This window comes from Arthrobacter agilis, assembly GCF_006494655.1.
In the GTDB taxonomy this organism is placed as follows: Bacteria; Actinomycetota; Actinomycetes; order Actinomycetales; family Micrococcaceae; genus Arthrobacter_D; species Arthrobacter_D agilis.
In genome coordinates this window covers 55625-111899 of sequence record NZ_VHIM01000003.1, presented here as the reverse complement: position 1 = coordinate 111899, position 56275 = coordinate 55625, and the positions used below count along the sequence as shown (strand labels likewise).

General features: G+C 70.3%; 54 protein-coding genes and 1 pseudogene (1 of these 55 only partly in view). 40 read left to right on the top strand and 15 right to left on the bottom strand.

Annotated features, from left to right (window positions below; translation table 11 throughout):
- Window positions 1-12: 12 nt before the first annotated feature.
- On the top strand, window positions 13-495 hold the full coding sequence (locus tag FJV46_RS05345) for a PGPGW domain-containing protein (protein WP_087029409.1): 483 nt from the start codon (window positions 13-15) through the stop codon (window positions 493-495).
- 45 nt (window positions 496-540) lie between these two features.
- Here the strand turns inward: FJV46_RS05345 and ftsW are convergent, their stop codons facing one another.
- Window positions 541-1764 (bottom strand): putative lipid II flippase FtsW, encoded by a 1224-nt coding sequence (gene ftsW, locus FJV46_RS05340; protein WP_087029181.1) that lies wholly within the window; start codon window positions 1762-1764, stop codon window positions 541-543.
- Window positions 1765-1974: 210 nt separating this feature from the next.
- Between ftsW and FJV46_RS05335 the strand changes: the two genes are divergently transcribed.
- Genes FJV46_RS05335 through FJV46_RS05320 form a run of 4 tightly spaced genes read left to right on the top strand, consistent with a single transcriptional unit; the run spans window position 1975 to window position 5135 of the window.
- Window positions 1975-2895 carry a carbohydrate kinase family protein gene (locus FJV46_RS05335; RefSeq protein ID WP_087029411.1) on the top strand — a complete coding sequence of 307 codons (921 nt, stop codon included), beginning with the start codon at window positions 1975-1977 and terminating at the stop codon, window positions 2893-2895.
- Window positions 2896-2933: 38 nt separating this feature from the next.
- Window positions 2934-3461 (top strand): YbhB/YbcL family Raf kinase inhibitor-like protein, encoded by a 528-nt coding sequence (locus FJV46_RS05330; protein ID WP_087029183.1) that lies wholly within the window; start codon window positions 2934-2936, stop codon window positions 3459-3461.
- Window positions 3462-3511: 50 nt separating this feature from the next.
- Complete coding sequence (locus FJV46_RS05325; RefSeq protein ID WP_087029185.1) at window positions 3512-4321, top strand: HAD family hydrolase; 810 nt, start codon at window positions 3512-3514, stop codon at window positions 4319-4321.
- Window positions 4299-5135 (top strand): glycerophosphodiester phosphodiesterase family protein, encoded by an 837-nt coding sequence (locus FJV46_RS05320; RefSeq protein ID WP_087029187.1) that lies wholly within the window; start codon window positions 4299-4301, stop codon window positions 5133-5135. The genes FJV46_RS05325 and FJV46_RS05320 overlap by 23 nt, the downstream gene beginning before the upstream one ends.
- Window positions 5136-5316: 181 nt before the next feature.
- Here the strand turns inward: FJV46_RS05320 and FJV46_RS05315 are convergent, their stop codons facing one another.
- The 4 genes from FJV46_RS05315 to FJV46_RS05300 all read right to left on the bottom strand — a co-directional run bounded on the left by FJV46_RS05315 (window position 5317) and on the right by FJV46_RS05300 (window position 10273).
- Entirely contained in the window at window positions 5317-6786 is a 1470-nt protein-coding gene (locus tag FJV46_RS05315) for a glycoside hydrolase family 43 protein (protein WP_087029188.1), read from the bottom strand.
- Window positions 6787-6926: 140 nt separating this feature from the next.
- Window positions 6927-7880, bottom strand: a complete 954-nt coding sequence (locus FJV46_RS05310; protein ID WP_232008539.1) for a hypothetical protein — start codon at window positions 7878-7880, stop codon at window positions 6927-6929.
- A gap of 32 nt (window positions 7881-7912) precedes the next feature.
- The gene (locus FJV46_RS05305; RefSeq protein WP_087029190.1) at window positions 7913-8917 is read right to left on the bottom strand and encodes a hypothetical protein; all 1005 of its coding nucleotides are present in this window, start codon (window positions 8915-8917) and stop codon (window positions 7913-7915) included.
- Between the two features lie 27 nt (window positions 8918-8944).
- Window positions 8945-10273 carry a uracil-xanthine permease family protein gene (locus FJV46_RS05300; RefSeq protein ID WP_087029191.1) on the bottom strand — a complete coding sequence of 443 codons (1329 nt, stop codon included), beginning with the start codon at window positions 10271-10273 and terminating at the stop codon, window positions 8945-8947.
- A gap of 99 nt (window positions 10274-10372) precedes the next feature.
- Between FJV46_RS05300 and FJV46_RS05295 the strand changes: the two genes are divergently transcribed.
- Window positions 10373-11227 (top strand): SDR family NAD(P)-dependent oxidoreductase, encoded by an 855-nt coding sequence (locus FJV46_RS05295; protein ID WP_087029193.1) that lies wholly within the window; start codon window positions 10373-10375, stop codon window positions 11225-11227.
- The gene (locus tag FJV46_RS05290) at window positions 11224-12591 is read left to right on the top strand and encodes an aldehyde dehydrogenase family protein (RefSeq protein ID WP_087029195.1); all 1368 of its coding nucleotides are present in this window, start codon (window positions 11224-11226) and stop codon (window positions 12589-12591) included. Before FJV46_RS05295 ends, FJV46_RS05290 begins: the two co-directional genes overlap by 4 nt.
- Before the next feature lie 52 nt (window positions 12592-12643).
- Here the strand turns inward: FJV46_RS05290 and pgm are convergent.
- Window positions 12644-14274 (bottom strand): annotated as a pseudogene (pgm, locus tag FJV46_RS05285) (phosphoglucomutase (alpha-D-glucose-1,6-bisphosphate-dependent)).
- 115 nt (window positions 14275-14389) lie between these two features.
- Here pgm and FJV46_RS15190 point away from each other — a divergent pair.
- Window positions 14390-14557 carry a hypothetical protein gene (locus tag FJV46_RS15190; protein ID WP_158250151.1) on the top strand — a complete coding sequence of 56 codons (168 nt, stop codon included), beginning with the start codon at window positions 14390-14392 and terminating at the stop codon, window positions 14555-14557.
- Between the two features lie 199 nt (window positions 14558-14756).
- On the top strand, window positions 14757-15968 hold the full coding sequence (locus FJV46_RS05280) for a glycerate kinase (protein WP_087029198.1): 1212 nt from the start codon (window positions 14757-14759) through the stop codon (window positions 15966-15968).
- Here the strand turns inward: FJV46_RS05280 and FJV46_RS05275 are convergent.
- From FJV46_RS05275 to FJV46_RS05265, 3 genes are all read right to left on the bottom strand, one after another.
- Window positions 15958-17481, bottom strand: a complete 1524-nt coding sequence (locus FJV46_RS05275) for a long-chain-fatty-acid--CoA ligase (protein WP_087029199.1) — start codon at window positions 17479-17481, stop codon at window positions 15958-15960. The two genes, FJV46_RS05280 and FJV46_RS05275, sit on opposite strands and share 11 nt — an antisense overlap.
- A gap of 132 nt (window positions 17482-17613) precedes the next feature.
- Complete coding sequence (locus tag FJV46_RS05270) at window positions 17614-19077, bottom strand: peptide MFS transporter (protein ID WP_197715704.1); 1464 nt, start codon at window positions 19075-19077, stop codon at window positions 17614-17616.
- Window positions 19078-19122: 45 nt separating this feature from the next.
- Entirely contained in the window at window positions 19123-20529 is a 1407-nt protein-coding gene (locus FJV46_RS05265) for an amidase (protein ID WP_087029203.1), read from the bottom strand.
- Window positions 20530-20682: 153 nt separating this feature from the next.
- On the opposite strand from FJV46_RS05265, the gene FJV46_RS05260 reads away from it, so the two are divergent.
- From FJV46_RS05260 to FJV46_RS05245, 4 genes are all read left to right on the top strand, one after another.
- Entirely contained in the window at window positions 20683-21009 is a 327-nt protein-coding gene (locus FJV46_RS05260; RefSeq protein WP_087029205.1) for a rhodanese-like domain-containing protein, read from the top strand.
- Entirely contained in the window at window positions 21006-21938 is a 933-nt protein-coding gene (gene pheA, locus FJV46_RS05255; RefSeq protein WP_087029206.1) for a prephenate dehydratase, read from the top strand. The genes FJV46_RS05260 and pheA overlap by 4 nt, the downstream gene beginning before the upstream one ends.
- A gap of 89 nt (window positions 21939-22027) precedes the next feature.
- Complete coding sequence (locus FJV46_RS05250; RefSeq protein ID WP_087029208.1) at window positions 22028-23002, top strand: DNA topoisomerase IB; 975 nt, start codon at window positions 22028-22030, stop codon at window positions 23000-23002.
- A gap of 91 nt (window positions 23003-23093) precedes the next feature.
- Window positions 23094-23441 (top strand): hypothetical protein, encoded by a 348-nt coding sequence (locus FJV46_RS05245; protein ID WP_087029210.1) that lies wholly within the window; start codon window positions 23094-23096, stop codon window positions 23439-23441.
- Here FJV46_RS05245 and FJV46_RS05240 read toward each other — a convergent pair.
- Entirely contained in the window at window positions 23438-24574 is a 1137-nt protein-coding gene (locus tag FJV46_RS05240; RefSeq protein WP_087029212.1) for a diacylglycerol/lipid kinase family protein, read from the bottom strand. The two genes, FJV46_RS05245 and FJV46_RS05240, sit on opposite strands and share 4 nt — an antisense overlap.
- A gap of 68 nt (window positions 24575-24642) precedes the next feature.
- On the opposite strand from FJV46_RS05240, the gene serS reads away from it, so the two are divergent.
- On the top strand, window positions 24643-25923 hold the full coding sequence (serS, locus tag FJV46_RS05235) for a serine--tRNA ligase (RefSeq protein WP_087029214.1): 1281 nt from the start codon (window positions 24643-24645) through the stop codon (window positions 25921-25923).
- 44 nt (window positions 25924-25967) lie between these two features.
- Window positions 25968-26804 carry an HAD family hydrolase gene (locus tag FJV46_RS05230; RefSeq protein WP_087029216.1) on the top strand — a complete coding sequence of 279 codons (837 nt, stop codon included), beginning with the start codon at window positions 25968-25970 and terminating at the stop codon, window positions 26802-26804.
- An 89-nt stretch (window positions 26805-26893) separates the two neighbouring features.
- Here the strand turns inward: FJV46_RS05230 and FJV46_RS05225 are convergent, their stop codons facing one another.
- Window positions 26894-27523: a hypothetical protein gene (locus FJV46_RS05225; protein ID WP_087029218.1), complete on the bottom strand. Its 630-nt coding sequence runs from the start codon at window positions 27521-27523 to the stop codon at window positions 26894-26896.
- A gap of 116 nt (window positions 27524-27639) precedes the next feature.
- Entirely contained in the window at window positions 27640-28206 is a 567-nt protein-coding gene (locus FJV46_RS05220; protein ID WP_087029415.1) for an inorganic diphosphatase, read from the bottom strand.
- 178 nt (window positions 28207-28384) lie between these two features.
- On the opposite strand from FJV46_RS05220, the gene dacB reads away from it, so the two are divergent.
- The 24 genes from dacB (at window position 28385) to dhaM (ending at window position 52777) form a co-directional block, all read left to right on the top strand.
- Complete coding sequence (dacB, locus tag FJV46_RS05215; protein WP_232008540.1) at window positions 28385-29821, top strand: D-alanyl-D-alanine carboxypeptidase/D-alanyl-D-alanine endopeptidase; 1437 nt, start codon at window positions 28385-28387, stop codon at window positions 29819-29821.
- Between the two features lie 110 nt (window positions 29822-29931).
- Window positions 29932-31065 (top strand): zinc-dependent metalloprotease, encoded by a 1134-nt coding sequence (locus FJV46_RS05210; RefSeq protein ID WP_087029220.1) that lies wholly within the window; start codon window positions 29932-29934, stop codon window positions 31063-31065.
- Complete coding sequence (gene tilS, locus FJV46_RS05205; RefSeq protein ID WP_179195218.1) at window positions 31058-32152, top strand: tRNA lysidine(34) synthetase TilS; 1095 nt, start codon at window positions 31058-31060, stop codon at window positions 32150-32152. The genes FJV46_RS05210 and tilS overlap by 8 nt, the downstream gene beginning before the upstream one ends.
- Window positions 32153-32155: 3 nt before the next feature.
- Complete coding sequence (hpt, locus tag FJV46_RS05200; RefSeq protein ID WP_087029221.1) at window positions 32156-32707, top strand: hypoxanthine phosphoribosyltransferase; 552 nt, start codon at window positions 32156-32158, stop codon at window positions 32705-32707.
- Window positions 32708-32883: 176 nt separating this feature from the next.
- Window positions 32884-34941: an ATP-dependent zinc metalloprotease FtsH gene (ftsH, locus tag FJV46_RS05195; RefSeq protein WP_087029223.1), complete on the top strand. Its 2058-nt coding sequence runs from the start codon at window positions 32884-32886 to the stop codon at window positions 34939-34941.
- A gap of 68 nt (window positions 34942-35009) precedes the next feature.
- Window positions 35010-35627 (top strand): GTP cyclohydrolase I FolE, encoded by a 618-nt coding sequence (folE, locus tag FJV46_RS05190; RefSeq protein ID WP_087029224.1) that lies wholly within the window; start codon window positions 35010-35012, stop codon window positions 35625-35627.
- A gap of 10 nt (window positions 35628-35637) precedes the next feature.
- Window positions 35638-36549, top strand: a complete 912-nt coding sequence (gene folP, locus FJV46_RS05185; protein WP_087029226.1) for a dihydropteroate synthase — start codon at window positions 35638-35640, stop codon at window positions 36547-36549.
- Complete coding sequence (gene folB / locus FJV46_RS05180) at window positions 36546-37025, top strand: dihydroneopterin aldolase (RefSeq protein ID WP_087029227.1); 480 nt, start codon at window positions 36546-36548, stop codon at window positions 37023-37025. Before folP ends, folB begins: the two co-directional genes overlap by 4 nt.
- Window positions 37022-37552, top strand: a complete 531-nt coding sequence (folK, locus tag FJV46_RS05175; RefSeq protein WP_087029229.1) for a 2-amino-4-hydroxy-6-hydroxymethyldihydropteridine diphosphokinase — start codon at window positions 37022-37024, stop codon at window positions 37550-37552. The genes folB and folK overlap by 4 nt, the downstream gene beginning before the upstream one ends.
- Window positions 37553-37558: 6 nt before the next feature.
- The gene (locus FJV46_RS05170; RefSeq protein WP_087029231.1) at window positions 37559-38047 is read left to right on the top strand and encodes a DUF3180 domain-containing protein; all 489 of its coding nucleotides are present in this window, start codon (window positions 37559-37561) and stop codon (window positions 38045-38047) included.
- Window positions 38040-38555 carry a PH domain-containing protein gene (locus FJV46_RS05165; RefSeq protein WP_087029233.1) on the top strand — a complete coding sequence of 172 codons (516 nt, stop codon included), beginning with the start codon at window positions 38040-38042 and terminating at the stop codon, window positions 38553-38555. The genes FJV46_RS05170 and FJV46_RS05165 overlap by 8 nt, the downstream gene beginning before the upstream one ends.
- Before the next feature lie 8 nt (window positions 38556-38563).
- A complete protein-coding gene (locus tag FJV46_RS05160) occupies window positions 38564-40333 on the top strand; it encodes a PH domain-containing protein (RefSeq protein ID WP_377004703.1) in 1770 nt (589 codons plus the stop codon).
- The gene (locus tag FJV46_RS05155) at window positions 40320-41264 is read left to right on the top strand and encodes a Rossmann-like and DUF2520 domain-containing protein (protein WP_087029235.1); all 945 of its coding nucleotides are present in this window, start codon (window positions 40320-40322) and stop codon (window positions 41262-41264) included. The genes FJV46_RS05160 and FJV46_RS05155 overlap by 14 nt, the downstream gene beginning before the upstream one ends.
- Before the next feature lie 64 nt (window positions 41265-41328).
- Window positions 41329-42285, top strand: coding sequence for a pantoate--beta-alanine ligase (gene panC / locus FJV46_RS05150; RefSeq protein ID WP_087029237.1), 957 nt, complete (start codon window positions 41329-41331; stop codon window positions 42283-42285).
- A gap of 59 nt (window positions 42286-42344) precedes the next feature.
- Window positions 42345-43847, top strand: coding sequence for a lysine--tRNA ligase (lysS, locus tag FJV46_RS05145; protein ID WP_256940814.1), 1503 nt, complete (start codon window positions 42345-42347; stop codon window positions 43845-43847).
- Between the two features lie 44 nt (window positions 43848-43891).
- Complete coding sequence (locus FJV46_RS05140; RefSeq protein ID WP_306298285.1) at window positions 43892-44047, top strand: hypothetical protein; 156 nt, start codon at window positions 43892-43894, stop codon at window positions 44045-44047.
- Between the two features lie 87 nt (window positions 44048-44134).
- Complete coding sequence (locus FJV46_RS05135) at window positions 44135-44470, top strand: histone-like nucleoid-structuring protein Lsr2 (protein ID WP_087029241.1); 336 nt, start codon at window positions 44135-44137, stop codon at window positions 44468-44470.
- A 123-nt stretch (window positions 44471-44593) separates the two neighbouring features.
- Window positions 44594-47101, top strand: coding sequence for an ATP-dependent Clp protease ATP-binding subunit (locus tag FJV46_RS05130; RefSeq protein ID WP_087029243.1), 2508 nt, complete (start codon window positions 44594-44596; stop codon window positions 47099-47101).
- Window positions 47102-47264: 163 nt separating this feature from the next.
- Complete coding sequence (locus tag FJV46_RS05125; protein WP_087029245.1) at window positions 47265-49289, top strand: S9 family peptidase; 2025 nt, start codon at window positions 47265-47267, stop codon at window positions 49287-49289.
- Window positions 49290-49324: 35 nt separating this feature from the next.
- A complete protein-coding gene (locus tag FJV46_RS05120; RefSeq protein ID WP_087029247.1) occupies window positions 49325-49834 on the top strand; it encodes an amino-acid N-acetyltransferase in 510 nt (169 codons plus the stop codon).
- Window positions 49835-49956: 122 nt separating this feature from the next.
- Window positions 49957-50133 (top strand): CsbD family protein, encoded by a 177-nt coding sequence (locus FJV46_RS05115; RefSeq protein ID WP_087029424.1) that lies wholly within the window; start codon window positions 49957-49959, stop codon window positions 50131-50133.
- A 216-nt stretch (window positions 50134-50349) separates the two neighbouring features.
- The gene (gene dhaK / locus FJV46_RS05110) at window positions 50350-51351 is read left to right on the top strand and encodes a dihydroxyacetone kinase subunit DhaK (RefSeq protein ID WP_087029248.1); all 1002 of its coding nucleotides are present in this window, start codon (window positions 50350-50352) and stop codon (window positions 51349-51351) included.
- Complete coding sequence (dhaL, locus tag FJV46_RS05105; protein WP_087029250.1) at window positions 51348-52028, top strand: dihydroxyacetone kinase subunit DhaL; 681 nt, start codon at window positions 51348-51350, stop codon at window positions 52026-52028. Before dhaK ends, dhaL begins: the two co-directional genes overlap by 4 nt.
- The gene (gene dhaM / locus FJV46_RS05100; RefSeq protein WP_087029252.1) at window positions 52025-52777 is read left to right on the top strand and encodes a dihydroxyacetone kinase phosphoryl donor subunit DhaM; all 753 of its coding nucleotides are present in this window, start codon (window positions 52025-52027) and stop codon (window positions 52775-52777) included. Before dhaL ends, dhaM begins: the two co-directional genes overlap by 4 nt.
- A 26-nt stretch (window positions 52778-52803) precedes the next feature.
- Here dhaM and FJV46_RS05095 read toward each other — a convergent pair whose 3' ends face one another.
- Window positions 52804-53817: an iron-sulfur binding domain-containing protein gene (locus FJV46_RS05095; protein ID WP_087029254.1), complete on the bottom strand. Its 1014-nt coding sequence runs from the start codon at window positions 53815-53817 to the stop codon at window positions 52804-52806.
- Between the two features lie 85 nt (window positions 53818-53902).
- On the opposite strand from FJV46_RS05095, the gene FJV46_RS05090 reads away from it, so the two are divergent.
- Complete coding sequence (locus FJV46_RS05090; protein ID WP_126130538.1) at window positions 53903-54631, top strand: DUF4232 domain-containing protein; 729 nt, start codon at window positions 53903-53905, stop codon at window positions 54629-54631.
- 51 nt (window positions 54632-54682) lie between these two features.
- Here FJV46_RS05090 and disA read toward each other — a convergent pair whose 3' ends face one another.
- Together disA and radA are read right to left on the bottom strand one after the other, a co-directional pair.
- Window positions 54683-55759, bottom strand: a complete 1077-nt coding sequence (gene disA, locus FJV46_RS05085; protein WP_087029258.1) for a DNA integrity scanning diadenylate cyclase DisA — start codon at window positions 55757-55759, stop codon at window positions 54683-54685.
- 213 nt (window positions 55760-55972) lie between these two features.
- Window positions 55973-56275, bottom strand: the final stretch of a protein-coding gene (gene radA, locus FJV46_RS05080) for a DNA repair protein RadA (RefSeq protein ID WP_087029260.1). The gene runs 1083 nt beyond the window's last position; the window shows 303 of its 1386 coding nt (coding positions 1084-1386); its start codon lies off the right edge, out of view; the stop codon is at window positions 55973-55975.

Below are 56275 nucleotides of genomic sequence, written 5' to 3'. Positions count from 1 at the left end.
CATCCTGTGAGCATGGCAGCGAGAGAGCGGGTCCCCGGATGGGTCCGCCGCACCGTGATCGAGGTGTTCGGGTGGACCCTCGTGGTGGTCGGAATCGCGGCCCTCGTGCTGCCCGGGCCGGGACTCCTCATGATCGCCGCGGGTCTTGCCCTCCTGTCGCAGCAGTACCACTGGGCGCGACGGTATCTCCGGCCGCTCAAGGCCAACGCCTATCACGCCGCCGCGCTCGGCGTGAAGACGATCCCGCGGATCCTGGCGAGCTGCGCCAGCGCCCTCGTGATCATGAGCCTCGGTGTCCTGTGGATCGTGAAGCCCGCGGTGCCGGCCTGGTGGTTCCTGGACGACAAGTGGTGGCTCTTCGGGGGCACGGGCACCGGGATCAGCCTCGTGGTGTCGTCCGTGATCGCGCTCGTGCTCATCGTCTACAGCGTGCACCGGTTCCGCGGGCGGCCGATCCCGGCCCGTCCCGCGACCCTCTGGTCCGACGCCGACTGACCCCCGCGCCCCTCGAGGCCGGCGCCCATGGGCGCCCGCGAGCGGTCAGGCGACGCCGACGGTCCGCCGATCGGTGGCCCGCGAGCAGGAGACGAGGACGCCCACGGCCGCGAGGACGGCCACCATCGAGGAGCCACCGTAGGAGATGAAGGGCAGGGGCACGCCGATCACGGGGATCATGCCCGTGACGACGGCGATGTTGAGGATGGCCTGCCCCACGATCCACACGAGCACGCCGCCGCAGATGTAGGTGGTGTGGAGATCGTCGGCCAGCTTCGAGATGCGGACGATCGAGAAGGCGAGCACGGCGAAGAGCAGGATGACGATCAGCGCGCCCACGAGGCCGAGTTCCTCGCCGAGGATGGCGAAGACGAAGTCGTTGTGGGCCTCCGGGATCCAGCTCACCTTCTGCCTGCTCTGACCCACGCCGACGCCGAACACGCCGCCGCCCGCCAGTCCGTACAGTGCCTGGGCGCTCTGGTAGCCCAGTCCCTCGGCCGTCCCCTCGGCGGTGGGGTCCAGCCATGCACTGATGCGGTTCATGCGGTTGGGGCTGGATACGACGGCGAGCCCGACGCCGATCACGCCGGCCGCGATCCCGCCGATGAACAGCTTCGGGCTGGCGCCGGCGAAGAAGAAGAGGGCGACGGCGATGAGGGCCAGGATCATCGCGGTGCCGAGGTCCTTCCCCGCGATGACCAGGAGGATGGCGATGGCTGCGCCCGGCGCCACCGGGACGAACATGTGCTTCCAGTCGCCGAGGAGCCTGGCCTTCCGGGCGAGGACGGCCCCACCCCAGACCACGATGCTGAGCTTCAGGAACTCCGAGGGCTGGGCGGTGAGGCCCGCGACCCGGATCCAGTTCCTGTTGCCCTGCACCTCGTAGCCGAGCGGCGTGAAGACCAGCAGGGAGACCACGAAGGAGCCGAGCAGGATGGGCCACGCCAGCCGCCGGTATGCCCGGAGCGGAATGAACGCGCACACCACCAGGGCCACCCCGCCGATCCCCGCCCACATCAGTTGCTTGCGGAAGGTGTCGAAGGGCGACTTCCCGGCGGCCACCAGTTCCACCGACGACGCCGAGAGCACCATCATCAGCCCGATGGCCACCAGGGCGAGGGTGGTGGTGATGAGCAGGTTCCGCGCGTTCCGGTTCGAGTGCGGGCCCTGCGTGGCGAAGAGGCTCCACAGGCGGTGGTGGCGTGACTCTGGGCGCGATCCAGTGGTGCTCGGTCGTGCTGCGACAGCGGAACGGGAGGGTGGTGTCATCGGAGTGCTGGGGCGGGACCCGCCGGAGCGGGCAGGGGCGGAGGGGAAGGAGTACCAGTGTCCCAAGGATCCGACGGGTGGTCAGGGAGGTGCCGCGGGTGATTCAGCAACTCCCGGGTAATCCACAGGAAACGTATCGGGCGCCTGCGTCCCGGAAGCACCCGGATGCGGCCCGGGCGGCGGACGGATCGGGGCTGGTACGTTGAATCCGTGCTCACCGTTATCGGGGAAACCCTCATCGACGAAGTAGTCAGCGACACCGCCTCCATGCGCGCGCATGTGGGTGGGAGTCCCATGAACGTCGCCGTGGGTCTCGCGCGCCTCGGTCATCCCGCCCAGTTCGTGGGGCGGTACGGCGAGGACGAGTACGGCCGGCTGATCCAGCGTCACCTGCGCGACAACTCGGTGCTGTTCCCGGTGGCGGCGGACGACTCCCCCACCAGCGTGGCGACGGCGCGGCTCGATCCCGCGGGCGGAGCCGCCTACGATTTTCGGCTCGTCTGGGAGCTCCCCGGCCTCAGGGCGCAGAAGGACACACTGCTGGACGGCTCCACGCTGCTGCACACTGGGTCCATCGCCACGATGCTCGCTCCGGGCGCCGATGACGTCCTGTCGCTCGTGACCGCAGCGCACCCCCTCGTCACGGTGACGTACGACCCGAACTGCCGGCCGACCATCATCCGTGATGCGAGGTATGCGCGGGAGCAGGCCGAGAAGTTCGTGGTGCTGGCGGATGTCATCAAGGCCTCGGACGAGGACCTCGCGTGGCTCTACCCGGACCGTTCTCCCGAGGCGTCGGCCCGCGCGTGGCTGGAGGCCGGCGCCGCCGTCGTCGTCGTGACCCGTGGCTCGAAGGGGCCGTGGGGCGTGTGCCGCGCCGGAGAGGTCTCCGTCCCCGCGCCGTCGACGAGCGTCGTGGACACGGTGGGGGCGGGGGATTCCTTCATGGCGGCCCTCGTGGGCTCCCTCGTGGACCTCGAGCTCGACGGCGCCCATCGGAGGGCCGAGCTGCGCCGAATCAACCTCGGGCAGCTGACCGACATGCTGCAGTACTCGGCCAGGGCTGCGGCCATGACCGTCTCCCGTGCCGGCGCCAACCCGCCGACACGGGACGAGATGACGCAGGCCTGAGAGACCCACGACACCGAACGATCCCAAGGAGCACAGCGATGACCCGCGACCCCTACGCAGACCTTCCCCAGGTAGCCGATTTCCAGCTCACGAGCGAGGACATCCGTGACGGCGCGGCCCTCGCGTCCGCGCAGGCCTCCGGAGTGATGGGCGCGGGCGGCCGGGACGAGTCGCCGCAGCTCAGCTGGACCGGATTCCCCGAGGGGACCAGGAGCTTCGCCGTCACGGTCTACGATCCGGATGCGCCCACGGCGAGCGGCTTCTGGCACTGGGCGGTGCTGAACCTGCCCGTGACCACCACCTCGCTTCCTGCCGGTGCGGGTACGGACGGCTCGGACCTGCTGCCCGCCGGTGCCGTGCAGTTGAGGAACGACGGCGGCTTCGCGGGTTTCGTCGGTGCCGCGCCCCCCGCCGGACACGGGCCGCACCACTATCACGTGGTGGTCCACGCCGTGGATGTCGAGTCGCTGGACGTCCCGGCCGAGGCCACGCCGGCCTACCTCGGGTTCAACCTGTTCTCGCACAGCATCGGCCGTGCCCGTCTGGTCGGCACCTTCGAGCAGTAGTGGCGCGGCACCGCCGGTAGGGTGGGAGTCCAGACCTGAAGGAGTCAGCGATGCGCCTCGTGGCGAGCGATATGGACGGGACCGTCGTCGGCAGCGACGGAAGGATGAGTGAGCGCACCATCCGCGCGTTCAGGGCGTGCGCGGAGGCCGGGGTGGACGTCGTCTTCGTCACCGGCCGCCCGCCGCGCTGGCTGCAGCCACTTCGGGAACAGCTCGGCCACACCGGGACGGTCATCTGCTCCAACGGTGCACTCACCTACGACCTCGAGGGCGACCGCGTGCTGGACGCGCAGCTTTTGGACCCCGAGCACGTGTACGCGGCACGCGACATCATCCGCGGTCTGTACCCGGCGGCCACCTTCGCGGCCGAGACGGTGTCCGGTTTCACGGTGGAATCCGGCTTCGCGGACGCGGCGACCTCGGAGCTCCTCGGAGGCATCGCGCCCCGGCCGTTCGAGGAATCGCTGCCGGGGGAGCACGTGGTGAAGTTCCTCGCACGGGAGCAGGGCGTCTCACCGGACGAGTTCCTCGCGGCGGTGCGACCCGCCGTCGCGCACCTGGTCTCCACGACGCACTCGGCGCCGACCATCGCGCTGCTGGAGATGGCCGTCCCGAACATCGACAAGTCGGTGACCCTGGCCCGGTACGCCGCGGACCGCGGGATCGATGCCGCCGACGTCGTCGCCTTCGGGGACATGCCGAACGACGTGCAGATGCTCGACTGGGCCGGATGGGGCTACGCGATGGCGTCCGGTCACGCCGACGCGCTGGCTGCCGCCAACCTGGTGGCGCCGCCGTTCGACGAGGACGGCGTGGCGCAGGTGCTGGAGGAACGGCTTGCGGCACTCCGGACGGCCTGATCCCGGGCGCTACCCCTACCTCGACCACCGCGTGGTCGCGGGGCGTGCGCGCTCCCCGATCGGATTCTCCCACCGGGGGTTCGCGCCCGAGGGCGACGAGAACACCATGGCGGCGTTCCAGCGCGCCGTGGAGCTGGGCTTCCGCTACCTCGAGATCGATGTCCGCGCGTCCTCGGACGGCCAGGTGATGGTCTTCCACGACGAGGACCTCGCCCGCGTGACGGACGGCACCGGGCCGATCGCGGACCGCACCGCGGCCGAGTTGTCCGCCCTGCGCGTCGGGGGCGGAGGCGGCGTGCCGACCCTGGCGGAGGTGCTGCTCCGGTGGCCCGGGCTGCGCCTGAACATCGACGTGAAGAGCGACGACTGCGTGCGGCCCTTCGCCGAGCTCGTCAACCGGCTGGCCGCCCACGACCGCGTGCTCGTGGCCTCCTTCTCCGACCGGCGCCGACGACGGGTGCTGCGTCTGCTCGACCGGCCGACGGCATCCTCCGCCGGCATGATGGTCAATGCGCTCGTGAAACTGTCGGCACCGCTCGGCCTCGCCGCGCCCATCGCCCGTGGCGCGGGTGTCCAGGCGCTGCAGGTTCCCGAGAGACACCGGGGCATCCGTGTCGTGACGCCGGCCTTCGTGGCCCGCTGCCATGCCGCCGGGGTGCAGGTGCACGTCTGGACGATCAACGAGCGGCGGGACATGGACCGGTTGCTGGATCTCGGGGTGGACGGGCTCGTCTCGGACGCCGCGGACGTCCTCGCGACCTGCCTGCGGGAGCGCTCGGCGTGGACCGGGGCGCAGCCCGGCCAGGAACCCTAGGGGCCCGCCCTCCCGTCCGGTGGTGCTCGCCGGTTCCGGTGCCCCACGTGCGGGAGCCCGGTCGCGGCCACTCCCGCAACCGGGCTCCCTCGGTATCGGTGCATCACCGCTGGTATCGCGCCCAGCGCTGATCCACCGAGCCTGGTCACTGCCGCGCCTCCACCGGGAGGCGCGGCAGGAGTTACTGGCGGCCCTTGCCCTTGCCGGGCTTCGGGTCGACGGTCAGTTCCACGGAGTCGGTGGTCACCGAACCATGAGGATTGGAGAAGGTGGCCCGGAACAGGCGGCCGTCGTCGGCACGGGAGGCCTTCCTGATCTCGGCGGTGGAGGAGTAGGTGCCGTCCGCGGTCCGCGCCGCTGTCTGGGTGACCTCGGCGGGCTGCCAGGTGGCGCCGTCGTCGTCGGAACTCTCCCAGACCGCCACGGGCTCGGGGGTGCCAGTGGCACTCGCCGTCAGGCGGGCCCTGTGTCCGTCGCGGACCGCGACGGCCGTCGGGGCAGCGACCAGCTCCGGCAGGTCGACCGTCTGGTCGACGGTGGGCCAGCCGTCCTCCCAGCCCATCTTCTGCAGGCCGAGGGTCGGGATGTACGGGGCCGCCGTGTTGCCGTCGTCGTAGTAGTGGAACGCCAGGTAGTCGCCGAAGACCGACTGCCCGCCGAGGCCGTTCATGGCGCCGTGCGATTCCATCAGGATGCTCCCGCCACCACCGAACATGTCGCGGCCCTCCTTGTCGAGGTACGGTCCGCTGATCGACTCCGACCTGCCCACTGCGATCTTGTACGTGGAGTCCGCGCCGCGGCAGCAGAAGTCGAAGGAGGTGAAGAGGTAGTAGTACCCGTCACGTTCCATGATGTAGGGCGCCTCGATCGGGTTTCCCGGGATGAAGCGGTCTGCGAGGTTGACGGTCTGCGCCTGCCAGTCCTCCACGGGCTTGCCGGTCGGCCATTCGAGCGGGACCAGGAAGATCCCGTACCAGAAGGAGCCGATGGACATGTAGGGATTGCCGTCGGCGTCCTCGACGATCCCGGCGTCGATCGCATTGAACGTCTTGCCGGGGTTGCCGGGGTCCAGGCCGCTGACGGGGGATTCGACCACGAGTCCCTGATCCACCCATTCGTAGTCCGGATCCTCGGGATCGAGCGTGGTGTTGGTGGCCAGTGCGGTGAGGGAGGTACTGGTCCCGAAGCGTGACGCCGAGTAGTAGAGGTAGTAGGTGCCGTCGTTCTCGTAGATCTCCGGGGCCCAGAGATTCTCGGGCAGCGCACCGTCGGAGAAGCGCTCGTCGATCCAGGCGGGGATCCGGTCCCAGACCGTCCCCCGGTACTCCCACGTGGTCCCCTCGTCCGTCGACGACCAGGTCTGGATGGTCCCGCCGTTCTCGCGGGCCACGAGACCGGTCGAGTAGACGTACCACGTGCCGTCGTCGTCGATGACGAGCGCGGGGTCGTGGATGGGGCTCGTCTCGCCGACCACGGATTTGCCGCCCACGAGGTCCTCCAGGCTGTCCGCTGCGGACTGCTGGGTGAGGGTGACGGGCTCTGCGGGGGCCTTCGGGCTTGCCGTGGCGGGCGTCGCGGCGCCCGTGAAGGCCAGGGCGAGGACTGCGAGGACACTGACGGGGTGCGACCAGAACGTGGAACGTGACGTCATTATCACGTGGTCCTTTCGGAGGGGAGGTACCGGGCGACGTCTTGTCGCCGCCCGTTTACATCGTTGTCTACATCGTTGTAGAAGAGTCGCACGAGCTCGAGCGGTCGGTCAAGGGGAACATCGGCGGAGCGCCCTGCGCGTCAGGTGCTCGAGCGCCGCCGGCGCAGCGCGGCGCGGACGAGGAGGCCTGCGACGGCGATGACCACCGCGGTCGCGACGGTGGCCGCCGAACCGCCGCCCGGCCCGAGGGAGGAGGACAGGGCATCCCGCGCGAGTGTCAGCATCGCGCCGGGGTCCCCGAGGTACACGCGCGTCCCGACGACGGTGCGCACGGTGTCGAACACCGGCGGAACGAGCCAGAGCAACGCCAGGTCCACGAGCCAGACGGCCCGTCGCCGCATCGAAGCCAGGCCGCACCAGGCCAGCGCGCACCCCACGAGTACGGCGGGAAGCCAGCGGATCGCGAGATGCACCCAGGCCGGGACCTCGAAGGGTTCCGCGAAGGCGAGGGCCCATTCGCCGGCCCAGAGTGCAGTGGGCACGGCGACCAGACCCACGCCGAGTGCCGCCGTGGTCCGCGACGCGGCGGAGAGGAGCAGAAGGGCGACGACGGCTGCCGCGAGGGTCACCACGACCCCCGCCAGGATGCCGACGAGGTAGATCCGGGCTGTTTGGCCGGCCGAGAGGCCCGAGCCGGCCACGGTGAGCGACTGCGCGGCCGCCGCGACGTGGACCGCGAGCAGGCCGGCGACGGCGCTTCCCGTCACGGTCCTGCGGCGGTCGGGAATCCACACGCGCAGCACCGTACCCGCGGCGGCCCCACCCGTCACCAGCAGGCCGACGATCGTCAGGAGGTGGTACTGGCCGATCGGCAGGAGCGCGCGGGGCATGTCGTCCGGTGTGGTCGGGGCGGCCCACAGGTTCTGCAGCGGCAATCGTGCCCCGCTGACCAGCCAGGGCGCGAGTCCCACCAGGGCCGCCCCGACACCGATCAGCAGGCCGAGCACGGCGGGATGCAGCGGCCGGTGCCGGTCCGCCCTGCGTGTGGTCGATTCCAGGACCATCGCCGTCGTCCCCCTGTCGGCTCCTGCCACCCGCCCCCTGCGGTGCGGCACTGACGGCTACTCTATCCAGCCGTCACGACGGGGTCCGCCAGAGTCCGCAGGTACTGGAGGGCCAGGGGGGCGTAGGTGCGCATCGACTCGTCGTCCGCGTATACCAGCAGGCGCAGCCATGACCCGTACCGGTGGACGCCTGCGAGCCTGAGCGCGGGCTCGACGGCGGCACGCAGCTCCGGCAGCGTGGCGTACGACGTCCAGCGCTCGAGGTACGCGTCGGTGACAGCGCGGATCCGCGGATCGTCGGGCCCGGTGTTCCACTGCTCGCGCATCCGCGCGATCGGTACGAGGAGCGCGCTGAACGGGTGGGCCCAGTAGGAGTCGGCGAAATCGAAGAAGCGCAGCGGAGCCGTGGCGGCGCCGGGCAGGAAGCAGTTCTTCGCATGGAGGTCGTTGTGGTCGAGTGAGAGGGGCACGGGGATGCCGCGCAGCACGTCGACGGCCGCCCCGATCGCGGGCAGGCGCCCGAGCACGTGGTCCGCCTCTGTCGCGGAGAGGAACAGCGGGTGGTCCGGAGGAAGGCCGGTGTGGAGCAGCAGCTGGTTCTCCACGAAGTTGGCAGCGACCTCCGGGTTCATGATGACGAGCCCTGCCGCGGACAACCGGTCCCCGTGGGGCGCCACCGCCTGCTGGAGGTCCGCGAAGTCACCGACGATGCGGGTCCAGACGGACGGGTCGTCCGAGCCCACGGTGTCGAGCGTCGCACCGTGATCAGCCGTGAGCATCCACCCCCGCGAGGGTTCGATCGCGAGCGGAGCAGCGATGTGGTCCGGCGCCAGCTCGCCGAGCAGGGACATGATGGAGGCCTCCGGCAGCTGCCCGAGGTTGTTCTCCTTGAACCAGAGCCTGCCGTGGTCGGTGGGAACGGTGAGTTGTGTGGACCAGAAGCGGATGCGCGGCTGCTCCGTGGGCCCCTGCCGGATCACCCCGAAGGATTCCAGCACGAGGTCGATCCACTGGTCGGCCTGCTGACGCCACTCGGGGGAGGCCCAGATCTCGCGGGGATTGTCCATGGCACCGATCCTCCCACCCGGAACGGGTCAGCCGAGCTTCGAGGGCCTGCTGCCGTGGTCGCGGGACTCCAGTTCCTCCGGTCCGGCGACGTGCTCGCTCCCCCGGGCGCGGGCGACCGCCGTCATGCCGTGGAAGATGATCAGGGCGGCCGCCGTTCCGAGGGCGATCCCCGCGAACGTCAGGTCCCCGATGACCCAGGTGAAGTCCGCGATCCCGATCACCAGGGCAACTCCCGCTGTGGAGAGGTTGATGGGATTGGAGAAATTGACCTGGTTCTGCACCCAGATGCGCACCCCGAGGACGCCGATCATGCCGTAGAGCACCACGCCCGCGCCGCCGAGGACACCCGCGGGGACGGTGGCGATGAGCGCCCCGAACTTCGGGAGGAGGCTGAGCAGGATGGCCACGATCCCCGCCACCCAGTACGCGGCCGTCGAGTACACGCGCGACGCCGCCATCACCCCGATGTTCTCCGCGTAGGTGGTGGTACCCGAACCGCCTCCCGCGCCCGCGATCATGGTCGCGAGGCCGTCGGCCATCAGTGCCCGACCGGTCAGTGGATCGAGGTCCCGGCCGGTCATCGCCGCCACGGACTTCACGTGTCCGATGTTCTCGGCCACCAGGACGAGGACCACCGGGACGAAGAGTCCGACGACGGACAGGTGGAACTCCGGTGCCGCGAACTCGGGGAGACCGATCCACGCGGCATCGTTGATCGCGGCGAAATCGACCTCTCCGCGCACCATGGCGACGACGTAGCCGGCGAGGACACCCACCAGGATGGAGAGCCGCCCGAGGATGCCCTTGAAGAGGACCGTGACGAGCAGGATCGCGATCACGGTGACGAGGGCCGTGACGGGCGCCTGCTCGAAGCTCGCCTTGGCCGTGGGTGCCAGGTTGAGGCCGATCAGGGCCACGATGGCGCCCGTGACGATGGGCGGCATGGCCACCTGGATCCACCGCGCCCCGGCGGTGTGCACGATCAGCCCGATGATGGCGAGTGCTGCCCCGGCCATGATGATGCCACCCAGCGCGCCCGCCGGGCCGTGCTGCGACTGGGCGGCGGCGATGGGCGCGATGAAGGCGAAGCTCGAGCCGAGGTAGCTCGGGATGCGGTTGGCCGTGATGACGAGGAACAGCAGCGTCCCGACACCCGAGAACAGCAGGGTGGTCGACGGCGGGAAGCCCGTGATGAGCGGCACGAGGAACGTGGCTCCGAACATCGCGACCACGTGCTGGGCGCCGATGCCGATGGTCCTCGGCCAGGTCAGCCGCTCGTCGGGAGCGACATAGCCGCCCGGAACGACGTTCCTGCCGTCCCCGTGCAGGGTCCAGCCGATACCGCGTGTGCTCATGGGGGTGCCTTCCGGATGCGTCGGGGTTCCGGGAAATCCTATCGGCAGCGCGTGACGGGAGTGTTACGTTGCTTGTCAGCGAGCAAAGGGGCAAGGCTGATGGGATTCACGGTCCAGGGACGCACCGTGCTGGTGACGGGCGCCGGCAGGGGCATGGGGAGGCTGTATGCGGAGCGGGCCGCGCGTGAGGGTGCGGCCGCCGTCGTGCTGTGGGACGTCGACGCACGGGCGCTCGAGGACACGGTGGCGGTCCTCGGCCCCACCGGTACCGCCGTCCACAGCTACGTGGTCGACGTCGGCTCCGGCGGGTCCATCCGGGCAGCTGCGGACGCCGTCCTGAACGACGTCGGTGTGCCCGACGTCCTCGTGAACAATGCGGGAATCGTCCGGGGCAAGTACTTCTGGGAGCACGAGCACGACGCCGACATCGACCTGACCCTCCGGATCAACACGGCGGGTCCCATGCACGTGGCACGGGCCTTCCTGCCGGCGATGATCGCGCGTGGCACGCCCGGACGCATCCTCAACGTGGCGTCGGCGTCGGGCACCCTGGCCGTCCCGCGGATGAGCGTGTACGCGGCGTCGAAGTGGGCCGTGATCGGCTGGAGCGATTCCCTCCGACTCGAACTGCGCGCCGCCCGCCACCCGATCGCCGTCACCACCCTGATCCCCAGCTACATCAGGACCGGCATGTTCGAGGGCGCCCGCGGCCCCCTGCTGACCCCGCTCATGGAACCGGGGTACGTGGTGGGCAGGGCGTGGGAGGGCATGCTGGCCGGCCGGGCGCGCGTCCAGTTGCCGTGGACCGTCCAGCTGGCGGGAACGCTCCGCAACCTGCTGCCACAACCCGCCTGGGACGTCGTCGCCGGGCGGGTCTTCCGGGTCTACAGCTCCATGGACCACTTCACCGGGCGCCCGGACGGCGCCACCCCCGACCCGAAGGGCGAGCGATGAACGCCGCAGCACTCCTGGACCGCCGACGCCGGTACTTCGCCACCGGTGCAACCCGGCCCGTGGGCTGGAGGCGTGGCCAGCTCGACGCCCTCCGCCGCCTGCTGACCGAGCGTGAGCAGGAGCTCACGGCCGCGCTCGAGGAAGACCTCGGCAAGAGCCGCACGGAGGCGTTCCTCTCCGAGATCGCCGTCGTGCGCGCCGAGCTGGACTTCGCCCGCCGGCACCTGGCGCGCTGGATGGCGCCCGAGAAGATCGCCGTGCCGGGTGGGTTGCGGCCCGGACGCGCGTGGACGCAGGCGCGGCCGCTCGGCGTCGTGCTCATCATCGGCCCGTGGAACTACCCGCTGCAGCTCGTGCTCGCACCGCTCGTCGGGGCGCTCGCGGCGGGCAACGCCGCCGTGCTGAAGCCCAGCGAGCTGGCCACCGCCACGTCGGCGGTCCTGGCCCGGCTCCTGCCGCTGTACCTCGACACGGACGCCGTCACGGTGATCGAGGGCGGCGCGGAAGTCAGCTCCGACCTCCTCGCGCAGCCCTTCGACCACGTGTTCTACACGGGTGGGGAGCGCGTCGGGAAGATCGTCATGAAGGCTGCGGCAGAGCACCTCACGCCCGTGACGCTCGAGCTCGGCGGCAAATCCCCCGCCGTCGTCGTGGGCGGCGACCTCAGGGCCGCAGCCCGCCGGATCGCCTACGGGAAGTTCATGAACGCGGCGCAGACGTGCGTGGCGCCCGACTACATCCTGACGACGCCGGCGGCCGCACCCGCACTCGCCGAGGCGCTCGCCGACGCCGTGCAGGATTTCTACGGGACGGACCCGCGGACGTCGGGGGACTACGGTCGCATCATCAACGACCACCACTTCGACCGGCTGGTCGGGCTCCTGGACGGCGGCACCGTGGTGTCCGGCGGTCGCCACGACCGCGCGGAGCGGTACATCGAGCCGACCGTGCTGCGGGACGTGGACCCCGACTCACCGCTCATGCAGGAGGAGATCTTCGGCCCGCTGCTGCCCGTCCTCGAGGTCGAGGACCTCGACGCCGCGATCCGCTTCATCGGTGCGCGACCGCACCCGCTGGCCGCGTACCTCTTCAGTGACCGCGCCGAGCACCTGGCCGCGTTCACGGAGCGGGTGCAGGCGGGCGGCCTGGCCCACAACGTCTGCACCATCCAGCTCGCCGTGCCCGGCCTGCCCTTCGGGGGCGTGGGGGCGAGCGGGACGGGCAGCTATCACGGCCGGCAGTCCTTCGTGACCTTCAGCCACCTGCAGCCCGTGTTCTCCAAACCCGCCGGGGTGGACACGCTGCGGCTGGCATATCCACCGTTCGGCAGGGTCAAGCGCGTTCTGCTGCGCAGGCTCCTCTAGCTGTCCCGGCGCGGGATGCCGGCCCGGGCCGTCGCGCCCGGGCACGCCAGGTTCAGCTGATCACGCCGTCCACCAGGGCCTTCGCCTCGGCCTGCACCTGCCGGAGGTGCTCCTCGCCGCGGAAGGACTCGGCGTAGATCTTGTAGACGTCCTCGGTGCCGGACGGGCGGGCCGCGAACCAGGCGTTCTCGGTCGTGACCTTGAGGCCGCCCACGGGAGCGCCGTTGCCGGGCGCCTCGGTCAGGCGTGCCGTGATCTCCTCGCCGGCCAGGGTCGTGGCGGTCACGTCCGACGGCGCGAGCTTGCCCAGTGCGGCCTTCTGCTCCCGCGTGGCGGCGGCGTCGATCCGCGCGTACACGGGCGCACCGAAACGATCGGTCAGCGCGCCGTAGTGCTGCGAGGGCGTCTTCCCGGTCACGGCGGTGATCTCCGAGGCCAGCAGTGCCAGCAGGATGCCGTCCTTGTCGGTGCTCCACGGGGTGCCGTCGAGGCGGAGGAAGGACGCACCGGCGGACTCCTCGCCGCCGAAGGCCAGTTCACCGCTCAACAGGCCCGGGACGAACCACTTGAAGCCCACGGGGACCTCCTGCAGCACGCGCCCGAGGTCAGCGGCGACGCGGTCGATGATCGACGAGGAGACGAGGGTCTTGCCGATCACGGCGTCGGCGCGCCACTGGGGCCGGTGCGCATAGAGGTACTGGATGGCGACGGCGAGATAGTGGTTCGGGTTCATGAGCCCGGCGTCGGGCGTGACGATGCCGTGGCGATCGGCATCGGCGTCGTTGCCCGTCGCGATGTCGAACTGGCCCGCCTGCTTGATCAGCGAAGCCATGGCGTGCGGGGAGGAGCAGTCCATCCGGATCTTCTCGTCCCAGTCGAGGGTCATGAACGCCCACTGCGGATCCACCGTCGGGTTGACCACCGTCAGGTTCAGGTTGTGGCGCTCGCCGATGGCCCCCAGTAGTCCACGGCTGCACCACCCATGGGATCGGCGCCGATGTGCACGTTCGCGGAGCGGATGGCGTCGAGATCCAGCACCGAGGGGAGATCGTCGACGTAGTGCTGCAGGAAGTCGTAGGAACTGATCCCCTCGGCGGTGCGGGCCTGCGCGAGCGGCATCCGCCGGACGCCCTGCAGTCCGCCCTCGAGCAGTTCGTTGGCGCGGTTCGCGATCCACGTGGTGGCGTCGGAGTCCGCGGGGCCCCCGTGCGGAGGGTTGTACTTGAAGCCGCCGTCCGCCGGGGGGTTGTGGGACGGGGTGATCACGATCCCATCCGCCTGCTCGGTGCGCGTCGCGTTGTAGGTGAGGATGGCGTGCGAGACGGCCGGCGTGGGAGTGTAGGCGCCACGCGCATCGATGAGCACGGTCACGTGGTTGGCCGCGAGGACCTCCAGGGCCGTGTTCTGCGCCGGCTCGGAGAGCGCGTGGGTGTCCTTGCCCATGAAGAGCGGCCCGCTGATGCCCTGCCCCGCCCGGTACTCGACGATCGCCTGGGTGATCGCCGCGATGTGCCCCTCGTTGAAGGACGACTTCAGGGAAGAGCCGCGGTGTCCCGATGTGCCGAACGCCACGCGCTGCGCGGGATCGGCGAGATCGGGCGTCTGCTCGAAATACGCGTCGAGCAGACTGGTCACGTCTACGAGGTCGCTGGGAAGGGCAACGGTGCCCGCTCGGTTAGCCATGGCCCCAGCATCTCAAAGAACGCCGCCGATTACACCCGGTTGCCCGCCGACTGATCATCAGTAAGCTGAGGATGGTCACCCGGTCCGGGTGGAGACGCGATCGGAAGGCGACACCATGAGCGAGAATTCCAGCGAAACCCCTACCGGCGATCCCGAGGAGCAGGGCGCCGAGAAGGCCGGCACCCTCGACGAGCAACTCGCGGGTGGATACGGCGGACCGGGCACGGACGAGGAAGTGGCCCCCGACTTCGAGGCGGACAACGACGGCGGTTCGACCGTCTGACACTCCTGAGGCGATGACCCGCCTGGCGCGCTGACCCGCCTGCCGCGCCGGCACGCCCTCCGCGGCGTCGTCGGGCACCGTGATGTGACGACGCCGGAGGGAGACGGACGGGATCTGGCGCCGTGGCGCCGTGGAGAGGCCGGAGGGAGACGGACGCGATCGGGCGCCGCTCCGCAGGGCCCGCGGTTAGGGTGGACGGGTGATCACGCCCGTGCAGCCCCGCCCACTCAGGATCGTCCTCGCGCCCGACTCGCTCAAGGGCAGCCTCCCGGCAGCGGAGGCTGCCCTCGCCATGTCACGGGGTGTGGCAGGGGCGGCGCGCCGGCTCGGGCACCCGGCGCCCGACGTCGTGCTGGCGCCCCTGGCCGATGGCGGCGAGGGCACCCTAGACGCCCTGCTCGCGGCGTGGGGTGCCGCATCGCGGAGCGTGGCCTGCCACGACGCAGCCGGTCGGCCGCGCACGGCGCGCTACGGCCTCTCGGCCCGCCCCGCAGGCTCCGGCCGACCGACCCGAGGCGTCCTCGAGGCGGCCGAGGCGAACGGGTTGCCGTTCGTGGCGGATCTCCCGCTCGATGCCCTCTCCGCCACGAGCTACGGCGTCGGCGAGATCGCCGCTCGCCTCCTCGACGACGGCGCCGAGGAGATCCTGCTCTGCGTCGGCGGGTCGGCGACGACGGACGGCGGGGTGGGGCTCCTGTCCGCCCTGGGCGCGCGTTTCCTCGACCGGGACGGGAACCTGCTCCCGCCGGGTGGCGGGTCGCTCGCAGCACTCGCCCGCATCGACCTCGCCGGGCTCCATCCCCGGGCCGCGGCCACCCGCTGGCGCATCGCGGTCGACGTCGACAACCCGCTGTGCGGTCCCCGCGGCGCGGCCGCCGTCTTCGGTCCGCAGAAGGGCGCCACGTCCGGGGACGTCGCCGTCCTGGACCACGGGCTGGCACATCTCGCGCGGGTCCTCGCGGAGGCGACGGGCGTCGACGTCGTCGACCTGCCCGGCATGGGGGCCGCCGGTGGGCTGGCCGCCGTGCTGGTCGCCTTCTTCGCCGCGGAGATCGTCCCGGGCTCGGCGCTCGTGGCCGATGCCGTCGGGCTCGCCGCGGCGCTCGCCGACGCCGACCTCGTGCTGACCGGCGAGGGGTCCTTCGACTCGCAGTCCCTGGGCGGCAAGGTGGTGCAGGCCGTCGTCGAGAACGCTCCCGCCACCTGCGCCGTCGTCGCGATCGCAGGGCGCGTGCAGCTCGGGGCCGCCCAGGTGCAGGACGCCGGACTCGCCGCGGCCTTCTCCCTCGCCACGGGTCCGCTGCAGCTCGAGGACCTCATCCGGGATGCGGGGATCCTGATGGAGGAGACCGCCGCGCACGTGTACGGGGTGTTCGCCGCCGCGCGGACCGGCCCCGGCGTCAGACCGTGATCTCGCGCTTGAGGATCTTGCCCGTGGGGCCCTTGGGCAGGGCGTCGACGAGCACCACACGGCGCGGGTACTTGTAGGCGGCCACGCGGTCCTTCGCGAAGTCGACGATCCCCGCGGCGAGGGCTTCCTTCGCGGCGTCGTCGGCGGGTGCGTGCTCGGCCTTGATGCCGATGACCGCGACGATCTCCTCGCCGTGCAGGTCATCCGGTACGCCGATCACGGCGGCCTCGGCCACCGCCGGGTGCTCGTACAGCACCTCCTCCACCTCGCGCGGGTACACGTTGTACCCGCCGCGGAGGATCACGTCCTTCTTGCGGTCCACTATGAAGATGAGGCCGTCCTCGTCGATCCGTGCGAGGTCGCCGGTGCGGAACCACCCGTCGGGAATCGCGGCCGCGGTGGCGTCCTCGTTCTCCCAGTAGCCCTTCATGACGCAGTGGCCACGGACGGCGAGCTCGCCCACCTCGCCCTGGGCCACCTCGGTGCCCTCGGGGTCGAGCATCCGGACCTCGACCCCATCCACCGGCGTGCCGATGGAACCGGGCTTCCGGAGCTCGCCCGCACGGTTGAAGCTGACGATCGGCGAGGTCTCGGACAGGCCGTAGCCCTCCAGGAGCTCGGCACCGAAGACGCGCTCGAACTCGTGCAGCACCTCCACCGGCAGTGCCGAGCCGCCCGAGACGGCCACGCGCACGGAGGACAGATCCGTGTCCTTGACGGAGCCGTGGCGGAGCATCGCGATGTACATCGTGGGTACGCCCTCGAAGATCGTGACGCGGTCGCGGGCGATGATCTCCAGGGCCTTGCCGGGCTCGAAGCGCGGGAGCAGGGTGACGGTGGCGCCCGTGAGCACGGCCGCGTTGAGCGCGCACGTCTGCCCGAAGATGTGGAAGAACGGCAGCCCGCCGAAGAGCACCTCACCCTCGGCGGTCTTCATGAGGTCGCGGGAGATCTCCGTGTTCCGGGAGAGGTTGGTGTGGGAGAGCGTGGCGCCCTTCGGCCGGCCCGTGGTGCCCGAGGTGTAGAGCACCACGGCGGTGTCCTCGCCATCGACCTCCACGACGCCCGGCGTCGGCTCGGCGCCGGAGACCTGCTGCATGAACGCGCCACTGTCCACGGTGATCACGGTGACCTCCCCGCCGGCCTCCGTTCCGGCCGCGTCCGCCCCGGCCTGCGCCTCGGCGATGATGCCCTCCCACGCGAAGACCAGCCGGGCGCCGGAGTTCGTCAGGTGGTAGGCGACCTCGCGGCCCTTGAGAAGTGGATTGAGCGGGACCACGACGGCGCCGGCCCGGAGCACCCCGTAGTAGACGAAGGCCATCTGCGGGATGTTGGGCATGACGAGCGCCACCCGATCACCGCGCTGCACGCCGTGCTCGATGAGGAGCGTCGCGACCTTCTGGCTGAGCACCTCGAGGGCGCCGAACGTGACCTCCACGTCGTCGAGCTTGATAGCGACCGCCGAGGGGCTTCTCGTGGCGGTGGCGACAAGATTGTTGGCGAGGTTCGACACGCGATCTCCTTTGATCCTTCGACGACTGCTGGAGCGACTGCCCAGGCGACCGGTGGCTCCCGCTGCGGAAGTTACCGGTGGGTAGAAGTCTGTGGGATCGCGCGCGGCGGCGCAACAGGGGCCGCCGCGGGCCTAGCGGACCCCGCTCATCGACCTGCGGATCACCGGTGCAGCGGCGAGGAGGGCGCCACCGAGGATCAGCGCGGTGATGCCGCTGAACGCGAAGTACGGCACCTCCGTCTCCTCCGAGTAGAAGCCGGCGAGGAGCCCGGACACCGTGGTGCCGAGCGAGATGGAGAGGAAGAACAGGGCCAGCATCTGCGTCCGGAATGCCTCGGGTGCCAGCTTGGTGGTCACGGACAGGCCGATGGGGGAGATGAACAGTTCCGCCCAGGTGAACAGCAGCAGGATCCCCGCCAGGCCGAGCAGCGGCGTGGTGTTCGGACCGCCGCCCGCGAAGGGGATGAACGCCAGGAAGGCCAGACCCATCACCATCAACCCGAGGGCGAACTTCACGGGCGACGACGGCTGGCGGCTGCCGAGGCGTGTCCAGACCGCCGCGAAAATGCCCGCGAAGACGATGATGAACACCGGATTGATGGACTGCACCATGCCCGGAGGCATCTCCCAGCCGAACAGGTTCCGGTCCAGGCGGCTCTCGGAGTACAGCGCCACCACGGTGAACTGCTGCTGGAACAGCGACCAGAAGGCGGCACTCGCGACGAACAACGGCATGAACGAGTACACGCGCCGACGCTCCACAGCGGTGACCCTGCGGCTCGTGAGGATCACCGCGAAGTAGGCGATCGTCGCGGCGATCGCGGTGTAGGCCATGACGTTCGCGAGGTTCCCGGCGTCGAGCAGGCCGGTGGCGACGACCACGGCGATCAGGACGACGGCGGCGGCGGCGATCAGGATCCAGTGCCGGTATGCGCTGCGCGGCAGGGGATTCTCGACATCGTGCGCCGTGGGCGGCAGGTTCTTGCGGGCCGCCGCGTACTGCACGAGTCCCGCTGCCATGCCGATCGCGGCGAGGCCGAAGCCCACGTGGAAGCCGTAGGCGTCCCAGGCGAGGTTGGTGAGCAGGGGGCCCACGAGGGCACCGATGTTGATGCCCATGTAGAAGATGGAGAAGCCCGCGTCGCGGCGGTCGTCGCCGGGAGCGTAGAGCGTCCCGACGAGCGAGGAGGCGTTCGCCTTCAGCCCGCCCGAACCGACGCCGACGAGGACCAGGCCGATCGCGAGGCCCACCGCTCCGGGCAGCAGGGCGAGGGCGATGTGCCCGCTCATGATGATGATCGCGGAGAAGAACAGGACGCGTTCCGAGCCGAGCACGCGGTCGGCGAGCCATGCCCCGAGGATCGTGGACAGGTAGACGCCTCCGCCGTACGCGCCGACGAGTCCTGCGGCCACACCGGCGTCGAGGCCGAGCCCGCCCTCCGCCAGCGAGTACGTCATGTAGTAGAGGAGCAGCGCCTGCATCCCGTAGAAGGAGAAGCGTTCCCACAACTCCACGCTGAAGAGGTTCGCGAGCATGCGCGGGTGACCGAAGAACGTTTTCCCGCCGGTGGCGGCGGTCTGCTGGGGTGCGCTCATTCCATCCATGGTGCCGCGGCCCGGGAGGGAAGCACAATTCGAGGATTACTGCCGGAGTGCCTCGATCTGTGCTGACACGGCGAGGAGCTGGGCCTCCTCGCCCGGCCGTCCGATGAGCTGCACGCTCATCGACAGCCCGTCGGGAAGGCGAAGGGTGGGCACCGTGACGGCCGGCAGGCCACAGACGTTGACCATCGAGGTGTAGGGGGAGTAGCGGCACTGGCGCAGGTAGTCCGTGTCGCCGTCGGCATCGGTGTACCAGCCGATCGGTCGGGGAGTCATCGCGACGGCGGGCGTCAGGATCATGTCGTACCGCGCGTACTGGCGGATGGTGTCGTACTCGAACTGCCGGAGGACGTCCACCGCTCCGGCGAGGTCGGCCGTGCTCCGGCCGAGCGCCCGGCGGCGCAGCACGCGCGTGATGTCCATGAGGCGCTCTTCCCGCTCGGGCGGGAAGGCGGCGGTGGCGAGCCCGGCGGTCCAGACGAGCTGGAAGGCCTCGTGGTAGCGGCTGTCGTACGTGAGGTCGGCGTCGACGACGTCGTGCCCGGCGCCCTGCAGGAGCCGGATGCCGGCGTGGAAGGAGTCGACGGCCGCGCTGTCGAGGTCGAGGCCCCCCGCGAATTCCTCGGCGCCGGAGAACGGCGAGACCGTGCTCACGCCGATCCTGAACCTCCCCTCGCCCCGGAGAGCCGCATCGACATAGCTGCCGGGGTAGCGCGAGGCGGCGCTCGTGGGCCGGTAGTTCGGCTCGCGGACCAGGGCATCGAGGAGCAGCCCGGCGTCGGCCGCTGAGTGGGCGAGGGGACCCGCGACGACGAACTGGCCCAGGTCGGCCTGTCCCGAACCCGAGGGCACCCGGCCGCGGTTCGGCTTCAGTCCCACGAGGCCGGTCGCGGCTGCGGGGATCCGCACCGAGCCGCCGCCGTCCGTTCCCGGGGCGAAGGGGATCATGCGCGCCGCCACGGCGGCCGCACTTCCGCCGGAGGAGCCTGCAGGGCTCAGCCGCGGATCGAGGGGGTTGCGGGCCGGCGGGGCGATACGGTTCTCGCTGTAGCAGCTCAGGCCGAACTCGGGCACCTGCGTCTTGCCGAGACTGATGGCGCCCGAGCGTCGCAGCACCGACGCCAGGGGTGCGTCCTTCTGCGCCACTGCAGGCTCGAGTGCTGCCGTGCCGAGCGTGGTCCGCACCCCGGCGACGTCGGTTAGGTCCTTGTGGGCGAGCGGCATGCCGTGCAGCGGACCCACGGCCACGCCGGAGGCGAGCAGGCGGTCGGCGTGGTCGGCCGCACGGAGGGCGTCGTCGTGGGTGACCGTGACGAAGGAGGAGAGGCCGGGGTTCAGGGCGTCGATGCGGCGGAGGAAGTGTTCCGTCACCTCACGGGCGCTCACCTCACCGCGGGCCAGCGCGTCCCTGAGGGCCAGGGCCGGAAGGTCGTGCAGTTCGCTCATGGGTACTCCAGGGGTGGCGGCCGATGACGGGCACGCCGCGCCGCGGGCCCTGGACGTCGAAGGGGACAGGTGGATCAACAGGGTCAACTATAGGGAGCCTGCGCGGGCGCCGTAGCAATGGCCTGCCGGGCCGCAGCGTGGCAAGGTAGGCGGATGAGCGAACCACAGAACGTGCCGGTGACAGCAGTGCCCGGCGACGCCCGTGTCCTCGACGTCCGCGAGGACTACGAGTGGGAGGCCGGCCATATCGACGGTGCCGTGCACATCCCGCTCGATCAGCTCCCCGAGCGCTTCGGGGAACTCGATCCGGACGAGGACCTGCACGTGATCTGCCGGGCCGGCGGCAGGTCCCAGCGGGCGGCCGAGTGGCTCGAGAGCCACGGCTACACGGCCATCAACGTGAGTGGGGGCATGGGGGCGTGGCTCGAGGCCGGGCGGCCGATGGTGTCCGAGACGGGCAGCGAGCCCGCCGTCCTGTGACACCGCCGTCCTCCTACACCTATCTCGGCCCGGAGGGCACCTTCACCGAGGCGGCGCTGCTCCAGGTCCCCGGTGCGGGTGGTGCGCGGCGCGTACCGGCGCTCACCGTCGGCTCGGCGCTCGACGCCGTCCGTGCGGGCTCGGTGGACGCCGCGATGGTGCCGATCGAGAACTCGGTCGAGGGGGGTGTCAGTGCCACCCTCGACGCCATTGCCGTCGGCGCTCCGCTGCGGATCCTTCGCGAGGAGCTCGTCCCCATCACGTTCGTGCTCGCGGGCAGGCCGGGCGCGGGGCTAGGCGACGTCCGGCGGATCGCGACGCACGGTCACGCCTGGGCCCAGTGCCGCACCTGGGTCGATACGAATATCTCGGACGCGGAATATTTCCCTGCGTCGTCGACCGCCGCTGCCGCTCACGGACTCGCCGAGGGTGAGGAGGGCTACGACGCCGCCATCTGCTCACCCCTGGTGGCGGAGCGCCTCGGGCTCGCGGTCCTCGCGCGGGACATCGGCGACGTCACCGACGCCGTGACCCGGTTCGTCCTCGTCGGGCGGCCGGAGGACCTCCCGCCACGGACGGGAGCGGACAAGACCACCCTCGTGATCCCGCTGCCCGAGGACCACCCGGGCGCCCTCATGCAGATCCTGGACCAGTTCGCCGCGCGCGGGGTGAACCTGAGCCGGATCGAGTCGCGGCCCACGGGACAGTTCCTCGGAGACTACTTCTTCAGCGTGGACGCGGACGGCCACGTCGAGGACGCCCGCGTGGCGGACGCACTCAAGGGACTCCACCGGATCAGCCCGGGTCTCAGGTTCCTCGGCTCCTACGCGCGCGCGGACCGGCGTTCGCCCGCCGTCGAGCGCCACACCTCGGACGACGCCTTCGCGGCCGCGGACGGGTGGCTCGGGGACATCCTCGGAGGGCGCTGACAGCCGACGGGGAACGGGGCGTCCGACGGGGCAAAAGCACAGTAGGCTTACCATCTAAGGTCCACCCGACTCGAAGGCTGGTTCACGTGATGGCTCGATTGCGCCGCAGCAACACGCGCAGGCCCGGTATCTCCCGCCGCAGGCACGGCAAGGGCTTCAGCTACCGCGCCCCGAGCGGCGAACTCCTGCAGGACCGCGAGGAGATCGAGCGCATCAAGGACCTCGTCATCCCGCCGGCCTGGAAGGACGTGTGGATCGCGCCCTACCCGAACGGGCACGTCCAGGCCATCGGCACGGACGACGCCGGTCGCCGCCAGTACATGTACCACCCGGCCTGGCGCGAGCAGAAGGACCGCGAGAAGTTCGACCGCGCGCTCGATTTCGGCGCGAAGCTCCCGAGTGCCCGCCGTGCCATCACCCAGCATCTCAGGAGCGACGGCGTGCAGCGCGAGCGCGCCTTCGCGGCCGCACTGCGAATCGTCGACTCCGGAGCGCTGAGGATCGGGTCCGCACAGTACGCGGAGGCCAACGGGTCCTTCGGGGTCACCACGCTGCTCGTGGAGCACTGCACCATCGACGGGAACGTGATCGTCTTCGACTTCCCGGGCAAGAGCGGCCAGCACTGGGACACGCGGCTCGAGGACGAGGATCTCGCCGCCGCCCTGCGTCCCATGGTGGGGCGCGAGGCTGCGGACACCGTCCTCGCCTATCAGTCCGACAACGGCGCATGGCACCACGTCGACGGCGCGCAGCTGAACGAGTTCCTCCGCCAGGTCACGGGCGGACCCTTCACGGCCAAGGACTTCCGGACCTGGCAGGCCACGGTGGTCGCCGCCATGGCGCTCGCGAAGGAGGACGTCGGGGCCACCACCCGGACGGCGCGGCAGAAGGCGGTCACCGCCACGATGAAGGCCGTCGCGGACCACCTCGGCAACACCCCGACGGTGGCGCGCAGCTCCTATGTGGACCCCCGGCTGGTGGACCGCTTCATGAGCGGTGAGGTCATCCCGATCGCCACCTACTCGGCCTCCGAGAAGGCCGTGCAGGAGCTGCTGCGCGACTGAGCGCTGCAGCTCGTTTCCAACCACCCCGATGGTCAGTACGCTGGCAGCGGGCGCCCAACGAGGAGCGCATCCTTCGACGAAAGGCAGCACCATGACCGAGAACGCCCATGGAGGACACATCGTCAATCCCAACGAGGGTGACGGCTCGACGTCGGATCCCAACTGGCACGGCGACACGGGGGACCAGGGCAATGACCTGCGGTTCGCCGAGGAGCAGGCCCTGATCAACGAGCAGTCCGACCGCGCGGACCGCGATCCTTCGGAGGCCGTCGAGGCAGCCGAGCAGGAGGGCCACTACACGAGTAGCGATCCCGCCGGCGCATCGGGAGGCTTCACGTCCTCGCAGGACCCTGCCGAGGAGGGCGAATACACCGACAAGGACAAGCCCCTCGTCGAGGCCCCCGAGGGTGAGGGCGAGTACACGGACCGCAACCGCTAGGAGCGGCGCACCAGCCGCTGCCACCGCCTCTGGAGGTCCGGGAGCGGCAGGACCGAAGTGGACCCTGATGGTCCGGGTGCCGGCGCCGGCACCCGGACCATCAGCGCATCCGGGTCCACCCGGGCGGTCATGGACGTCGTGGCACCGGCGGCGTCGCCGTCGAGCTGGGTGGCGATGGGATCGCCCGACCACACCGTCACCTCCCGCGCACGGTAGTAACTGATGACCGGGGTGCCGCCGCGGTGCCGGAGCAGGATCTTCGCCGCCATCCAGGTCCAGCCGAGCAGGCTGCGCGGGCTGAGGACCACCACGTCGAGGAAGCCGTCGTCGATCACCGCGTTCGGCACGAAGTCCACGCCGGCCGGCAGCTTCCCGCAGTTCGCCACGAGCAGGCTGCGCACCTTGCGGCTCTGCGGGGGCTGCCCGTCGAGGCTGATCGAGATGCGTCGGCGGCGCCCCGGCAGGTGGCGCACGCCGGCCTCGCTGTAGGCGAGCCACCCGAACTTCTCCTTGAGGTCCTGCTTCGCGTCGGCCACCACGCTGGCGTCGAAGCCCACGCCGCCCATCACGAGGAACGGATGCTCCGAGCTGGTCCCCAACTGGTCGTTGCGCAGGGTGATACGCGCCATGTCGATGCGTCGCTCATGTCCGTGCAGGGCGATCCGCAGGCACCCGGCGATGTCGTGGTAGGGCAGGCCCAGATTGCGCACCAGGAGATTCCCGGTGCCAAGCGGCAGGAGCCCCAAAGCTGCCGGGCGGTGCGCGAGGGCCTGCGCGACAGCGCGCACGGTGCCGTCCCCGCCCGCAGCGACGACGACGTCGGCGCCCGCCTCCAGCGCCCGCAGGGCCTGCCCGGTCCCCGGGTCCTCGACCGTGGTCTCGAGGATCAGGGGCGGCTCCCATCCGGCGTCGGAGCACGACCGCTCCACGAGTTCGCGCGTCACCCCGGCCTGCAGTTTGGACGGATTGAGCACCAGGGCCACGCGCTGCATCCCCTCGGCGACGGGCAGCGATTCGTGCACCGACGCGGTAGGGGGACGGGTCTGCTGCAACCGCCGGACCGACCAGTAGGTCTGCAGGGACGCGGCGGCGGCGGAGGCCGCGGCCGTCCCTGCGAGTAGTTTGCGGCGCATGGTCACCCACAATAGCGGCGAGGTGCGGGCGATCCGCGGCGTGCAGGGGTTTGGGTAGTCTTGACCGTGTGATTGACGTCAACGACCTCCGCCTGAATCCCGAGCAGTACCGAGCATCACAGCGCGCGCGCAGGGCGGACGAGTCGCTCGTCGACGCCATCCTCTCGTCGGACACGAGGCGTCGCGAGGCCGTGACCTCCTACGAGACGCTCCGGGCCGAGCAGAACGCCTTCGGCAAGCGCGTGGCCCAGGCCAGGGGCGAGGAGAAGCAGGCCCTCCTCGCCGAGGTCAAGGAACTGGCCGCGTCCGTCAAGGCTGCCGCCGCCACGTCCGAGGAGGCGAAGGCCGAGCAGGAGGCGCTGCTCCGGAAGCTGCCGAATCTCGTCCAGGACGGCGTCCCCGAGGGCGGGGAGGACGACTACGTGGTCCTCAGGACGGTCGGCACACCCCGGGACTTCGCGACCGAGGGGTTCGAACCGAGGGACCACCTCGAGATCGGCGAGCTGATCGGCGCCATCGACATGGAGCGCGGCGCGAAGGTGTCCGGCTCCCGTTTCTACTTCCTCAAGGGCGTCGGAGCGCGGCTGGAGATCGCCCTGCTGCGCATGGCGCTCGACCAGGCCATGGAGGCCGGGTTCACCCCGATGATCACCCCCACGCTCGTGCGGCCCGAGACCATGCAGGGCACGGGCTTCGACATCGCGCACGACGCCGAGATCTACCGCCTCGAGGAGGACGACCTCTACCTTGTCGGCACGTCCGAGGTGGCGCTCGCCGGCTACCACTCCGACGAGATCCTGGACCTGACCGCGGGTCCCGCGCGCTACGCAGGCTGGTCGTCCTGCTATCGCCGCGAGGCCGGCTCCCACGGGAAGGACACCCGCGGCATCATCCGCGTCCACCAGTTCAACAAGGTGGAGATGTTCACCTACACCACGGTCGAGGACGCGGCGGCCGAGCACGAGCGCATGCTCGTCTGGGAGGAGCAGATGCTCGCGAAGGTGGAACTGCCGTACCGGGTCATCGACACCGCCGCCGGCGATCTCGGCATGTCCGCCGCCCGCAAGTTCGACTGCGAGGCCTGGGTACCCACGCAGGGGGACTACCGGGAGCTGACCTCGACGTCGAACTGCACCACGTTCCAGGCGCGTCGGCTCGGCATCCGGGAGCGGCAGGACGGCGAGGGCCAGAAAGGCACCCGCGCCGTGGCCACCCTCAACGGAACGCTCGCCACCACGCGCTGGATCGTCGCCATCCTCGAACACCACCAGAATCCCGACGGCTCGGTCACCGTCCCGGCCGCACTGCGCCCCTATATTAACGGACTGGAAACGCTCCCGGTACTGTGAGCGTTCTCCTACCCCGGTGTCGGCGGGGTCTGCTTCACTGAGGTATGAGTACCTTGACCACTGCCGGCATCGATGACCGGCACGAGAACCGAACACACCATCTGATCGCCCTCGATGTCGACGGCACCCTCGTGGACCACGAGGGCGCCATGACGGAGGAGGTGCGCGACGCCGCGCGGGCCGTCATCGAGGCCGGGCACGACGTCATCATCGCGACGGGCAGATCGCTCGGCGCCACCCTGCCCGTCATCCAACTCCTCGGGATCACCCGGGGCTACGCCGTGTGCTCCAACGGCGGCGTGACACTCCGCATCGACGCGACGCTGCACGAGGGGTTCGAGGTCCTCGAACGGGTGACCTTCGATCCGGAACCGGCCCTGAGCGCACTGCGCGAGCGACTCCCGTCCGCGAAGTACGCCCTCGAGGACGATCGCGGGCGCTTCCTCTCCACGGAGAGCTTCCAGGACGCGAGCTTCGGCTCCGAGGCGGAGAACGTGGGCTTCGAGGAGATGCTCCGGAGCCGTGCGGTGCGCGTGGTGGTCTTCAGCACCGACAGTTCGGCCGAGGAGTTCGGCGCCGCCGTCGCGTCGATCGGCCTGCACGGGGTCACCTACTCGGTGGGGTGGACCGCCTGGCTGGACATCGCGGCGTCCGGAGTGACGAAGGCCAGCGCCCTCGAGGTGCTGCGCCGACGCATCGGCACGGATCCCGCTTTCACGGTCGCCGTGGGCGACGGGCGCAACGACATCGAGATGCTGCAGTGGGCGGGGCGCGGGGTCGCCATGGGCCAGGCTCCGGACGAGGTACGGTCAGCCGCTTCCGAGATCACGGGCAGCGTGTACGACGACGGCGCCGCGAAGGTCCTGCGCTCGTTGGTCTGACCGCCCGGCTTGGCGGATCCACTCTCGGGCGGCGACCACCCCGTGCTGCGAGACAGCCGCCCGCTCGTGCTTCCCACCGGTCTGCGCCGTCAGTACGCCAGGCTCGCCTCCGGCAGGGTGGCCGGTCCGTGTGTGAGGTCCAGCAGCCGGGCTGCCGCGGGCCGCGTCGCCCACTCCTCGAGCCAGTGCGAGCGGACGACGGCGCGGCTCACGGCCTGGGCGGTGATGCCGAGCTCCTGCGCCACGTACTTCTGCTGTCCACGGGCACCGGGTGTCATGAGATCGACGACGGCCCATTCGGCGTCCGTCCGGGTGTGGACGATCTGCCCGAGCAGGCGCAGCACGGCCTCGGCCTCCGCGGCGATCGCGCCGTCGGGCCCCTCCACGGCGAGCGGGATGCGCTCGCCGGTCTTCCGTGCGCGGTCGACGGCGCGCCGGGCGTACACCAGCCCGTAGCCGCTCCCGTCCACGATCCGCTCCGGGAGCGGCGGGGTCAGTCCGCCGACGCCGATCCCCACGTGCCAGCGCCTGGAGCGGATGGCCCGGAGTGCGGCATCCACGGCCGTGGTGGCGCTGTCCACAACGCCCTGCACCTCGTCCCCCACCGATCGTTGGAAGGGGACGACGGTCGGGAGGTCCCGCAGGGCCTTCAGGAGCTCGTCCACGAGGTCGCCGACGTCCCGGGAATCGCGCTGGTTGATCGTGAGGACGTAGGGCATGGCTTCAGTATGAAGCGCGGGAGGCCGAAAACAACCGAAGCCGGTTGATCTGAACGCAGAAAGCTCCCGCAGCAGCACGCGCTGCGGGAGCTTTCTGCGGCAGACAGTGGGCAGGCCTAGCGGCCTTCCGGCGTCTCCGTCGTGTTCTCCGCCTCGGCGTCGACGTCGCGGCCCTGCGGCTCGTCGACCTCGCTGGCCTCGCCTGCCTCCTTGAAGCGCTGCAGGGAGGCCTCGACCTCCGCCTCGGCCTCTTCGCGGCCGGCCCAGTCGGCGGCTTCGACCCATTTGCCGGGCTCGAGATCCTTGTACTTGGTGAAGAAGTGCTTGATCTCGTCCAGGAGGAAGTCCGAGACATCGCTCAGGTCCTGGATGTGGTCGAAGCGCGGGTCGACGGGGACGCAGAGGACCTTCGCGTCGCCGCCGCCGTCGTCCGTCATGTTGAAGACACCGATGGGCCGGGACTCCACGAGCACGCCCGGAACGAGGTCGAAGTCCTGCAGCATGACCAGCGCATCCAACGGATCGCCGTCCTCGCCGAGCGTGTTCTCGAAGTAGCCGTAGTGCGTGGGGTACTGCATGGCGGTGAAGAGGACCCGGTCCAGGCGCAGGCGGTGGGTCTCGTGGTCGATCTCGTACTTGACGCGCGAGCCCTTCGGGATCTCGATGGTGACGTCGAGCTTCATGGTCATGGCAACTCCTGTGGGTCGATGGTGCGGGTCGCAGGGCCGGCCGGACCTCCGGAGGAAGCCGGCCCGGCCGGGCTACTGTTTGATCGTCAGCCCTAACATATCGGTCGGCCGCCGCTCGGGGGGCATCGACCATGACGGCCGCTCCGGCCGGAAGCCCTTGCGGAAGGACCCGATGAAGCGATGGCGCCGCCTGCTGGGCGGGTTGGTGCTGGTCCTCGCCATGGCGGCGCTGGCCGTCCCGACCGCTGTCCATGTCACACCCGCGGTCCTCGCCGCGATCGATCCGCCGCCGCCCGCCCCGTTGCCCGTTCCGCCCGCGCTGCAGGTACCCCCGACCGAGGTGGCGCTGCCCCACGTCGTCGTGCCCCTCCCGACGGCGGCGCCCACGCCGGGTCCGGCGGCTCTGGCGGGGCAGCTCGACGCAGCCCTCGAGGTGGCGGGTCCGGGCTCCTTCGCCGGGACGGTCGTCGATGCGGCCGACGGCACGGTCCTCTACGACCGGGACGCCGCACGGGCCCAGGCCCCCGCCTCGACGCTCAAGCTGTTCACTGCCGTTGCTGCCCTGACCTACAACCGGCCCGACACCGTCCTGACGACGTCGGTCCTCACCTCGACGGCGACGCCCGGGGCGCTCTATCTCCGGGGGGGCGGTGACGTGCTCCTCGGCTCGGGACGGTCCGAGCCGGACGCCGTGGTGGGCCGCGCAGGCCTCGGGACCCTCGCCGCCGAGACCGCGGCCGCGCTCCCGGCAGGGTCCGGGCCCTACACCGTGCTGCTCGACGACAGCCTCTTCACCGGCGCCCTCCTCAACCCGACCTGGGCGGAGGGGGATATCGAGGCCGGGGAGATCGCCCCGGTGCACTCCCTCGCCATCAACTCGGGGTGGATCGAGGAGGGCCGCACCGGCGGACCGCGCTCGCAGGACGCCGCCCTGGCTGCTGCGCGCAGCTTCGCCGATGCGCTCACGGCTGCGGCCGCCGAGCGCGGGATCACCGTCGGGGGCGAGGTGCAGCGCCGCCCGGCTCCGGAGGATGCCGACGTGCTCGCCGCTGTCGCATCGGCGCCCCTCGAGGACCAGGTGCGGCGCATGCTGGAGGTCTCCGACAACTACCTCGCCGAGGCGCTCGCGCGGGCAGCAGCACTGGGCAGCGGGCGCCCGGCCTCGTTCGGGGGCGCCACCGACGCCCTGGGTGCAGCCGCGACGCACCTGGGCGTGGCCGCGGAGGGCCTCATGATCGGGGACGCCGCCGGCCTGTCCGTCCGGAACGCCGTGAGCCCCGCCCAGCTCGCGTCGCTGGTCCGCGCAACCACGGTATCGACGGATCCCGGTCTGTCCGTCGTCGCGCGGTCCCTGCCCGTCGCGGGCCTGACCGGGACCCTCTCCCAGCGATTCACCGCCGGCCAGCCTGCCGCGGCGGGAGCCGGTACCGTGCGCGCGAAGACCGGGACGCTCAATGCGGTCACGGGTCTTACGGGCCACGTGGTCACCGTGGACGGTCGCCTGCTCGTGTTCTCCTTTTTGGCGGCCGGACTCGACGGCAACACCGCGGAGGCCCGCGCAGCGGCAGACCGGGCCGCCGCGGTCCTCGCCGGCTGCGGGTGCCGCTGACGCACCATCGGTCGTATCGGTCGTGTCGGTCACGATCGCCGTCGGTCACCGACCACGGACGGTCGACGTCCCCGGAACCCTCCGTCAGCAGGATGTGATCGAATAGGCGCATGTCCAGGAACACCTCCGCAGCACCCCGCCCGCAGCTGGTCAACTGGGATATCGCGGCGTCGACCGCCGCGTCCCTCACCCCCGCCGGACCCACCATGACGCCCGCCGAGATCGCCCGTGCCGTGCAGAACATGCGTGAGCTGGCGGACGCCTCCGTCGGCCACGTCCATGCCATCTCGCGCCTCGACGCCGCCAGGGACCTCCGCGACTCGGAGCTGCTGATCGTGGACCGGGCGTCCTGGTCCAAGGCCAACGCGCAGAGTTTCCGCACCCTCATGGAGCCTGCGCTGGACCAGCTGGCGGCAACACGCCCGGACATCCTGACATCGGCGTCCTTGGCACTCGGCGGGACCCTCACCGGCGCGCAGCTCGGCGCCATCCTCGCCTTCCTCTCGAGCAAGGTGCTCGGGCAGTACGATCCCTTCGTCGCATCGCGCAACGGCGCCGGCGGTCGCCTCATGCTGGTGGCCCCGAACATCATCTCCGTGGAGCGGGAGTTGAATGTCGATCCCTCCGACTTCCGTCTGTGGGTGTGCCTGCACGAGCAGACGCACCGCGTGCAGTTCGCCGCCGCCCCGTGGCTGAAGGACCACATGACGGCCCACATCGGGCAGTTGACCACGGGCCTGATGGGCAAGGCGGATTCCCTCTCCGAGCGGCTCGGCGCCGCGGTGAAGTCCATCGGCTCCGGCAGGTCCCGCGGGAAGGGGGAGGGCACGGACGGCGTCCCACCGCAGGAGGCAGGTGTGCTGTCCATCCTGCAGGACCCCGAGGACAAGGCCCTCCTGTCCCACCTGACCGCGGTCATGAGCCTGCTCGAGGGGCACGCCAACGTCGTCATGGACGGTGTGGACGGCAGTATCGTCCCCTCGGTCAAGACCATCCGTCGTCGTTTCAATGCCCGCGGCAAGTCCCGCGGCCCCCTCGAGAAGGTCATCCGTCAGCTCATGGGACTGGACGCGAAGATGCGTCAGTACAGTGACGGCTCGAAGTTCGTGCGGCGCGTGGTCGGCCAGACCGGCATGGACGGGTTCAATGCTGTGTGGGAGTCGGCCGAGCACCTGCCCACCGAGCGGGAGATCCACACGCCGGACGAGTGGATCGACAGGATGAGCCTGCGCCGCCATGGGTAGGCGTCCGCGGCTCCTTCCTGCCGTCGGCACGGCCCGCAACATGCTGGAGGCGAGCCTCGGGGACGTGCTGCGGGCGGACGCGGGGGGTCGGACGCCGCTCGTCCTCGTGGCCTGCAGCGGTGGGCCGGACTCGCTGGCGCTCGCCGCGGTAGCTGCGTACTTCGCGCAGACGGACCGGTGCCGCGTGGGTGCCGTCGTCGTCGACCACGGCCTCCAGGAGGGCAGCGCCCGCGCTGCGGAGGGGGCTGCCGCCGCGGCTCGCGGGCTCGGCCTCGACCCCGTGGAGGTCCGTCGGGTGGAGGTGCGGAAGGACGGCATGGGCCCGGAGGCGTCCGCCCGGAGCGCACGGTACGCCGCGCTCGACGACGTCGCCGCCCGGCTCGATGCGTCAGCCGTCCTCCTCGGGCACACGTTGGACGACCAGGCGGAGCAGGTGCTCCTGGGTCTCGCCCGCGGCTCCGGCACCCGGTCCCTGGCCGGCATGCCACCCCGCCGCGGCCTGTACCTGCGGCCGTTCCTCGACCTGCGGCGCCAGGAGACCGAGGCCATCTGCGCCTTCTACGGCCTGGAGCCCTGGCACGATCCCACGAACCAGGACCCGGCCTTCGCCCGGTCCCGCGTCCGCGTGGAGGTGCTCCCCTTCCTCGAGGACCAGCTCGGTCCCGGCATCGCGCGAGCCCTCGCCCGTTCCGCCCAAATTCTGGGTCAGGACGCGGACCTCCTCGAGCGCTTGAGCGCGGAATCCTACCGGTCGCTGCGGATCGACGGCGGGGATGGCACTCTCCTGCTGCCCGAGGACGGCCTGCTGGCGTTGCCCGCTGCCCTGAGGCAGCGGGTCCTCGCACTGGCTGCCCTGGAGCTCGGTGCCTACCAGCCCAGCTTCGAGCGCCTGCGGGCCGCCGAGTCACTGCTGGACCGGAAGGGTTCCGCGGGGCCCGTCCAGCTCGGCGGGAAGGTGAGCGTCCACCGCCAGGTCCGCGGGCGGGCGGTTCTCCAGGGAGAAGCAAGCTATGGCAATCTTGTCCTCAGTAGCAATCGCAGCAACGGCCCCGGTGTGAAGCAGTCGCACCGGCCAACCCAGGAGTGACCCGTGGATTCCAACGACGTCCAGTCAGATCTCAAGCACGTCCTCTATTCCAAGGAGGAGATCCAGCAACGGATCAACGAACTGGCGCAGCAGATCGACAAGGACTACGAGGGCCGCGACATCCTCCTCGTCGGAGTGCTCAAGGGTGCGGTGATGGTCATGGCTGACCTCGCACGTGCGCTGCACTCCCACATCACCATGGACTGGATGGCGGTCTCCTCCTACGGCTCCGGGACGCAGTCCTCGGGCGTGGTGCGCATCCTGAAGGATCTCGAGACGGACCTCATGGGCAAGCACGTCCTCATCGCCGAGGACATCATCGATTCGGGACTCACACTGTCCTGGCTGAAGGCGAACCTCCTCTCCCGCGGGCCGGCGTCGGTGGAGATCTGCACGCTCCTGCGCAAGCCCGAGGCCGCGAAGGTGGATATCGACGTGAAGTACGTCGGCTACGACATCCCGAACGAGTTCGTGGTGGGGTACGGCCTCGACTTCGCGGAGAAGTACCGCAATCTCGACTTCATCGGCACCCTCGCGCCGCACGTCTACGAATAGGCCGTTCCACGGGGCGCACGCCCTCTACGCCGACAGGGAACTATCGGCACAATCCGCGCGTGGTGAATCTCAGACGGTGTATATGTTGAGGTGCTTTTAAGGCGGACGCTCGACAGTGAGCCCGGACATTCTTACGTGCATCAGCAGGAGGGACAGGGCGTGATGCCCTGAGACGAATGAAATTCAAGAACATCTTCAAGGGGCCCATCTTCTGGATCGTCTTGGCGGTCGCGGCGCTCCTGCTGATCCTTCCCAACCTGTTCAGCACGGGCGGAAACCGCATCGACACGAGCGACGGCCTGGAACTTCTCCGGGGAGGCACTGTCACCCAGGCGAAGATCTACGACGGCGAGCAGCGCGTCGATCTCACGCTCGACGAGGCCTTCGAGGAGAAGGGCGAGCAGGTCCAGTTCTTCTACAGCACGGCGCGTGCCGAGGACATCGTCGCGGCGATCAACGACTCCGGCGCGGAGGGCTTCACCGACCAGCCCGCAGAGAGCAACTGGTTCCTCAGCCTCGCCGGACTGATCTTCCCCATCCTGATCCTCGGCGTCATCTTCTGGTTCCTCCTCAGCCGCATGCAGGGCGGTGGCTCGAAGGTCATGCAGTTCGGCAAGTCCAAGGCTAAGCTCATCTCCAAGGACATGCCTCAGGTGACGTTCAACGACGTCGCAGGTGCCGACGAGGCCGTCGAGGAGCTCCTCGAGATCAAGGAATTCCTCCAGGAGCCCGCGAAGTTCCAGGCACTCGGCGCGAAGATCCCCAAGGGCGTGCTCCTCTACGGCCCTCCCGGGACCGGGAAGACGCTCCTCGCCCGTGCCGTCGCGGGAGAGGCCGGCGTCCCCTTCTATTCGATCTCGGGCTCGGACTTCGTCGAGATGTTCGTCGGCGTCGGTGCCTCCCGTGTGCGGGACCTCTTCGAGCAGGCCAAGAACAACTCGCCGGCCATCATCTTCGTCGACGAGATCGACGCCGTGGGTCGCCACCGCGGCGCCGGCGTGGGGGGCGGCAACGACGAGCGTGAGCAGACGCTGAACCAGCTCCTCGTGGAGATGGACGGTTTCGACGCCACCACCAACGTCATCCTCATCGCGGCGACCAACCGTCCCGACGTGCTCGACCCCGCCCTGCTCCGTCCGGGCCGCTTCGACCGGCAGATCGGTGTCGAGGCACCCGACATGAAGGGCCGCGAGCACATTCTCACGGTGCACGCGAAGGGCAAGCCCATGGCGGGCGGTGTCGATCTCAAGGGCGTCGCGAAGAAGACCCCCGGCTTCACCGGCGCCGACCTGGCCAACGTGCTCAACGAGGCCGCACTCCTCACGGCACGCTCCAACGCGCAGCTGATCGACGACCGTGCGCTTGACGAGGCGATCGACCGCGTGATCGCGGGCCCGCAGAAGCGCAGCCGGGTCATGAAGGAACTCGAGCGGAAGATCACCGCGTACCACGAGGGTGGACACGCGCTCGTCGCGGCCGCGCTCCGCAACACCGACCCGGTGACGAAAGTGACCATCCTCCCCCGCGGCCGCGCACTGGGCTACACGATGGTGATGCCGAGCGACGACAAGTACTCGGTCACGAGGAACGAACTGCTCGACCAGCTGGCGTACGCGATGGGCGGTCGCGTCGCCGAGGAGATCGTGTTCCACGACCCCTCGACGGGCGCCTCGAACGACATCGAGAAGGCCACGGGGACGGCCCGGAAGATGGTGACGCAGTACGGCATGAGCGAGCGGGTCGGAGCCGTGAAGCTCGGCCAGGGTGCGGGCGAGCCGTTCCTCGGCCGCGACATGGGCAGCGACCGCGACTACTCCGACCAGATCGCCCTCGTCGTGGACGAGGAGGTGCGCCGACTCATCGACAACGCGCACGACGAGGCCTACCAGATCCTGACGGAGAACCGCGACGTCCTCGATCAGCTCGCCCTGGAACTGCTGGAACGCGAGACGCTGAACCAGGCGGAGATCGCCGAGGTCTTCACGACCGTGCGGAAGCGCGGACTGCGTGAAGTGTGGCTGTCCAAGCAGACCCGTCCCGTCCACTCCCTGCCCCCCGTCGTGTCCAAGAAGGAACGCGCGGAGGCGCTCGAGAGCGGGCAGCCCGCCCCCGAGACCGTCGCTCCGCAGGACCAGATCGCCGACGCGAACATCCCCAGCGGGTTCGACGTCGGAGAATCGGATCTCCCGTCGTCCGAGCCGGGCGAGGGTCCTGCGGACAGCCGCGACGCGTAGTCCCGCAGCGGTGAGCCGCCGGTCAGTGGACCGACGGCGAGTAGTGCCCGATGAAGGGGAGGCAACCCATGACAGATTTCGACGACGAAGTGGTGGAGGCGGCACTGGTCGCGACGGGGTCACCCGTGGACCAGCCCCGGATCGCGAGGGCTGTCCGCGAGATCCTCGCGGCGATCGGCGAGGATCCTGATCGCGACGGGCTGCTGGACACGCCGAACCGGGTGGCGAAGGCGTACGCGGAGATGTTCGCGGGCCTCCACCAGGATGCCGGGGAGGTCCTCTCGACCTCCTTCGACCTCAATCACCAGGAGCTGGTGCTGGTGAAGGACATCCCGTTCTACTCGACCTGCGAGCACCATCTGGTCCCCTTCCGCGGAACCGCGCACATCGGCTACATCCCGTCGGCGGACGGGCGCGTGACCGGGTTGAGCAAACTCGCCCGGCTGGTGGAGGTGTATGCGCGGCGCCCCCAGGTGCAGGAACGGCTGACCACCCAGATCGTCGATGCGATGATGGAACACCTGAAACCCAAAGGTGCGATCGTCGTCATCGAGTGCGAGCACATGTGCATGTCGATGCGGGGCGTCCGCAAACCCGGCGCGAAGACCGTCACCTCCGCGGTCCGCGGTCAGATCCGCGAGACCGCGACGCGCGCCGAGGCCATGAGCCTCATTCTCGGAAGGTAGGACCCACAGCATGGACTCTCTCGCTGCAGCCCCCGGCACGGGGCCGGCCACCTCACCGCTGCCGGTCATCCGGCCGGCCCGGACGCCCAAGACCGTCGGTGACCTGCCCGTGGACCGTGCGGTCGTGATGGGTATCCTCAACGTCACGCCGGACTCTTTCAGCGACGGCGGCACGTACGCCTCCACCGATGACGCCATCGGCCACGGACTGCGGATGCACTACGGCGGCGCCGACGTCATCGACGTCGGTGGAGAGTCGACGCGCCCCAACGCCAGTGGTGTCCCCGTCGAGGAGGAGCTCGCCCGTGTGCTTCCCGTGGTCAGGGCCCTCGTGAAGGCGGGAGCCCTCGTGAGCATCGACACGATGCACGCCGAGACGGCCCGGCAGGCGCTCGACGCCGGCGCCGCGATCGTCAACGACATCTCGGGTACGGAGTTCGATCCGGACATGCCGGCCCTGATCGCGGAGCGCGGCGTGCCATACATCCTCACGCACCGCCGCGGCACCGCCGCCACCATGGACAGCCTCGCGGACTACGACGACGTCGTGACGGACGTCGTGTCGGAACTCACCGCCCTGCGGGACGGCTTCGTCGCGGCGGGGGTCGCTGCGGAACAGATCATCCTCGATCCGGGCCTCGGCTTCGCCAAGACCGACGAGCACAACTGGACCATCCTGCAGAATCTGGCGGCCTTCACCGGTCTCGGGCACAGGATCCTCGTGGGAGCCTCCCGGAAGCGTTTCCTCGGGACGCTCCTCACCTCGGCGGGCAAGGCTGCCGCTCCCGTGGAGCGCGATCACGCCTCGCTGGCCGTCGCCACGCTGTCAGCCGCATCCGGGGCCTGGGGCGTGCGGGTGCACGATCCCGCCACCACGCTCGACGCCGTCAAGGTGGCCGCCGCCGTCGGCCCGCGGTCATGACCACCAGCCGGCACGCCGACCCGCTGGGGGCCGCGACGACCGCACCGACCACGGCGGACCCAGCATCCCGCCCGGCATCCCACCCGGCAGGCCGCCCCGGATCGCCGTCGGGCGCCCTCGACACCGTGGTACTCACCGGCATCACCGCCAAGGGCTACCACGGGGTCTTCGACCACGAGCGTCGCGACGGCCAGCCCTTCGCCGTGGACATCGTGCTCCACCTCGACCTGCAGCCCGCAGGCGTCTCCGACGACCTCGCCCGGACAGCGCACTACGGTGAGCTGGCGGAACTGGTCCACGGCATCATCGAGGGCGAGCCGTTCGACCTCATCGAGGCCCTCGCCGAGACCATCGCCGCGGCGGTCCTCGGGTCCTTCCCCGTCGCTGCCGTCGACGTCACGGTGCACAAGCCCAAGGCACCCATCGAGGTGCCCTTCGGGGACGTGGCCGTCACCCTGCGACGGAGCCGGCCGTGAGCGGGACGGCCGGCAGTGCGGCCGATGGCACCGCCCGCACCACCGTCCGCAGCGTGATCGCCCTCGGAAGCAACCTGGGCGCGAGCAGTGACACACTCGTGCTCGCCGTCGCGGACCTCGTGGAGACGGAGAACGTTCGCCTCCACGCGGTGTCGCCGGTGGTGCGGACCAAGCCGGTCGGCGGACCGGAGCAGCCCGACTACCTCAACATGGTCATCGAGGTCGAGACGGATCTCGGGCCCTACGACCTGCTGGCGCACTGCCAGGCCGTGGAGGAGAAGCATCACCGCAGGCGGACCGTCCGGTGGGGGCCCCGGACCCTGGACGTGGACATCATCACGTACGGCTCCTGGACGTCTGCGGACGAGGTGCTGACCGTCCCGCACCCGCGCGCCGCATCCCGCGCCTTCGTGCTCCAGCCCTGGGCCTGGATGGACTCCGCCGCCCGGCTGCACGGCCGGCCGGTGGCCGAGCTCGCCGCCGAGGCGGACGACCTCGCGGGCCTGGTCCCCTTCGAGGGAGTCTAGGCCGCCGTGAGCACCCTTCGGTTCCGCTGGCTGGCACTGGTGGGCCTGCTCGCCGGGATCATCGGCTGGGTGGTCAACCTGCTCGCCACCCGCAACGGATTCGGCACACCCGCGCTGCCCCTCACCTCACTCGTCACGACAGCCGTCATCCTCGGTATCACGCTCGTCTTCGGCCGGCGCGTCCTCCGGTGGCGCAACGGCAAGCGCGACCGTGCGCTCGATCCGATCCTCGCGACCCGCACGCTCGTCCTCGCCCAGGCCTGCGCCTACGCCGGTGCCCTCAGCATGGGCTGGCACGCGGGGATCTTCGTGGACCAGCTCACGCTGCTCCCGGTCCGATCCACCCTGGCTCCCCTGTGGGGATCGGTCGCGCTCATGGTGGGCGGGATCCTCATGGTTATGGTGGGATTGGTGGTCGAGAGCTTCTGCAGGCTTCCGCCCGACGACGACGACGGCCCGGGAGCTGCGGGCCACAGCGAGGGGGAATATGCGTAGGGAACCGATCGATCCGTCCGGGCTCGAGTGGTCCAGGGTGTCACCGAAGTACCTGCGGGTCAGGCTCCTGGGCTGGCTGATCGGCTCCGTGGTGTGGCTCCTCATCACCTCCGTGCCCCTGGTGCTGCGACTCACGGGCGTCTGGAGCTCGTTCCCGCCGGCGTGGATCGCCTGGGGCCTCCCTGCCGTCGTCCTCGTCATCGTGGTGTGGCGCGGGCTGCTCCTGCCGCGGCAGGTCGGAGCCATCGGCTACGCCGAGCGCGACGACGACCTCCTGGTCCGCGAGGGCGTCTTCTTCCAGCGCACCATGGTGGTGCCGTACGGCCGCATGCAGTACGTGGACGTGGCCGTGGGTCCGCTCGAGCGGGTCTTCGGCATCTGCACGCTGAAGCTGCACACCGCATCCCCTGCCACGAACGCCTCCATCCCGGGCCTGCCCACGGAGGAGGGGACGCGCCTGCGAGAGCAGTTGTCCGCGCGGGGAGAAGCCAGGCTGGCCGGGCTGTGACAGGCTCCGTGCCTGCCGAGGCGGCCCCGGGTCCGGGACGACACGGGCAGCCGGAGCCTTCCGACGCCGGCGGGGAGAACCGGATCGAGGTGCGGCCGGGCGAGGACTGGCGCCGCGTCCACGTCATCTCCCCGCTCGTCCGAGGCTGGATCGCCTTGGTCGCCATCCTCTACTTCGTCGGGAGGGACTGGTTCGAGGGCCTGTTCGACCCCGGCTCGGACGGCCGTGGCCCGCTTCCCGAGGGCGTGGGTCTCCTCGTCGCCGTCGGCGTGGTGCTCGGCGTCGTCCTGCTCATCGCGGGTGCGTTCCTGGTCTCCTGGTACTTCACCCGCTACCAGGTGACCGCCGAGCACGTCCGCGTCCATTCCGGCGTCCTGTTCCGCCAGCAGCGCCAGGCGCGCCTCGACCGCGTCCAGGCCATCGACATCGTCCAGCCGTTCCTGGCACGGATCTTCGGGCTCGCGGAGCTCAAGTTCGAGGTGGCCGACGCGGGCGAGTCCGCCGTCCGCCTCGCGTTCCTGAAGCTCGACGACGCCAGGCAGCTGCGTGCCACCATCCTGGCGCGTGCCGCAGGCGTGGAGACGGATCCCGAGCATCCCGAGGAGATCATCGAAGCCCCCGAGCGCGAGGTCGTCGCGATCCCGCCCGGACGGGTGATCGGCGCCGCCCTCCTCTCCGGCACCACGATCGCCCTCGTGGTGGCCTCGGCCGCGATCATCACCCTCGGCGTCGTGTTCGAGACCCCGATCATCGCGACGTCGTTCATCCCAGTCCTCATCGGCGTGGTCGGCTCCTACTGGTCCGCCCTCAGCACCGGCTACAACTTCCGCGCCGCGACGTCCCCCGACGGGATCCGCATGCGGTACGGCCTGCTCGACACGCGGTCCCAGACCGTCCCCCCGGGCCGGGTCCAGGCGATCAGCATCAGCCAGCCGCCGCTGTGGCGGCTCAAGGGCTGGTACCGCGTCACGGTCAACGTCGCAGGATACGGCGTCTCGGCCTCCAGCGACGGACAGGCCCGCTCGAGCCTCCTCCCCGTCGGGTCGCGCGAGGACGTGCTGCAGATCCTCGCCCTCGTGCTCCCGGACCCGGGGACGCCGCGCCCCGTCGAGGTCTTCGCGGCCGGGATGACAGGGCGCGACGGCGCGGAGGGTTACGTCACGACGCCCCGCCGGGCGCGGCTGCTGGCGCCGCTGGCCTGGCGGCGCAACGGGTTCGCCGTCACCGAGACGGCCCTGCTCGTCCGCTCGGGCGTCCTGTGGCGGCAGCTCGCCGTCGTCCCGCACGAGCGTACGCAGTCGCTCTCCATCCACCAGGGGCCGGTGGACCGGCGTTTCGGCGTCGCCGACCTCCAGTTCCAGACCACTCCCGGTCCGGTCTCCCCGCGCGTGCTCCTCGCAGAGACGGGAACGGCCTGGGACCTCTTCCACGGGCAGTCGGTGCGCGCGGCAGAGGCCCGTCGCCGGAGCGGCCCGGAGCAATGGATGAAGCCCGTGCCGGGACCTGCCGCCCCGAGCGACGCGCAGGCCGCATCCGAGCCCGAGGCGCTGCCCGCGTCGCACGGCGGCCTACCAGTGCCTCCCGGTGAGCCCGACGCGCAGCTGGGCGGTCTGCCCGGCGGTGCGCCCGCCGCTGTCCCCGGCGACCTGCCCGAGGCGCCACGCCGGGAGCCCGCCGTGCCGGCACCGACGGATTCCGGCCCCCGGACGGTGATGCCCGAGGCGCCACGCTGGGAACCCGCCGCGCCCGAAGGAGAGGAGGGGTATGGCCACCGCTGATGCTTCACGTCGGCCGGGGAGACTCGGCGTCGGCGTCGTGGGGGCCGGCAGGGTCGGAGCCGTGCTGGGCGCAGCCCTGCGCTCGGCAGGTCACGCCGTCGTCGGGGTGTCCGCGGTGTCCGCGGCAAGCCTTGAGCGTGCGGAGAATCTTCTGCCGGGCGTGCCCGTCCTCGAGATCCCGGACATCATCGAACGGTCGGAGCTGGTCCTGCTCGCCGTCCCGGACGACGCCCTGCCCACGCTCGTCGAGGGACTCGCACAGCTGGGCGTCTGGCAGGCCGGGCAGCTCGTGGTCCACACCTCGGGCCGCTACGGCACGTCCGTCCTCGCACCCGCGCGGGCGGCCGGAGCCATCCCGCTCGCCATCCATCCCGCCATGACCTTCACCGGCCTGAGCCTGGACCTCGGGCGTCTGCCCGACACCATGTTCGGCATCACCGCTCCGGCGGTCGTCCTGCCGATCGCGCAGGCCCTCGTCGTCGAGATGGGAGCCGAGCCCGTGGTGATCGAGGAGGAGTCCCGGGCGCTCTACCACGCCGCCCTCGCACACGCGTCGAACCACCTCGTCACGATTGCCGCGCAGTCCGCGCAGCTCCTCGCGGACCTCGGGGTGCAGCACCCCGACCGCATGCTCGGCCCGCTCATGAAGGCCTCGCTGGAGAACGCCCTCTCCTCGGGCGAGGGTGCGCTGACAGGGCCGGTGGCTCGCGGTGACGCCACCACCGTGTCCGCGCACCGCGCCGCCCTCGAGGCGCACGACGCCCCGGACACCCGCCAGGCATATCTCGGGATGGCCCGGGCCACGGCGCTCCGAGCGCTCGAGCGCGGCGTGCTGAGCCCCGGGCAGGGGGCATCGATCCTCGCAGCCCTCGCGGATCGGCCTGCACCGGGTAGCCCGGACCAGCGTCCCGACGCGCGACCGCCGGCCTGACCGGCCATTCCCGCAGCAGGGATCATCACGTCCGCCTGCTGACCGATCGACCCAGAAGGAACCCATGACCTCGACCGACAGCGCCGCAGCCGGGCACGCCACCCCGCTGCTCGTCTCCACGCCGGCGGAGCTGCGGGCGGCGACCACGCGTCTCCTCGACGTGGCCCGGGTCACGGGTGCGGGCGGGCGGGAACCCTCCCTCGGACTGGTGCCCACCATGGGCGGACTCCACGAAGGGCACGCGATGCTCGCCCGGACGGCCCGCGCCGACGTCGACGTCGTCGTTGCGTCCATCTTCGTGAACCCTCTGCAGTTCGGCGACCAGGCGGATCTCGAGCGCTACCCGCGCACTCTCGAGGCCGATCTCCGGCTGCTGGGTGCGGAGGGCACCCACGTCGTCTTCGCGCCGTCGGTGCAGGACATGTATCCGGGCGGGGACCCGCTGGTCCGCCTCCATGCCGGCCGCATGGGCGAGGTGCTCGAGGGCGCGTCCCGGCCCGGCCATTTCGACGGCATGCTCACCGTCGTCGCGAAGCTCCTTAACCTCGGACTGCCGGGCGTCGCCGCCGGCTACCGCGCATACTTCGGTGAGAAGGACGCCCAGCAGCTCGCCCTGATCCGCCGCATGGTGCTCGACCTCAACATCCCGGTACGCATCGACGGCGTCCCGATCGTGCGCGACGACGATGGCCTCGCCCTCTCGAGCCGCAACAGGTTCCTGAGCGACGAGGAACGCGGGTCGGCGCTGGTGCTCTCGAGGGTGCTCCGCTCCCTGCGCGAACGCACCCGGCGGGGTGCCGACATCGATCTCGCCGCGGCCCGGGCGGAGGTGGCGGCTGCCCGCGGCGTGGAGCTCGACTACCTGGAGGTCGTGGACCCCACCACCTTCCTCCCGGCGACTCCAGTCTTCGGAGGTGCCGACGCCCCTGCGGACGCGCCCGGCGGCCGGCTCGCCGTCGTGGCGGCCAGGGTGGGAGCCGTCCGCCTGATCGATAACACCAGGCTCGATCCTGTGGGCTGATTCACATCGGCGTCCGCGGGCATCGGCCGGGTGCCACGAGAGCCGTAAACTTGTCTTCCGTGACCCACGACGACACCCTCTCCCCGGACGACCTCAACGAGCAGATGCGCTTCCGTCTGCAGAAGCGGGCGGCGCTGCTCGACGCGGGGACGGAGGCCTATCCGGTCAAGCCCGGACGAACCCATGCGCTGCGCGAGGTGCGGGAGCGCTTCGCCGAGCTGCCCACCGGGGAGTCGAGTGGTGAGCGCGCAGCCGTCGTCGGCCGCGTGGTGTTCATCCGGAACTCCGGCAAGCTGTGCTTCGCCACCCTGCAGGAGGGTGACGGAACACGCCTGCAGGTCATGCTGAGCCTCGCCGAGATCGGCGAGGAAAGCCTCGCCGAGTGGAAGGCGCTCGTGGACCTCGGCGATCACGTCCGCGTGGAGGGCGAGGTCATCAGCTCGCGGCGCGGCGAGCTGTCGGTGATGGCCGGATCCTGGTCCATGGCGTCCAAGGCACTCCGCCCGTTGCCCACGCTGCACGCCGGAGTCAACGAGGAGACGCGCGTGCGCCAGCGGTACGTGGATCTCATGGTGCGCGAGGAAGCACGACAGATGGTGCGCACCCGCGCCGCCATCACCCGGACCCTCCGCGAGACGCTCCACGGCCAGGGCTACATCGAGGTGGAGACGCCGATCCTGCAGCTGGTCCACGGAGGCGCGACGGCCAGGCCCTTCGAGACCCACCTCAATGCCTTCGACCAGAAAATGACGCTGCGGATCGCCCTGGAGCTCTATCTGAAGCGTGCGGTGGTCGGAGGAATCGACCGGGTCTACGAGATCGGGCGCATCTTCCGCAACGAGGGGGTCGACTCCACCCACAGCCCCGAGTTCACGATGCTCGAGTGCTACGAGGCCTACGCGGACCAGTTCGTCATGGCCGAACGGATGAAGGAGATGATCCTCGGCTGCGCGGACCTCCTGGGATCGCGCACCATCGAGACGGCCAAGGGCACCATCGACCTCGACGGTGAGTGGGCCTGGCTCGGGGTGTACCCGGGGCTGTCCTCCGCCGTGGACCAGGAGGTCACGCCCGAGACCGGCATCGAGGACCTCCGGGCCATCGCCGAGCGCCACGAGGTGTCCCTCGATCCCGCCTGGGGAGCGGAGAAGGTGGTGCTCGAGCTGTTCTCGGAGATCGTCGAGCCCACCCTGATCCAGCCCACCTTCGTCTACGACTACCCGCCGTCCGCGCAGCCCCTCGCGCGTCCGCACCGCGACGACCCACGCCTCATCGAGGCGTGGGACCTGATCATCGGCGGGATGGAGCGCGGAACCGCGTTCTCGGAACTCATCGATCCGGTCATCCAGCGTGAGCGCCTGACGGAGCAGTCGCGGCAGGCCGCGGCGGGTGACGACGAGGCCATGCAGCTGGACGAGGACTTCCTGCGTGCGCTCGAATACGGTGCCCCGCCGATGGGCGGGATAGGCCTCGGAATCGACCGGCTCGTCATGCTTTTCACGGACGTCGGAATTCGCGAGTCCATCCTCTTCCCGATTCTCCGGCCCGAGGGTGGGCAGTAGCGGTGGAATATGTCGCCGTCCTCCTACCCTCAGCCTGCTTGGCAGTGCTTTTCTACTTCGTGATCAAGGCCATATTCAACGCGGACCGTTCGGAGCGGGACGCGATGGCACGCGCCGAGGAATTGCAGGACGCGGAGGATGCCCGGAAGGCACGGCCCGAGCCGGAAAAGAATGGTAATCACGAAATCGATCCGAGCTAGACAATATGCTTCTTTGACCTCGAATGAAGAATGGCCCATACTCTTTTCAGGGGGGCTTCGATTTCGAGAAACCAATAGGAGAACATTGTGGCGCAGAAGGTAAAGATCATTCTCATCGATGACATCGACGGCGGCGAGGCGGACGAGACCGTGCGATTCGGCCTCGACGGCGTGCAGTACGAGATCGACCTCTCCGAAGCGCACGCCTCGGAGCTCCGCGAAGCACTTGCCGGTTATGTCGGGGCAGCGCGCCGCGCCAATCAGCAGAAGCAGCGATCCAACACCTCCAGCGCTCCCTCGACCTCGCGCAACCAGGAAGCGGCCCAGATCCGCGAGTGGGCGAAGGAGAACGGCTACAACGTCTCCTCCCGCGGCCGCGTGAACAGCGAGATCGTCGAGGCGTACCGCGCCGCACAGCGCTGACACCCCCTCGTCGGGCTGGAGCGGAAGCCCCTTCGGCGTTATCTCGCCTGTGGCGAACACGCGCCCAAAGCACACCCCGTACCCGTAGCATCGAAATACGCGTTAGCTAGGAGTGTGTGTCTGATGTTCGAAAGATTTACGGATCGAGCCCGTCGAGTTGTTGTGCTGGCCCAAGAAGAGGCCCGCATGCTCAACCACAATTACATCGGCACCGAGCACATCCTGCTTGGCCTGATCCATGAGGGCGAGGGTGTCGCCGCGAAGGCGCTGGAGTCGCTGAGCATCTCCCTGGGTGCCGTGCGGGAACAGGTGCAGGAGATCATCGGCCAGGGCCAGCAGGCCCCGTCCGGTCACATCCCCTTCACCCCCCGGGCCAAGAAGGTGCTGGAGCTGTCCCTGCGGGAGGCGCTCCAGCTGGGCCACAACTACATCGGTACCGAGCACATCCTGCTCGGTCTCATCCGCGAGGGTGAGGGTGTTGCCGCGCAGGTCCTCGTCAAGCTCGGCGCCGACCTCAATCGTGTGCGTCAGCAGGTCATCCAGCTGCTGTCCGGCTACCAGGGCAAGGAGCCGGCAGCCGCCGGTGGCCCCCAGCAGGAGGGCACTCCCGCCGGTTCGGTGGTCCTGGACCAGTTCGGTCGCAACCTGACGCAGGCAGCACGCGAATCCAAGCTCGACCCGGTGATCGGGCGCGAGCAGGAGATGGAACGTGTCATGCAGGTCCTCTCCCGCCGTACCAAGAACAACCCGGTCCTCATCGGTGAGCCGGGCGTCGGCAAGACCGCCGTCGTCGAGGGCCTCGCCCAGGCGATCGTGCGCGGCGACGTGCCCGAGACCATCAAGGACAAGCAGCTCTACACGCTGGACCTCGGGTCCCTCGTGGCGGGTTCGCGCTACCGCGGTGACTTCGAGGAGCGGCTGAAGAAGGTCCTGAAGGAGATCCGCACGCGCGGTGACATCATCCTCTTCATCGACGAGATCCACACGCTGGTCGGAGCAGGTGCCGCCGAGGGTGCCATCGATGCTGCCTCCATCCTGAAGCCGATGCTGGCCCGTGGTGAGCTCCAGACCATCGGCGCCACCACGCTGGACGAGTACCGCAAGCACATCGAGAAGGACGCCGCCCTCGAGCGACGCTTCCAGCCCATCCAGGTCGCCGAGCCCTCCGTGGCCCACGCGATCGAGATCCTCAAGGGGCTGCGGGATCGCTACGAGGCACACCACCGTGTCTCGATCACCGACGCCGCGCTCACCAGCGCAGCCACGCTGGCCGAGCGCTACATCTCCGACCGCTTCCTCCCGGACAAGGCGATCGACCTGATCGACGAGGCCGGGGCCCGTTTGCGCATCCGTCGGATGACAGCGCCGCCGGAGCTCAAGGAGATCGACGAGCGCATCGCGGACGTCAAGCGGGAGAAGGAGTCGGCCATCGACTCCCAGGACTTCGAGGGTGCCGCGGCGCTGCGCGACAAGGAGCAGAAGCTCCACGACGAGCGCAGCGACAAGGAGCGCCGCTGGAAGTCCGGTGGGCTCGACGACATCGCCGAGGTGGATGAGGAACTCATCGCCGAGGTGCTCGCGAACTCGACCGGCATCCCCGTGTTCAAGCTCACCGAGGCCGAGTCCTCGCGTCTGCTCAACATGGAAGCCGAGCTGCACAAGCGGGTCATCGGGCAGAACGAGGCCATCAAGTCCATCTCGCAGGCGATCCGACGCACGCGTGCAGGGCTTAAGGACCCCAAGCGTCCCGGCGGTTCGTTCATCTTCGCCGGCCCCACGGGTGTGGGCAAGACGGAACTGGCCAAGGCTCTCGCCGAGTTCCTGTTCGGCGAGGAGGACGCCCTCATCACGCTGGACATGTCGGAGTACTCCGAGAAGCACACCGTCTCGCGGCTCTTCGGTGCCCCTCCCGGGTACGTGGGCTACGAGGAGGGTGGCCAGCTGACCGAGAAGGTCCGCCGCAAGCCGTTCTCCGTGGTGCTCTTCGACGAGGTGGAGAAGGCGCACGCCGACCTCTTCAACTCGCTGCTGCAGATCCTGGAGGACGGTCGCCTGACTGACAGCCAGGGCCGCATGGTCGACTTCAAGAACACCGTGATCATCATGACCACCAACCTCGGTACCCGCGATATCTCGAAGGGTGTCATGACGGGCTTCCAGTCCGGCTCCGACACCACCACGAGCTACAACCGGATGAAGGCGAAGGTCCAGGAGGAGCTCAAGCAGCACTTCCGGCCCGAGTTCCTCAACCGCGTGGACGACACCGTGGTGTTCCCGCAGCTCACGCAGGACGAGATCGTGCAGATCGTCGATCTGTTCCTCGAGCGCCTGAGCGGCCGGATGGCGGACAAGGGCATGACGATCGAGCTCACGCCTGCGGCCAAGGTGCTCCTCGCGACCCGCGGCTACGATCCCGCGATGGGTGCTCGTCCGCTGCGACGCACCATCCAGCGTGAGATCGAGGATCAGCTCTCGGAGAAGATCCTGTTCGGCGAGATCAAGTCGGGCGAGCGGATCGCCGTGGATGTCGAGGGCGAAGGCGCGGATGCGATCTTCACCTTCGTGCCGCACGGCGCTCCGAAGGAGATCGAGGACTCACCTGCAGCCCTCGAGGCCACCGTCGCCGACTGATCCGCGGCCGATCGACGCTGTACCGAAGCCCGCCCTGGTTCGCCAGGGCGGGCTTCGTCGTCCCGTCGGGAACCCGCACCGGGCGGTAGGTGCCCGTGGCAACGGAATTCCACCGAGAGTGAAAGCCTGTGACGCCTGCCACAGCCGGTGGTAGAGATGACCCATGACCACGCCCTTCTCCTCCCTCGAGGACTTCGTAGCCCTCCCGCGCCTCAGCGGCCTGACCCTCAACGCTGACGGCACGCGCCTGGTGACCTCCGTCGCGACGCTGAACCCCAAGAAGACGGCCTATCAGAGTGCCCTGTGGGAGGTGGATCCGGCCGGCGAACAGCCCGCCCGGCGCCTGACCCGCAGCGCGGCCGGCGAGTCCGGCGCCGCCTTCCTGGCGAGCGGTGACCTCCTCTTCACCTCGTCCCGCCCCGACCCCGAGGACGACGGCGCCGAGAAGCGATCCGCGCTCTGGCGGCTGCCGGCCGCCGGCGGAGAGGCATCCCTGCTCGTGAGCCGGGAGGGCGGCGTGTCCGGCGTGCTGACCGCGGACGCGGCGGACGTCGCCGTGCTGACGGCCGACGTCCTGGCAGGGTCCGCCAACGAGGAGGACGACTCGGAGCGGCGGACGGCGCGCAAGGAATCCGGGGTGGCCGCCATCCTCCACGCGGGCTACCCGGTGCGGTATTGGAACGCCGACCTGGGACCGGACCAGCCCCGCTACTTCGCGCTGACCGATCTCGGCACCGGTGCCGGGGCGACCCTCGACGACCTCGTGCCCTCCGCCCGTGGAGGCCTGCGGAACGCACACGCCGTGCTCAGCCCCGACGGTTCCGCCCTGTACTCCTCCCTCACCGTCCCCGAGGAGCGCGGGTCCGAGCGCAGCGTGCTGATACGGGTGGACCTCGCGACGAAGGAACTCGCCGTCCTGCTGGACGACCGCGAGCACGACTACGCGCCGGGCCCCGTGAGCCCCGACGGCCGATTCCTCGTGGTCAGCCGCGACCGCCGCACGAGCGCCGACCTCGCACCGCAGACCAGCCTGCTGCTCCTGCCTCTCGGTGGAGGCGAACCGCGTCCGCTCGCCGCGGACTGGGATCGCTGGCCCTCGCCCGCTGCCTGGCTGCCCGACGGCTCGGCGCTCGTCGTGACGGCGGACGAGGACGGCGCATCGCCCGTCTTCGTGCTCGACGTCGCAACCGGTGACGTCCGCAGGGTCACGGAAGATGCAGCGGCCTACTCCGATGTCCGGCTCTCGCCGGACGGGACGACGGCCTACGCTGTCCGCAGCTCCTATCTGTTCCCTGCGGAAGTAGTGCGCATCGACCTCGAGAGCGGGGTCACCGACCGCCTGCAGAATCCTGCTGAACGTCCCGAACTCCCGGGAACGCTCGAGCGTGTGGAGTCGGTGGGCGAGGACGGGCAGCCCGTGAAGTCCTGGCTCGTCCTGCCCGAAGGAGCCTCGGCCCAATCGCCCGTGCCGGCACTGCTGTGGATCCACGGAGGGCCCGTCGGGTCATGGAACGCGTGGAGCTGGCGCTGGACGCCCTGGATCATGGCTGCGCGCGGTTACGCGGTGCTGCTGCCGGACCCGGCGCTGTCCACCGGCTACGGGCAGCACATGGTGGACCGCGGCTGGGGCGAGTGGGGGAGCTCGCCCTATACCGACCTCATGGCCGCGACGGACGACCTCGCCGCGCGCCAGGACATCGACGCGACACGGATCGCAGCCATGGGCGGCAGCTTCGGCGGCTACATGGCGAACTGGGTGGCGGGGCACACCGACCGATTCAAGGCCATCGTCACGCACGCCAGCCTGTGGGCCCTCGACCAGTTCGGCGGAACCACCGATGCCGCCTACTACTGGGCGCGCGAGATGACCCCGGAGGCGATGGCGGAGAATTCCCCCCACGCCCATATCGGGAACATCGGCACGCCCATGCTGGTCATCCACGGGGACAAGGACTACCGCGTGCCCATCGGTGAGGGCCTGCGGCTCTGGTACGACCTCCTCTCCGCATCCCGGCTGCCTGCGGACGACGACGGCGTCACGCCGCACCGCTTCCTCTACTTCCCGGACGAGAATCACTGGATCCTGAAGCCGCAGCACGCGCGGGTCTGGTACGGGGTGGTGGAGTCCTTTCTCGCCGCGAACCTCCTCGGCGAGGAGCGGGAGCTGCCCCGGGAGCTCGGTCTGTAGGAGGCGGGGCGGGGCGGCTTTGTAGAGTGGACACAATGACAACGTCCTTCAGCATCCGCCGCGCCCGCACGTCGGACGTGCCCGCGATCAAGTCCCTCGTCGAGCCGCTCGCGGAGGAACGCATCCTCATGGCGAAGGAGACGGTGGCCTACTACGAGGGGCTGCCCGAGTTCCGCATCGCCGAGTCCGGGGCCGGCGAGGTGCTCGGGTGCGGTGCGCTGCACGTCATGTGGGAGGATCTCGCGGAGGTGCGCACGCTGGCCACGTCCCCCGCGGCCCGGGGGCAGGGGGTGGGCCGTGCGCTGGTCGAGGAGCTGCTCGCCGAGGCCCGCGGCTACGGGGTCAGCCGCGTCTTCTGCCTGACCTTCGAGGTCGGGTTCTTCCGCCGGCACGGCTTCGAGGTGATGGCGGACCAGTCCGCCGTCGACCCGCAGATCTACTCGGAACTCCTCCGCTCGCACGACGAGGGGATCGCCGAGTTCCTGGATCTTGCACGGGTGAAGCCGAACACCCTCGGCAACACACGGATGATCAGGCAACTGTGAGCTCGGGCGGGCTGGCGTCCACGGGGCTGCGGGGATAAGGTAAGACTACTTAGCATTCCTTCGGGGATGCTGGAACGCCACCGGAACCGGTGGCCGTACGCCGACTGAAGGAGGTCCGCATCATGGGACTGGATGACAAGATCGGGAACAAGGGCCAGGATATGGGCGGCAAGCTCAAGGAAGGCCTCGGCAAGGCGACCGGCGACAAGGACACCGAAGCCGAGGGCCACAAGGACCAGGCGAGTTCGAGCCTGAAGGACGCGGGCGAGAACGTCAAGGACGCGTTCAAGCACAACTGATCGAACCGGGCCGGCCCGCACGCGGGAGGCCCGAGTACCTGAGGGAGGGCGCCCGGTTTCGGGCCCCTCCCTCAGGTCGTTAACGCCCTGCTGGTCGGCGTTCCGGGCTATAGGCAGGCCGGAGAACGGACGGTAACGTGTCCAGTGGCCGGAGTGGTCCATGTGAGGCGGGCTGCCGGCTGTCAACTGTCCGTTCGCAGGCTAGGAGCCGCCGTCGTGAAGAAGCTCATCAATGACCCCAGGGCCGTGGTCGACGAGTCCGTCGAAGGTTTCGGCATCGCCCACGCCGACCTCGTGACCGTCCACCCCCAGCCGTTGTTCATCACCCGCAAGGACGCCCCCGTGCAGGGCAAGGTGGGTCTGGTCTCCGGCGGGGGCAGCGGGCACGAGCCCCTCCACGCGGGCTTCGTCGGCAGGGGCATGCTCGATGCCGCCGTGCCCGGTGCCGTCTTCACCTCGCCCACTCCTGACCAGATCATCCCCGCCACCGCCGCGGTCGACGGCGGAGCCGGCGTCCTACACATCGTGAAGAATTACACGGGCGACGTCCTGAACTTCGAGACCGCAGCCGAGATGGCGGAGGCCGACGGCGTGTCCGTCCGCTCCGTCCTCGTGAACGACGACGTCGCCGTGGAGGACTCCCTGTACACGGCCGGCCGGCGCGGGGTGGGCGGGACGGTCCTCGTCGAGCGGATCGCCGGTGCGGCCGCGGAGCGCGGGGACGGTCTCGACGGCGTGACGGCGGTGGCCCAGCGCGTGGTGGACAACGTGCGCTCCATGGGTGTCGCACTCGCCGCCTGCACCGTGCCCCATGCAGGGGTGCCGAGCTTCGACCTCGCCGAGGACGAGATCGAGATCGGCGTCGGTATCCACGGCGAACCGGGCCGGCACCGCATCGCGATGGAGGACGCGGACGGCATCACGCAGCGGCTCCTCGACCCCATCGTCGCGGACCTCTCGCTCACCTCCGGGGACCGCACCATCGTGATGGTCAACGGCATGGGCGGAACCCCCGCGAGCGAGCTGTACATCGTCTTCCGGAAGGTGGCGCAGCTGCTCGAGGGCCTGGGCGTGGGAATCGAGCGTTCCCTCGTCGGCAACTACATCACCGCGCTCGAGATGCAGGGCGCCTCACTGACCGTCCTGCGTGCCGACGACGAGATGCTCGAGCTGTGGGACACACCGGTCCACACCGCCGCCCTGCGGTGGGGAGCATGAGCGTGGAAGGAACCGCGGGTGACGCCGGGGCCGCCACGACCCTCGACACCGCCTGGGCCGTCCGGTGGATGCGCGACACCGCGCAGGTCGTCTCCGAGAACAGGGCCCTGCTCATCGACCTGGACCGCGCCATCGGCGACGCGGACCACGGCGAGAACCTGGACCGGGGCTTCGGTGCCGTGCTCTCCAAGCTCGACGACGGCACACCGGAGACGCCCGCCGCGGTCCTCAAGCTCGTGGCCATGACCCTCATGTCCACCGTGGGCGGTGCCGCCGGCCCCTTGTACGGGACGGCCTTCCTGCGAGCAGCGACATCCCTCGGTGACGCGACCGCCGTCGAGCCCTCCGGGGTGGCCGGGATGATCGCTGCCGCCCGGGACGGGATCGTCGCGCGGGGCAAGGCCGAGGTGGGCGACAAGACCATGGTCGATGCGTGGACGCCTGCCGCCGAAGCCGCGCAGACCGCCGCCCTGGCCGGTGCCACCGCTCCCGAGGTGCTCGCGGCCGCGGCCAACGCGGCGCACGCCGGCGCGGTCGCGACCGAGCCGCTGATCGCCCGGAAGGGCAGGGCGAGCTATCTCGGGGAACGCAGCGCCGGCCACCAGGATCCGGGGGCCGTGTCGACGGCGCTCATCCTGCAGGCGGCAGCCGAGGCGGCTGGGGGAGAGGTCGCATGAGCGTCGGACTGGTCATCGTCTCCCACAGCCGGAAGATCGCCGAGGGCGTCGTCGAGCTGGCGGCCCAGATGGCCCCCGACGTCGTCCTCGTCGCTGCCGGGGGAGCCGACGGTGACGGGGGCGCGCGCATCGGTACGAGTTTCGACCGGGTCCAGGCCGGGATCGAGGAGGCCTCGGGTGGCGGGGACGGTGTGGTGGTGCTGACGGACCTCGGCTCCGCCGTCATGACCGCCGAGATGGTGCTCGAGTTCTTGGAGCCGGACGCCCGGAGCGCTGTCCGGCTCGCCCAGGCGGCTCTCGTGGAAGGGGCTGTGGCCGCCGCCGTGCAGGCGCAGGGCGGCTCGTCCATCGACGAGGTCCTCCGCGCCGCCGAGGGAGCAGTCGTCTCGATCCGGCCCGAGGAGCTCGAGCCCTTCGTCAGCCACGCCGCCGCAGCGCCCGGCTCGGAGGCTGCCGGGTCCCGCGGGGCCGCGTCGTCGGGCGACGGACCGCGCGCCGGCGGGTCGTGGACGCTGCCGAACGAGATGGGACTCCACGCGCGGCCGGCAGCTGCCCTCGCCGCGGGGCTCGCCGATCTCGACGCCGAGATCACGGTGAACGGCGTCGACGGGAAGTCCGTCATGCTCCTGATGAGCCTCGGGCTCGGCCAGGGCCGGACCGTGACTGTGGAAGCGAGCGGCCCGGACGCCCAGGCAGCCCTCGACTTCGTGGGGCAGGCGGTGGAATCAGGCTTCGGCGAGCCGTCCTGACCGGGAGGGACGGGCAGCCGGGCGGCTCACCCCGGCAGGCGGATGCCGCCGTCGTGTTCCTCCGCGAGCCCGTCGGCGAGAAGCCCCGCGAGTGCGCGGTCGAGCTGCTCCGCCGGCGCCCGGAGGCCGTGCAGGGCGCCCAGGGCGCCGGGACGGGCGGTCACGGCTGCCGCCGGGTCCATCCTCAGATCAGCGGGCGCCTCCAGGAGGAGCACCCTGGGAACGGCGCCGTCCGACTCCCGCAGGACGGCGACGATGGCTCCCCGCACCTGCCGGTCGGTTCCTGCCCAGGACTGTCCCTTGGGCACGTACTCCGGCGCCGGGCGCCCGGCCTCCACCCAGGCGCAGGCGTCCGCGACGGGGCAGTGGCCGCACACGGGATTCCTCGCCGTACAGATCACGGCGCCCAACTCCATCACGGCTGCGTTCCAGCGGACGGACAGGCCGGCGTCGTCAGGCAGGAGTGACGCGGCACGCTTCATCTCGGCTGCGGTCAGTGCCGGCGCGGGGAGGGCCGTGCCGGTGAACAGCCGTGCGTGCACGCGGCGGATGTTCGTGTCCACCACCGTCTCCCGCCTGCCGAAGGCGAAGGCCGCCACGGCTGCGGCCGTGTACGCGCCGACGCCGGGCAGGGTCAGCAGGTCGTCGTGCGTCGCAGGGACCTCCCCACCGTGTTCCTCGGTGATGGCGACCGCGGCGGCGTGCAGGCGCAGCGCCCGCCGCGGATAGCCCAGGCGTCCCCAGTGCCGGACGGCGGCACCCGGGGGCTCGGCGGCGAGGTGGGAGGGCGTGGGCCAGCGTTCCAGCCACTCCCGCCACACCGGCAGGACCCTGACCACGGGCGTCTGCTGGAGCATGATCTCGCTGACCAGGATGCCCCATGCGGAGCAGTCCTGCTCGCGCCACGGCAGGTCCCGGGCAGCCTCGGTGAACCAGTCAGTCACCCGGACATGCAGCAGATCGAGACCGTGCCGTGAGCCGGCCCGGGGGGTCGTGCGGGAGCCTGCCCCCTCTGCTCGTGCTGCGGCGCCGGTGTCCATCGCTACTCCTGTTTCTCGTCCCGAATACTCTATCGACCGGCGTGGTGCCCCGCTGAATCCTCGGCTTCCTCCCTAGCCTTGAGGGATGGCATCCACCGGACATCAGCGCGATCCCCGGGGCAGCGGCCGGCGCAGTGACGGCAGGCGGCACAGCCCGGCGGTGTACCGACGGCGTCGGTTGGCCGTGGTGATCCTGGCGCTCGTCGTCCTGGCGGCCCTCGTGCTCGGCGGCTCCGCGCTCGCCGGTGCCCTCGGAAGCGGATCCCGCGGCACGGAGGAACCTCCTGCGGAGGCCGCCGCGTCCGCCGGACCCGATGCCACACCGGCACCGTCCGCCGCGCCGGCCTCCGCCCCGGCGTCCGCGGGTGCATCCACACCCGCGCCGTCGGCTCCGGCGCCGTCGGCCGAGCCCACGCTCTCGACGTCGGTCCGCTGCGAGCCGGCCGACGTGACCGTAGAGGCCACCACCGACGAGCAGAGCTACGCGGAGGGTGAGGACCCCGTGCTCACACTGGTGCTCCGCAATGCGGGCGACGAGGCCTGCGTGCTCAACGTGGGCACATCGGAGATGGAGTTCCTGGTCACGAATGCCGACGGGCGCATCTTCTCCTCGGTCGACTGCCAGACGGCGTCCGAGGACCTGTTCCATGTTCTCGAGCCGGACGCGGAGGAGACCGCGGACTTCGGGTGGCCCCGCACGCGGAGTGTTGCCGGCTGCACTCCTGTGGAGGAGGGCGTGGGTCCGGGAACCTACATGCTCACCACCCGGCTCGGGGTCATCAACAGTTCGCCGGCAGACTTCACACTCCAGTAGGTCCAGGCGGCGTCGCCGGTCTGCTCGCCGGTCCGGACACGCGCCGGACGACTACATGAAGCGGTCGAGGAGGCTCGTCTCCGCGATCCGGGACAGTCCCTCGCGCACCGTCCGGGCACGCTGCTCACCGATGCCGTCCACTGCCATGAGGTCCTCGATGTTGGCCGCCATGAGGTTCTGCAGGCCGCCGAAGTGGTCCACGAGCCGGTTCGCGACGGCGGGAGGAACAGCCTTGATGCCCGAGAGCAGCCGGTAGCCCTTGGGCTGGATCACGGCTTCCAGGGAGTCCACGGAGGGGTTGAAGCCGAGCACGCTCGCGATGGTCCCGAGGTCGATGAGGTCCGTCGAGCTGAATCCCTGCAGGGTCGCGACGCGCTCCTCGACGGGCGCGGTGCTCGTCCCGAGGTCCATGTAGTCCCGCAGGACCATCTCGCTGCCGGGTCCCAGGCCCGTGGTCAGTTCCTCGACCTGCAGGGAGAGCAGGCGGCCGTCGACGCCGAGCTCCAGGACGTACTGCGAGATCTCCTCGGAGATGCGGCGCACCATCTCCTGGCGCTGCAGGGTCACGGCCACATCGCGGACAGTGACCATCGCCTCGATCTCCAGCGCGGACAGCGAGTTCGAGACCTGGTCCAGGCGGGCCCGGTAACGCTCCAGGGTGGCGAGGGCCTGGTTGGCGCGCGCCAGCACGGGCTCTGAACCTTCGAGGACGTGGCGCAGCCCGTCGATGTAGAGGGCGATGATCTGCATGGACTGGCTGACGCTGATCACCGGGAGGCCCGTCTGCTTGGCCACGCGCTCGGCCGTTCGATGCCGGGTGCCGGATTCCTGCGTCTCGATGGTGTGGTCCGGTACCAGCTGGACGGCTGCCCGGAGGATGCGGCCCGCGTCCTTGTCGCACACGATGGCGCCGTCCATCTTGGCGAGCTCGCGGAGCCGGGTGGGGGAGAACTCGATGCCGATGTCGAAGCCGCCCGAGCAGATGGAATCGACGGTGCGATCGAAGCCGAGGACGATCAGCGCCCCCGTGCGTCCCCGCAGGATTCGCTCAAGACCGTCGCGAAGATGGGTGCCCGGGGCTACTCTGGCGAGGGTGGCTTTGAGCGAGTCCTCCGGACTACGAACCATGGGCCTATCCTTTCGCCACCGCGCTGTTGAGTGCCCGGCACGGTCGGGCGGCCGGCATCGAGCCTCCGATGGCGGGCACAGAGCCCGCGGGAGTGCCCGCGCAGCCGAGGCTAATACTACTGGCGTGCGCGAAATCCCCGGTACAGCGTGCTGTCGCAGATCGGTAACACTCACGGAGACCGGTCAGGACCGCGTGCCCGTCAGCCGTCCGGCCTAGAACAGCAACGCCAGCGCTTCCGCCAGGGTCGAGACCTCGCGCACGGAGAAGCCCTTGGGTACAAGGCCGGTCCCGCCGGGGGACGCGGGCACGATGGCGTGGGTGAACCCGAGCCGCTCCGCCTCCTGGATGCGGCGGCCGATGCCCGGCACGGGCCGCACCTCGCCGGCGAGCCCCACCTCGCCGAACGCGATGAGCCGCGCGGGCAGGGGGTGGTCGGTCTTGGCCGACGCGATGGCGAGGGCTACGGCGAGGTCGGTCGCGGGCTCCGTCAGGCGCACGCCGCCGACCGTCGCGAC

Excerpts from the sequence above, each read along its gene's own strand:
- FJV46_RS05345 (WP_087029409.1), top strand. The coding sequence starts at position 13 with ATGGCAGCGAGAGAGCGGGTCCCCGGATGGGTCCGCCGCACCGTGATC.
- ftsW (WP_087029181.1), bottom strand. The coding sequence starts at position 1,764 with ATGACACCACCCTCCCGTTCCGCTGTCGCAGCACGACCGAGCACCACT.
- FJV46_RS05330 (WP_087029183.1), top strand. The coding sequence starts at position 2,934 with ATGACCCGCGACCCCTACGCAGACCTTCCCCAGGTAGCCGATTTCCAG.
- FJV46_RS05325 (WP_087029185.1), top strand. The coding sequence starts at position 3,512 with ATGCGCCTCGTGGCGAGCGATATGGACGGGACCGTCGTCGGCAGCGAC.
- FJV46_RS05315 (WP_087029188.1), bottom strand. The coding sequence starts at position 6,786 with ATGACGTCACGTTCCACGTTCTGGTCGCACCCCGTCAGTGTCCTCGCA.
- FJV46_RS05305 (WP_087029190.1), bottom strand. The coding sequence starts at position 8,917 with ATGGACAATCCCCGCGAGATCTGGGCCTCCCCCGAGTGGCGTCAGCAG.
- FJV46_RS05300 (WP_087029191.1), bottom strand. The coding sequence starts at position 10,273 with ATGAGCACACGCGGTATCGGCTGGACCCTGCACGGGGACGGCAGGAAC.
- FJV46_RS05295 (WP_087029193.1), top strand. The coding sequence starts at position 10,373 with ATGGGATTCACGGTCCAGGGACGCACCGTGCTGGTGACGGGCGCCGGC.
- FJV46_RS05290 (WP_087029195.1), top strand. The coding sequence starts at position 11,224 with ATGAACGCCGCAGCACTCCTGGACCGCCGACGCCGGTACTTCGCCACC.
- FJV46_RS15190 (WP_158250151.1), top strand. The coding sequence starts at position 14,390 with ATGAGCGAGAATTCCAGCGAAACCCCTACCGGCGATCCCGAGGAGCAG.
- FJV46_RS05270 (WP_197715704.1), bottom strand. The coding sequence starts at position 19,077 with ATGAGCGCACCCCAGCAGACCGCCGCCACCGGCGGGAAAACGTTCTTC.
- FJV46_RS05265 (WP_087029203.1), bottom strand. The coding sequence starts at position 20,529 with ATGAGCGAACTGCACGACCTTCCGGCCCTGGCCCTCAGGGACGCGCTG.
- FJV46_RS05260 (WP_087029205.1), top strand. The coding sequence starts at position 20,683 with ATGAGCGAACCACAGAACGTGCCGGTGACAGCAGTGCCCGGCGACGCC.
- FJV46_RS05250 (WP_087029208.1), top strand. The coding sequence starts at position 22,028 with ATGGCTCGATTGCGCCGCAGCAACACGCGCAGGCCCGGTATCTCCCGC.
- FJV46_RS05245 (WP_087029210.1), top strand. The coding sequence starts at position 23,094 with ATGACCGAGAACGCCCATGGAGGACACATCGTCAATCCCAACGAGGGT.
- FJV46_RS05240 (WP_087029212.1), bottom strand. The coding sequence starts at position 24,574 with ATGCGCCGCAAACTACTCGCAGGGACGGCCGCGGCCTCCGCCGCCGCC.
- FJV46_RS05230 (WP_087029216.1), top strand. The coding sequence starts at position 25,968 with ATGAGTACCTTGACCACTGCCGGCATCGATGACCGGCACGAGAACCGA.
- FJV46_RS05225 (WP_087029218.1), bottom strand. The coding sequence starts at position 27,523 with ATGCCCTACGTCCTCACGATCAACCAGCGCGATTCCCGGGACGTCGGC.
- FJV46_RS05220 (WP_087029415.1), bottom strand. The coding sequence starts at position 28,206 with ATGAAGCTCGACGTCACCATCGAGATCCCGAAGGGCTCGCGCGTCAAG.
- dacB (WP_232008540.1), top strand. The coding sequence starts at position 28,385 with ATGAAGCGATGGCGCCGCCTGCTGGGCGGGTTGGTGCTGGTCCTCGCC.
- FJV46_RS05210 (WP_087029220.1), top strand. The coding sequence starts at position 29,932 with ATGTCCAGGAACACCTCCGCAGCACCCCGCCCGCAGCTGGTCAACTGG.
- tilS (WP_179195218.1), top strand. The coding sequence starts at position 31,058 with ATGGGTAGGCGTCCGCGGCTCCTTCCTGCCGTCGGCACGGCCCGCAAC.
- ftsH (WP_087029223.1), top strand. The coding sequence starts at position 32,884 with ATGAAATTCAAGAACATCTTCAAGGGGCCCATCTTCTGGATCGTCTTG.
- folE (WP_087029224.1), top strand. The coding sequence starts at position 35,010 with ATGACAGATTTCGACGACGAAGTGGTGGAGGCGGCACTGGTCGCGACG.
- folP (WP_087029226.1), top strand. The coding sequence starts at position 35,638 with ATGGACTCTCTCGCTGCAGCCCCCGGCACGGGGCCGGCCACCTCACCG.
- folB (WP_087029227.1), top strand. The coding sequence starts at position 36,546 with ATGACCACCAGCCGGCACGCCGACCCGCTGGGGGCCGCGACGACCGCA.
- FJV46_RS05165 (WP_087029233.1), top strand. The coding sequence starts at position 38,040 with ATGCGTAGGGAACCGATCGATCCGTCCGGGCTCGAGTGGTCCAGGGTG.
- FJV46_RS05155 (WP_087029235.1), top strand. The coding sequence starts at position 40,320 with ATGGCCACCGCTGATGCTTCACGTCGGCCGGGGAGACTCGGCGTCGGC.
- panC (WP_087029237.1), top strand. The coding sequence starts at position 41,329 with ATGACCTCGACCGACAGCGCCGCAGCCGGGCACGCCACCCCGCTGCTC.
- FJV46_RS05130 (WP_087029243.1), top strand. The coding sequence starts at position 44,594 with ATGTTCGAAAGATTTACGGATCGAGCCCGTCGAGTTGTTGTGCTGGCC.
- FJV46_RS05125 (WP_087029245.1), top strand. The coding sequence starts at position 47,265 with ATGACCACGCCCTTCTCCTCCCTCGAGGACTTCGTAGCCCTCCCGCGC.
- FJV46_RS05120 (WP_087029247.1), top strand. The coding sequence starts at position 49,325 with ATGACAACGTCCTTCAGCATCCGCCGCGCCCGCACGTCGGACGTGCCC.
- FJV46_RS05115 (WP_087029424.1), top strand. The coding sequence starts at position 49,957 with ATGGGACTGGATGACAAGATCGGGAACAAGGGCCAGGATATGGGCGGC.
- dhaL (WP_087029250.1), top strand. The coding sequence starts at position 51,348 with ATGAGCGTGGAAGGAACCGCGGGTGACGCCGGGGCCGCCACGACCCTC.
- dhaM (WP_087029252.1), top strand. The coding sequence starts at position 52,025 with ATGAGCGTCGGACTGGTCATCGTCTCCCACAGCCGGAAGATCGCCGAG.
- FJV46_RS05095 (WP_087029254.1), bottom strand. The coding sequence starts at position 53,817 with ATGGACACCGGCGCCGCAGCACGAGCAGAGGGGGCAGGCTCCCGCACG.
- FJV46_RS05090 (WP_126130538.1), top strand. The coding sequence starts at position 53,903 with ATGGCATCCACCGGACATCAGCGCGATCCCCGGGGCAGCGGCCGGCGC.
- disA (WP_087029258.1), bottom strand. The coding sequence starts at position 55,759 with ATGGTTCGTAGTCCGGAGGACTCGCTCAAAGCCACCCTCGCCAGAGTA.